43 protein-coding genes and 1 riboswitch (2 of these 44 running past the window's edge) are annotated in these 57,671 nt (G+C 54.2%); of the genes, 24 read left to right on the forward strand and 19 right to left on the reverse strand.

Going from position 1 to position 57,671, the window contains the following annotated elements; all coding sequences use genetic code 11:
• The 4 genes from CCY01nite_RS16975 to CCY01nite_RS16990 all read left to right on the forward strand — a co-directional run.
• Positions 1-924, forward strand: partial view of a sensor histidine kinase gene (locus CCY01nite_RS16975; protein ID WP_146864332.1) — the 3' portion only. Its footprint begins 120 nt before the window's first position; 924 of the gene's 1,044 nt are visible here — the last part of the coding sequence; the start codon falls outside the window, past its left edge; it ends in the stop codon at positions 922-924.
• Positions 921-1,619 (forward strand): LytR/AlgR family response regulator transcription factor, encoded by a 699-nt coding sequence (locus CCY01nite_RS16980; RefSeq protein WP_146864334.1) that lies wholly within the window; start codon positions 921-923, stop codon positions 1,617-1,619. Before CCY01nite_RS16975 ends, CCY01nite_RS16980 begins: the two co-directional genes overlap by 4 nt.
• A 108-nt stretch (positions 1,620-1,727) precedes the next feature.
• Complete coding sequence (locus tag CCY01nite_RS16985; protein WP_146864336.1) at positions 1,728-4,091, forward strand: ABC transporter permease; 2,364 nt, start codon at positions 1,728-1,730, stop codon at positions 4,089-4,091.
• 54 nt (positions 4,092-4,145) lie between these two features.
• A complete protein-coding gene (locus CCY01nite_RS16990) occupies positions 4,146-5,312 on the forward strand; it encodes a M20 metallopeptidase family protein (protein WP_146864338.1) in 1,167 nt (388 codons plus the stop codon).
• Between the two features lie 120 nt (positions 5,313-5,432).
• Here the strand turns inward: CCY01nite_RS16990 and CCY01nite_RS16995 are convergent, their stop codons facing one another.
• The 3 genes from CCY01nite_RS16995 to CCY01nite_RS17005 form a co-directional block, all read right to left on the reverse strand.
• Positions 5,433-7,145, reverse strand: coding sequence for a RagB/SusD family nutrient uptake outer membrane protein (locus CCY01nite_RS16995; RefSeq protein WP_146864340.1), 1,713 nt, complete (start codon positions 7,143-7,145; stop codon positions 5,433-5,435).
• 31 nt (positions 7,146-7,176) lie between these two features.
• The gene (locus tag CCY01nite_RS17000; RefSeq protein ID WP_146864342.1) at positions 7,177-10,497 is read right to left on the reverse strand and encodes a SusC/RagA family TonB-linked outer membrane protein; all 3,321 of its coding nucleotides are present in this window, start codon (positions 10,495-10,497) and stop codon (positions 7,177-7,179) included.
• A gap of 678 nt (positions 10,498-11,175) precedes the next feature.
• Positions 11,176-12,939: a tetratricopeptide repeat protein gene (locus CCY01nite_RS17005; RefSeq protein ID WP_186831112.1), complete on the reverse strand. Its 1,764-nt coding sequence runs from the start codon at positions 12,937-12,939 to the stop codon at positions 11,176-11,178.
• A 208-nt stretch (positions 12,940-13,147) separates the two neighbouring features.
• Between CCY01nite_RS17005 and CCY01nite_RS17010 the strand changes: the two genes are divergently transcribed.
• The 11 genes from CCY01nite_RS17010 (at position 13,148) to CCY01nite_RS17060 (ending at position 27,427) form a co-directional block, all read left to right on the forward strand.
• Positions 13,148-13,765: an RNA polymerase sigma factor gene (locus tag CCY01nite_RS17010; protein ID WP_146864344.1), complete on the forward strand. Its 618-nt coding sequence runs from the start codon at positions 13,148-13,150 to the stop codon at positions 13,763-13,765.
• 83 nt (positions 13,766-13,848) lie between these two features.
• Entirely contained in the window at positions 13,849-14,850 is a 1,002-nt protein-coding gene (locus CCY01nite_RS17015; RefSeq protein WP_146864346.1) for a FecR family protein, read from the forward strand.
• Between the two features lie 97 nt (positions 14,851-14,947).
• A complete protein-coding gene (locus CCY01nite_RS17020) occupies positions 14,948-18,436 on the forward strand; it encodes a SusC/RagA family TonB-linked outer membrane protein (protein WP_146864348.1) in 3,489 nt (1,162 codons plus the stop codon).
• 11 nt (positions 18,437-18,447) lie between these two features.
• On the forward strand, positions 18,448-19,905 hold the full coding sequence (locus CCY01nite_RS17025; RefSeq protein ID WP_146864350.1) for a RagB/SusD family nutrient uptake outer membrane protein: 1,458 nt from the start codon (positions 18,448-18,450) through the stop codon (positions 19,903-19,905).
• Positions 19,906-19,915: 10 nt separating this feature from the next.
• On the forward strand, positions 19,916-20,749 hold the full coding sequence (locus CCY01nite_RS17030) for a DUF4843 domain-containing protein (RefSeq protein WP_186831113.1): 834 nt from the start codon (positions 19,916-19,918) through the stop codon (positions 20,747-20,749).
• A gap of 17 nt (positions 20,750-20,766) precedes the next feature.
• Complete coding sequence (locus tag CCY01nite_RS17035) at positions 20,767-22,194, forward strand: PKD-like family lipoprotein (RefSeq protein ID WP_146864354.1); 1,428 nt, start codon at positions 20,767-20,769, stop codon at positions 22,192-22,194.
• A 167-nt stretch (positions 22,195-22,361) separates the two neighbouring features.
• On the forward strand, positions 22,362-24,611 hold the full coding sequence (locus CCY01nite_RS17040; protein WP_146864356.1) for an ATP-binding cassette domain-containing protein: 2,250 nt from the start codon (positions 22,362-22,364) through the stop codon (positions 24,609-24,611).
• Between the two features lie 21 nt (positions 24,612-24,632).
• A complete protein-coding gene (locus CCY01nite_RS17045) occupies positions 24,633-25,376 on the forward strand; it encodes a nuclear transport factor 2 family protein (protein ID WP_146864358.1) in 744 nt (247 codons plus the stop codon).
• 5 nt (positions 25,377-25,381) lie between these two features.
• Positions 25,382-25,771, forward strand: a complete 390-nt coding sequence (locus CCY01nite_RS17050; RefSeq protein ID WP_146864360.1) for a hypothetical protein — start codon at positions 25,382-25,384, stop codon at positions 25,769-25,771.
• Positions 25,768-26,316, forward strand: a complete 549-nt coding sequence (locus tag CCY01nite_RS17055; protein ID WP_146864362.1) for a GrpB family protein — start codon at positions 25,768-25,770, stop codon at positions 26,314-26,316. Before CCY01nite_RS17050 ends, CCY01nite_RS17055 begins: the two co-directional genes overlap by 4 nt.
• 79 nt (positions 26,317-26,395) lie before the next feature.
• Positions 26,396-27,427: an Atu2307/SP_0267 family LLM class monooxygenase gene (locus CCY01nite_RS17060; RefSeq protein ID WP_146864364.1), complete on the forward strand. Its 1,032-nt coding sequence runs from the start codon at positions 26,396-26,398 to the stop codon at positions 27,425-27,427.
• Between the two features lie 368 nt (positions 27,428-27,795).
• Here the strand turns inward: CCY01nite_RS17060 and trxA are convergent, their stop codons facing one another.
• The 3 genes from trxA to CCY01nite_RS17080 all read right to left on the reverse strand — a co-directional run bounded on the left by trxA (position 27,796) and on the right by CCY01nite_RS17080 (position 32,911).
• Positions 27,796-28,092: a thioredoxin gene (gene trxA, locus CCY01nite_RS17070; RefSeq protein ID WP_146864368.1), complete on the reverse strand. Its 297-nt coding sequence runs from the start codon at positions 28,090-28,092 to the stop codon at positions 27,796-27,798.
• 107 nt (positions 28,093-28,199) lie between these two features.
• Positions 28,200-29,909, reverse strand: coding sequence for a RagB/SusD family nutrient uptake outer membrane protein (locus tag CCY01nite_RS17075; RefSeq protein WP_222614428.1), 1,710 nt, complete (start codon positions 29,907-29,909; stop codon positions 28,200-28,202).
• 2 nt (positions 29,910-29,911) lie between these two features.
• A complete protein-coding gene (locus CCY01nite_RS17080) occupies positions 29,912-32,911 on the reverse strand; it encodes a SusC/RagA family TonB-linked outer membrane protein (protein ID WP_146864370.1) in 3,000 nt (999 codons plus the stop codon).
• Between the two features lie 962 nt (positions 32,912-33,873).
• Here CCY01nite_RS17080 and CCY01nite_RS17085 point away from each other — a divergent pair.
• Positions 33,874-34,281, forward strand: coding sequence for a VOC family protein (locus tag CCY01nite_RS17085; protein WP_146864372.1), 408 nt, complete (start codon positions 33,874-33,876; stop codon positions 34,279-34,281).
• A 49-nt stretch (positions 34,282-34,330) separates the two neighbouring features.
• Here the strand turns inward: CCY01nite_RS17085 and CCY01nite_RS17090 are convergent, their stop codons facing one another.
• Together CCY01nite_RS17090 and CCY01nite_RS17095 are read right to left on the reverse strand one after the other, a co-directional pair.
• Positions 34,331-34,690 carry a DUF488 domain-containing protein gene (locus CCY01nite_RS17090; protein WP_186831114.1) on the reverse strand — a complete coding sequence of 120 codons (360 nt, stop codon included), beginning with the start codon at positions 34,688-34,690 and terminating at the stop codon, positions 34,331-34,333.
• Positions 34,668-35,474, reverse strand: a complete 807-nt coding sequence (locus CCY01nite_RS17095; protein WP_146864374.1) for a Rieske (2Fe-2S) protein — start codon at positions 35,472-35,474, stop codon at positions 34,668-34,670. Before CCY01nite_RS17095 ends, CCY01nite_RS17090 begins: the two co-directional genes overlap by 23 nt.
• Positions 35,475-35,619: 145 nt before the next feature.
• Between CCY01nite_RS17095 and CCY01nite_RS17100 the strand changes: the two genes are divergently transcribed.
• Complete coding sequence (locus CCY01nite_RS17100) at positions 35,620-36,591, forward strand: GlxA family transcriptional regulator (RefSeq protein WP_146864376.1); 972 nt, start codon at positions 35,620-35,622, stop codon at positions 36,589-36,591.
• 122 nt (positions 36,592-36,713) lie between these two features.
• Here CCY01nite_RS17100 and CCY01nite_RS17105 read toward each other — a convergent pair whose 3' ends face one another.
• The gene (locus tag CCY01nite_RS17105) at positions 36,714-38,762 is read right to left on the reverse strand and encodes a glycoside hydrolase family 76 protein (RefSeq protein WP_146864378.1); all 2,049 of its coding nucleotides are present in this window, start codon (positions 38,760-38,762) and stop codon (positions 36,714-36,716) included.
• A 189-nt stretch (positions 38,763-38,951) separates the two neighbouring features.
• Here CCY01nite_RS17105 and CCY01nite_RS26650 point away from each other — a divergent pair, with 189 nt between their 5' ends.
• Positions 38,952-39,128: a hypothetical protein gene (locus CCY01nite_RS26650; RefSeq protein WP_186831143.1), complete on the forward strand. Its 177-nt coding sequence runs from the start codon at positions 38,952-38,954 to the stop codon at positions 39,126-39,128.
• A 92-nt stretch (positions 39,129-39,220) separates the two neighbouring features.
• Here the strand turns inward: CCY01nite_RS26650 and CCY01nite_RS17110 are convergent, their stop codons facing one another.
• Both CCY01nite_RS17110 and CCY01nite_RS17115 read right to left on the reverse strand, forming a co-directional pair.
• Positions 39,221-39,655 carry an SRPBCC family protein gene (locus tag CCY01nite_RS17110; RefSeq protein WP_146864380.1) on the reverse strand — a complete coding sequence of 145 codons (435 nt, stop codon included), beginning with the start codon at positions 39,653-39,655 and terminating at the stop codon, positions 39,221-39,223.
• A 74-nt stretch (positions 39,656-39,729) separates the two neighbouring features.
• Positions 39,730-40,731, reverse strand: coding sequence for an outer membrane beta-barrel protein (locus CCY01nite_RS17115; RefSeq protein ID WP_146864382.1), 1,002 nt, complete (start codon positions 40,729-40,731; stop codon positions 39,730-39,732).
• Positions 40,732-40,828: 97 nt separating this feature from the next.
• Here CCY01nite_RS17115 and kynU point away from each other — a divergent pair, with 97 nt between their 5' ends.
• Together kynU and CCY01nite_RS17125 are read left to right on the forward strand one after the other, a co-directional pair.
• Positions 40,829-42,088 (forward strand): kynureninase, encoded by a 1,260-nt coding sequence (gene kynU / locus CCY01nite_RS17120; protein ID WP_146864384.1) that lies wholly within the window; start codon positions 40,829-40,831, stop codon positions 42,086-42,088.
• Between the two features lie 42 nt (positions 42,089-42,130).
• Positions 42,131-42,718 carry an SGNH/GDSL hydrolase family protein gene (locus tag CCY01nite_RS17125; protein WP_146864386.1) on the forward strand — a complete coding sequence of 196 codons (588 nt, stop codon included), beginning with the start codon at positions 42,131-42,133 and terminating at the stop codon, positions 42,716-42,718.
• Positions 42,719-42,763: 45 nt separating this feature from the next.
• On the opposite strand, the gene CCY01nite_RS17130 is transcribed toward CCY01nite_RS17125, so the two are convergent.
• A complete protein-coding gene (locus CCY01nite_RS17130; RefSeq protein WP_146864388.1) occupies positions 42,764-45,145 on the reverse strand; it encodes an ABC transporter permease in 2,382 nt (793 codons plus the stop codon).
• A gap of 202 nt (positions 45,146-45,347) precedes the next feature.
• On the opposite strand from CCY01nite_RS17130, the gene proB reads away from it, so the two are divergent.
• Together proB and CCY01nite_RS17140 are read left to right on the forward strand one after the other, a co-directional pair.
• Positions 45,348-46,382, forward strand: coding sequence for a glutamate 5-kinase (gene proB / locus CCY01nite_RS17135; protein ID WP_146864390.1), 1,035 nt, complete (start codon positions 45,348-45,350; stop codon positions 46,380-46,382).
• Positions 46,383-46,399: 17 nt separating this feature from the next.
• On the forward strand, positions 46,400-47,650 hold the full coding sequence (locus tag CCY01nite_RS17140) for a glutamate-5-semialdehyde dehydrogenase (RefSeq protein WP_146864392.1): 1,251 nt from the start codon (positions 46,400-46,402) through the stop codon (positions 47,648-47,650).
• Here the strand turns inward: CCY01nite_RS17140 and CCY01nite_RS17145 are convergent.
• From CCY01nite_RS17145 to CCY01nite_RS17170, 6 genes are all read right to left on the reverse strand, one after another.
• On the reverse strand, positions 47,647-48,912 hold the full coding sequence (locus CCY01nite_RS17145; RefSeq protein WP_146864394.1) for a voltage-gated chloride channel family protein: 1,266 nt from the start codon (positions 48,910-48,912) through the stop codon (positions 47,647-47,649). The genes CCY01nite_RS17140 and CCY01nite_RS17145 overlap by 4 nt on opposite strands.
• A gap of 36 nt (positions 48,913-48,948) precedes the next feature.
• Positions 48,949-49,014: riboswitch (Fluoride riboswitch) on the reverse strand.
• 25 nt (positions 49,015-49,039) lie between these two features.
• Positions 49,040-50,893: a glycoside hydrolase family 127 protein gene (locus CCY01nite_RS17150; RefSeq protein WP_146864395.1), complete on the reverse strand. Its 1,854-nt coding sequence runs from the start codon at positions 50,891-50,893 to the stop codon at positions 49,040-49,042.
• A 134-nt stretch (positions 50,894-51,027) separates the two neighbouring features.
• Positions 51,028-52,278, reverse strand: coding sequence for a beta-ketoacyl-ACP synthase II (fabF, locus tag CCY01nite_RS17155; RefSeq protein WP_146864397.1), 1,251 nt, complete (start codon positions 52,276-52,278; stop codon positions 51,028-51,030).
• Between the two features lie 61 nt (positions 52,279-52,339).
• Positions 52,340-52,882, reverse strand: coding sequence for a hypothetical protein (locus CCY01nite_RS17160; protein ID WP_146864399.1), 543 nt, complete (start codon positions 52,880-52,882; stop codon positions 52,340-52,342).
• Entirely contained in the window at positions 52,870-53,337 is a 468-nt protein-coding gene (locus CCY01nite_RS17165) for an RNA polymerase sigma factor (protein WP_146864401.1), read from the reverse strand. The genes CCY01nite_RS17160 and CCY01nite_RS17165 overlap by 13 nt, the downstream gene beginning before the upstream one ends.
• A 1-nt stretch (position 53,338) precedes the next feature.
• Entirely contained in the window at positions 53,339-54,625 is a 1,287-nt protein-coding gene (locus CCY01nite_RS17170) for a serine hydrolase domain-containing protein (protein ID WP_146864403.1), read from the reverse strand.
• Between the two features lie 69 nt (positions 54,626-54,694).
• Here CCY01nite_RS17170 and rluF point away from each other — a divergent pair, with 69 nt between their 5' ends.
• The gene (gene rluF, locus CCY01nite_RS17175; protein ID WP_146864405.1) at positions 54,695-55,438 is read left to right on the forward strand and encodes a 23S rRNA pseudouridine(2604) synthase RluF; all 744 of its coding nucleotides are present in this window, start codon (positions 54,695-54,697) and stop codon (positions 55,436-55,438) included.
• Positions 55,439-55,441: 3 nt separating this feature from the next.
• On the opposite strand, the gene CCY01nite_RS17180 is transcribed toward rluF, so the two are convergent.
• On the reverse strand, positions 55,442-56,086 hold the full coding sequence (locus tag CCY01nite_RS17180; protein ID WP_146864407.1) for an HAD-IA family hydrolase: 645 nt from the start codon (positions 56,084-56,086) through the stop codon (positions 55,442-55,444).
• Positions 56,087-56,193: 107 nt separating this feature from the next.
• On the opposite strand from CCY01nite_RS17180, the gene CCY01nite_RS17185 reads away from it, so the two are divergent.
• Positions 56,194-57,671, forward strand: partial view of an alpha-L-rhamnosidase-related protein gene (locus CCY01nite_RS17185; protein ID WP_146864409.1) — the 5' portion only. It continues 886 nt past the right edge of the window; only the first 1,478 of its 2,364 coding nucleotides appear in the window; it begins with the start codon at positions 56,194-56,196; the stop codon falls past the right edge of the window.

The raw sequence follows: 57,671 nt of genomic DNA on the forward strand, positions 1-57,671 counted from the left end.
GTAGATTACATCTACGCGGCGCTTTTTCACGTCACTTTACTGCCGGCGGTTTACGTCAACCTGAAAGTATTGATCCCCTATTTTGCCAACACGGAAAAATGGGCGCGATACTTTGCGCTGCTGCTGCCGCTGCTGGTATTGTGCACCTGGCTGAATCACCAGTTCTTCCAGGAATGGTCGGTGTATTTGTTTCCGGATTTTTTTTTCATCTCCTATTTTTCCTGGTGGGAACTGACATTGTTCTTTGCTGCTTACGCAGGGCTAAGCGCGCTGCTGAAGTTCTCGAAGTCCTGGTTCATGGTACACGACCTCAAACGGCAGCTCCTGCAGGCGGAAACAGACCGGGTGCAGCTGGAACTGACAGCCCTGAAAGCGCAGATCAACCCTCATTTTTTCTTCAATACCCTGAACGGCATTTACGCCATGGCGCTGGAAAAGGACGAAAGGTTGCCGGGCACGGTGTTGCAGCTGTCCCACCTCATGCGGTATTTCCTGTATGAAACGCAGATGCAGTTTGTGCCGCTGGAAAAGGAATGGGCGGTGTTGCAGGATTACATTGCGTTGCAAAAGATCCGATCGGGCCATGCTTTGCATGTGAACGTGCAAATGGAAGGAGAGATCGCCTTGCAGCAGCTGCCGCCGATGGTGCTGATCACGTTTATGGAAAATGCCTTCAAACACGGCGCGCGGGGAAACAACGGGCAGATGCTGGTAGACGTATACCTGAGTGTGGAGCCGCGTTCCATCCAGTTCAGGCTGGAAAACACCAAAGGCACGGCAGACAATGCGGAGGCGGACAATCATAAAGGCGTTGGACTGGAAAACGTAAAGCGGCGGCTCGCGCTGCTGTATCCGCAACGGCATACGCTCAGGGTAACGGAGCACCGGGAAGATTTTGTGGTAAGTCTTAACTTGCAGCTATGAGCGTCGTATATCAATGCCTGGTAGTGGAAGACGAGCCGCTGGCGCAGCAGGTGCTGGAAAAATATATCCGGGAGCATCCCTGCCTGGAGCTGGCGGGCATCTGCGGCGATGCGCAGGAAGCGCAGCAGTTCCTGGCAAAGCAGCCTGTGCCCCTTATTTTCCTGGACATCAACCTCCCGCGGCGCTCCGGCATCAGCTTCCTGAAAGGATTATACCATCCGCCGCACATCATTTTTACCACCGCATACCCGGAATATGCCGTGCAGGGCTTTGAGCTGGATGCGGTGGACTATCTCCTGAAACCCTTTTCCTACGAACGTTTCCTGAAGGCGGTGAACAAGCTCCTGGAAAAAGCCGGGCCAACACCGGCACAGCCGTCCTCCATTTTTGTAAAAGCTGGCAAGAAGGTATACCGCGTGAACCTGGAAGACATACTGTACCTCGAGGCGGTGGACGATTACGTGAACGTTATTACACCCGCATCGCAATACCTGGTGCACGATACGCTGAAGAGCATGCTGGAACAACTGCCGGCATCGCAGTTTGTGCGGGTGCATAAAAGCTATATCATTTCAAAGGACCATATCGTATTCCTCGAAGGCAACTATGTGCGTGTGGGTACGAAAGACATTCCCGTTGGGCTTTCTTACCGCGATGGACTGCAGCAGCTGACCGGTGCAAAGAAGGGCCGGTAAGCGGTCAATGCCTGTCCGGAAACGAACACTTTAGCCCGGAGATATCTTTACAAAGGATTGAAAATCATATATTGATATTGTTGGCATATTTTTCCCGGATGCATCCTCATGATTAAGAACTACTTTCTCGTTGCCTGGCGGAACATTGTCCGCAACAAAGTATTTTCCACGATCAATATACTTGGTCTTGCGCTGGGCCTGGCCTGCAGTCTGCTGATCCTGTTATGGGTGCAGGATGAACTGAAAGTGGACGGCTTTCATGCGACCGGCGACCGGCTGTACCAGGTGTACGTGCGCCAGGCATATGATGGCAAAGTAGGCGCGGGTTATACCACGCAGGGCTTGCTGGCGGACGAACTGAAAAGAGAAATTCCGGAGGTGGAATATGCCAGCGGGTTTGAGGCCGTGAGGACTTACACCTTTGAGCGGGACGGCAATATCCACAAGATGAACGGCACGAATGCCAGCGGGGACTTTTTCCGGATGTTCAGCTTTCCGCTGGTGGCCGGTTCCATTGATCACGCATTGACGGCTCCTGAATCGGTGGTCATTTCCCGCCGCATGGCGGAAACTTTCTTCGGCAACGCCGCCGCCGCCATCGGCAAGCCGCTCCGTTACGAGAACAAGCTGGACCTTACCGTTACCGCCGTGTTCGAGAACATCCCCGCCAATTCCACCCTGCAATTCGATTTCCTGAGAAGCTGGACGGCCTATGTGCAGGAGAATCCCTGGGTGCACAACTGGGGCAATACCAGTCCCGCTACTTACGTGCAGCTCCGACCTGATGCGGACGCCGCAAAAGCGGAAGCGAAGATCAGGGATTTCATTTACCGCTACGCGCCGAAAACAAAAGACCTGACCACGGAACTGGGCTTGCAGCCTTTTCCAGAGAAATACCTGCATTCCAGGTTTAAGGACGGTCAGATCGATGGCGGCCGTATTGAATATGTGCGGCTTTTTACCATAGTATCCATTTTTATTTTGCTGATCGCCTGCATCAACTTTATGAACCTCGCTACCGCGCGCGCTGCAAAGCGGGCGAAGGAAGTGGGCGTGCGCAAAGCGGTGGGGGCGCAGCGTTCCACCCTGGCCTGGCAGTTCGTGGGAGAAGCGGTGCTGCTGACCTGCCTGGCCGTGATCATCGCCGTTGGCGTGGTAGCCATGCTTTTGCCGGTGTTCAACACCCTCACCGGCAAACAGCTTTCACTGCCCTTTTCGCAACCGGTTTTCTGGATGATGTTATTGGGATTGATGCTGGTAACAGGTTTTATCGCCGGCAGTTATCCGGCCATCTTCCTGTCTTCCCTGAAGCCCGTGCACGTGTTGAAAGGCGGCCTGCAATTCAGCGCCGGCGCGGCTTTCTTCAGGCGTGGACTGGTGGCTTTTCAGTTTATGCTGTCCATCATTCTCATCGTGGGCATGATCGTCATCTACAAACAGATGAAATATTTCCAGACCCGCAACCTCGGTTATGACCGCGAAAACCTGGTGTACATCCCCATAGAAGGCGACCTGGTAAAGAATTACGCGGTGTTCAAGGAAACGGCGCGCAACATGCCTGGTGTGCTGAACATCTCGAAGATGCGGAATTCCCCGACTTATATTGAGCATCATACCGGCAGCATCAGCTGGACGGGTAAAGATCCTTTGCTGGAAGTAGGTTTTGCGGATGCTGTTGTGGGATATGATTTTGTGAAGACGATGAATTTGCAGCTGAAGGAAGGACGCGATTTTTCGAAGGGCTTTTCCGATTCCGCCAGCTATATGCTGAACGAAACGGCCATCGCCAAGATCGGTTATAAAGACCCCATCGGGAAGCCCATTTCCTGGGGGAATCGCGAAGGCAGGATCATCGGCGTATTGAAAGATTTTCATTTCAGCTCGATGCACCAGACCATCGATCCGCTGATCATCCGCCTGGATGAAGACTGGACCTGGGGCACGATCATGGTGCGCACGCAGGCGGGGAAAACAAAAGAAGTACTGGCTGGTCTTGAAAAGCTGTGCAAGTCCCTGAACCCCCGCTTCCCGTTCACGTACCAGTTCTCTGACGAAGAATATACGAAGTTGTACCGGAGCGAGCAGGTGGTGAGCAAGCTCTCCGGTTATTTTGCATTCCTCGGTATTTTCATTTCCTGCCTCGGCCTGTTTGGCCTGGCTACCTTCATGGCAGAGCAGCGTACGCGGGAAATGGGCGTGCGCAAGGTGCTGGGCGCCTCCGCGCCGGACATCTTCCTGCTGCTTTCCACCAACTTCCTGAAACCCGTTGCGGTAGCTATTCTGCTGGCATCGCCGGTGGCCTGGTATGTGATGGAGCGATGGCTGGAAGGCTTTGCCTACAAGATACCTATCGACTGGTGGATATTCGCGCTGGCCGGCGTGATCACGGTGATCATCGCCCTGTTGACCGTCAGCTTCCAGAGTGTGCGCACCGCTTTTATGAGCCCGGTGAAGAGTTTACGGGTGGAATGATGGCTGCCGCGGCGGAAAAATTTGTACATTTCCGGTAGTTATCAAATCGCGCACATGGATCAACATTTGCTTGAGAAACTGATCCGCATCAGGCGGCAATTACATCTCCATCCTGAACTGGGCTTCCGGGAATTTAACACCTCCGCGCTGGTACAGCAGGAGCTGCACGCGATGGACATCCCTTTTGAAACACTGGCCGTTACCGGCGTGATCGGCAGCATCACCAAAGGCACGGGACCGGAGATCGTGCTCCGCGCGGACATGGATGCGCTGCCTGTGCGGGAAGAAACGGGGCTGGACTTCAGCTCCGTGGAGGAACAGGTGATGCATGCCTGCGGGCATGATATGCATACCACCATTTTACTCGGCGCCGCCGCCTTGTTGAAGGAAATGCCGTTCGAAGGTACGGTGAAGCTGGTGTTCCAGCCTTCGGAAGAAGGGAATGAACGAAGCCCGGAGAAAGGAAAATCCGGCGGGCAGCTCATCGTGGAAAGCGGGAAGCTGAACAACGCCAAAGCCGCATTGGGGCTGCATGTGCATCCGCTGCTGCCGGTGGGGTTGATGGGATTCAGGAACGGGGAGGCGCTGGCGAATGTATGCAGCTTTACCTTGCGCATCACGGGAAAAGGCGGCCACGCCGGCTCGCTGGAGCACGTCATTGATCCGGTGCTGGTGGCAGGACAGATCATCGTGGCTGCACAATCCATCATCTCCCACAACGCCACGCTGCAATCCGCTGTGCTGGCATTTACACATATGGAAACCACCGCGCCGCCGAGCCATAACGTGATCCCCCAGGGCACGGTGCTGCAGGGCTCGCTTCGCGCTATCAACATAGATACTTATAACCTCCTGCTGGAAAAATTCCAGCAACTGCTTAAAGGAATGGAAACATCCTACGGATGCAGCATCGAATTTGAACAGATCGCCTATTACCCAAGCCTGCTGAACGATGCCGGCATACACCACAAGCTCAGCGGTGTGCACGATGATGTGATTGGGAAAGGGAAGGTGTTGGAAGGTACGGTGCATCTTGTGGCAGAGGATTTCGCTTTTTATTCCCGCCTCATGCCATCGCAATTTTATTACCTCGGTGCGCAGGTACCGGGTAACGACCAGTATTTCCTGCACCATCCGAAAGTGACGTTCAATGAAGCCTGCATCCCTTACGGTGTGAGGTTTCTTGCGGAAGGGGCGCTGGCGTTGATCAAAAGTTCGTAAAAGCAGGGGCTGACCAAAAAGTAATGGTCAGCCCCAATTTATCCGGTATCTGATGGAAACCTGTTGTCGTTTAAGCAATTCTCAAAGCCTTCGTTTTAATTTTTAGTCATCCCCTTCATTTTAATTATTCTGCTGCAACGCCCCCTGGCTTCTGTCGATCTGCTGCTGCGGGATCGGATAGATAGCATCATTCGCGTCAAACGTCAGGTTGCGGTATGCGGAGAGCAGGCCGCCTTCAAACGAGGAATAGCTTTCCAGCACCTGTTTGGCAACGCCCCACCGCACGAGATCGTAGAAGCGGTGCCCTTCCAGCGCCAGTTCCAGCCGTCTTTCAAAACGGATGGCATTTCGCGCGTAGTCGGGGTTCGGGAAGCTGGTATACTGCCCTACGCTGTAAACGGCCGCGGGCGTACCGCCGATCTGTTTGGCCGGCAGCATGGAAGCGCGTTCGCGGATGAGGTTCACCAGCCGCATGGCTTCCGGCAGGTTGGCCGCTTCCACATAACATTCAGCGGCCATGAGGTAAACGTCCGCCAGCCGGATGATGTTCACATTCAGCCCTGTGATCTGTAACGAGCCCTGCACCGCCTGCCCGGAGAACTGCGCCTGCTCGATCATATGTTTCACGCCCACGAACGGCCCGGCATAGGCGGGGTCACGTATCCAGGCATCGCCCGCCATCAAGCCCCAGTCGCGGTACGGCACGCCTCTTCTCCCCACCGTATAATCCAGCCGCGGGTCCACCACAATTGTTTTGTCCACCTGGTAATTCGTCTTCGCCGTACCTGTCAACCCGAAATCGGATTTGATGGGATTGGTGCGGTAAGTGTTATCCAGCATGGGAAGCCCGGCGGGAGTCACTTTAAAAGAATTGACAAGATCGAACGTAGGCTGGAAGAAGCCGCAGCAGTTCACGGGCGCGTTGCCGTAAAATCCGCCGAGCATATCGCCGACGTTTGCATTGTCCCCGCTGCCGTCCGGGTTGATGGCATGCTGTGCGGCGAAGATGGTTTCGGGGCCGTCTTCTTTGGTCACATCAAAGTTGTCGGTGAACGGCATGGTGGTGATGCTGGGTTTGGCGTCGATCACATCTTCGAAATAAGGCAGGGCCTCCGCGTATTTTTTCTGATAGAGCAGCACCTTGCCGAGATAAGCCTGTGCCGCCAGTTTGTCGACACGACCAACCTGGTCCCTGGGCTTGGTGGTGGGGAGGTTTTCCACGGCAAAGCGGAGGTCTTCCTCGATCTTCGGATATACGTCCGTGTTATTAGGCACTTTGGCCGCATCCGCGGTGGAGGTGATCGTTTCATCCACGTAAGGGATATTCACGAATACGCGGCGGAGGAAGAAGTAGTAATGCGCGCGCAGGAACCTTGCTTCCGCCTGTATTTCCGTGGCCCTGGCTTCGGTCAGCTTGTTGCCGGAGCCGGCCTGTACCGCGGCCAGCAGGCGCAGCGTGTTATTGCAGCGGGCGATGCCTTCATAGTACCGGTTCCACATCACTTCGAGGTTGTCGTTGGTGCTGGTCACCTGGTACAGCTCTATCTGGTTCATGTTGGGCTGGTCGCCGTTGTTACTGCCTTTGTGGGCGTTGTCGGCCGCCACTTCGCCGAAAAGCCACTGGCTCGGGGCGGTGGAGTAGTTGCCCCATGTGCCGTTCACGTTCCCGTTCAGCAGGCCGTATGCGCCTATCAGCACGCCTTCCACGCCGTCCGGAGTTTCCAGCTGGGAGGTGGTCAGCTCGCCCTGCGGGTTGCGGTCCAGGAAATCGCTGCCGCATGCAGCCAGTAGCAAGCTCAATATCGGGAAGATGATGTTCTTGATCTTTTTCATCTGTCAATGTTTATTTCGTAATTCATAATCTTTAGAAACCTGCGGACAAACCGATCAGATATTGCCTGCCTACAGGGTAGATGCCGAAGTCAACACCGAGCGCGGAGAACGTACTGTTCGTCTGGCTCACTTCCGGGTCGAGGCCGGTGTACTTCGTGATCGTGAACAGGTTGGTGCCGCTGGCGTATATCCTGAGGTTGCGGACCTTTCCGCCGAAGAGATTTTCGGTGGGGAAAGTATAACCGATCTGCAGGTTCTTCATCCGGAAGAAGCTGCCGTCCTGCACATAATAGCTGGAAGAAGCATATTCAAAATCGGATGCGCCCCTGTAAGGCGACGGCGTTTTGCTGCTGCTGTTGCTTTCGCTCCAGGCGTTCAGCATGCGTGTGCTCGCCGATCCGTCGAACGTGCTGAAGTCTGTAAAATAGCGGGTAGCTTCATAGAGGTCGTTGCCCTGGGAGCCGTTGAAGAACATATTGATGTCGAAGCGGCGGTAACGCGCGGTGAGGCTTAGTGAATAAAGGAAATCAGGATGCGGGCTGCCGATAACGGTGCGGTCGTTCGGATTGATGACGCCGTCAGGCTTGCCGTCCGGACCGGAAACGTCCACATATTTGAGGCCGCCCACCCTTGCGCCGGAGTAGGAAGGGCCGTTGGTCACCTCGTCCGCGTTCTGGTAGATGCCCGCCACCTTGTACCCGTAAAAAGCGCCAAAGGGCGCGCCGGGAGCGAGCAGCGTGGTTTGCAGGCTGCGGTAGTCGCCGTAGACCTGCTGGGTTACAGAAGGCGCAAGCGATACCACTTCATTCACGTTGCGGGAGAAGTTCACACCGGCATCCAATGAAAAGCTTCTGCTGTCGATCTGCCCGTAATGGTAATTCAGCGCTATCTCGAATCCCTTGTTGCTCATGTCCCCGATGTTCACAAAAGGAGAGCTGCCCATACCGCTGGCCGTGGCGGGAAGCGGTACGGGGTAGAGCATGTCGGATGTTTTGCGCGTGTACCAGTCGAGCGTACCGTCAAACATGCCGTTGAGGATGGTGAAGTCGAGGCCGAGGTTCAGCGATTTCAGTTCTTCCCATTTTACCGCCGGGTTGTCGTATGCGTTCTGCCATACGCCGGTCATCACACCGGAGCCGCCATTGATGGGGTAGGCGGATGACGCGAGCGAGCTTTCCCAGCGCCGGAGGTACTGGAAGCCGGGGATGCGCTGGTTACCCGTTACGCCATAGCCCGCCCTGATCTTCAGGTCCGTCAGCCAGTCCGTTTTCAGGAAATCTTCTTCAGACAGGCGCCAGGCAACGCTGGCGGCGGGGAAGGTGCCGTATTTGTTTTCCGGGCCGAAGTTCGAGGAGCCGTCACGGCGAACGGTGGCGCTGAAGATATAGCGGTCCAGCAACGTATAGTCCACCCGTCCGAAGATGGAGAACAATGTGCCGATGGAACCGAGGCTGTTGTTGCTGATGTTGGCGGAACCACGGGAGAGGTAGTAGTAGTCCAGGTTGCCCAGCAGAAAGAATTCATTCCTGCCGCCATTGAGCTGCCGGTAGCGGCCCTGGTTGGCCTCGGTGCCTGCGAGTATGGTAAGGTCGTGGCGGTTGTTGACCTTCAGCTTGTAGGTGAGCGTATTGGTCCAGGTCCAGTCCACATAATATCCCTGGAATTCATTCAGGCTGTTGGCGTTGCTGCCTTCTGAAAATTCGAGGTTGGGATAGCCGATGGACATGCCGCTGTAGTTCTCGTAGCGGATGCCGATGCTGGATTTTGCGGTGAGCCCTTTGGCAGGGTCTACTTCCGCATATACGTTCCCGAAGAAGAAATTACGTTTGTTGACATTGTCTTTCGCGCGGTAAAGCATCGCCAGCGGGTTCTGCGCATTCCCTAATTTATCTCCGCGGCTGCCGGCAAAGTTGCCCATGATATCGTACACCGGGATGATGGTGGGAATGCGGTAGGAAAAGCCGAGCGGACTGCCTTCACCCTGGTATTCCCCCGAAACGTTCGGGTTTACGCCCACGCCGTAGAACTGCTCAAAGCTGTACTGCATGTTTTCACCGATGCGCAGTTTTTCATTGAAGGCGGAGAAGGTGGTGTTGGAGCGCACGTTGTAGCGCTGGTAGCCGGTATGCCTCACGATCCCTTTCTGCCCCATGTATCCGCCCGAGATGGAGTAGGTGGCGTTTTCGCCGCCGCCGCTGACGTTGAGCTGGTAGCTCTGGATCGGCGCGTTCCGCGTGATCTCTTTGAACCAGTTGGTGCCGGTTTTGTTGGCTCTGGTGATCTGGTAGAAGGTGGAAGCATCCCTGCTGTAATTGTATTTGGATGGATCAGCATCTGCCGGCGTAATATTCTGTCCGGTAGCCGAGCCGGCAACCAGGTATTCCGGCAGGGTGGGCGTGGCGCCGGTGCCGTAGTTGCTGCCGGTGGTTTCGGAAGTGCCCGGTGTAATGCCGGCGTTCTTGAATGACTGGAACAGGTAGTTGGCGTATTGTTCCGGGTTCATCATCTCGGGGAAGCTTTCTCTTCTCGGTACCTGCGTGCCGTAATACACGTCCAGCGAAATGCGGGGCGGCCCTTCAATGCCTTTGCGGGTGGTGATGATCACTACGCCGTTGTTGGCGCGCGCGCCGTATATGGAAGCGGAAGAGGCGTCTTTCAGCACCTGCATCGTTTCGATATCATTCTGGTTCAGCCAGCTCAGCTTGCCTTCATACGGAACGCCGTCCACTACGAACAGGGGATCATTGTTATTGATGGTGCTGAAGCCCCTGATCCTGATCTGCGGTGTAGCGCCGGGAGCGCCGTCGCTGATGATCTGCACGCCGGTAGCCTTGCCCTGCAGGGCTTCTACCGGGCTGGCGACAGGCTGCGCCTTTAACTGTTTAACGTTTACTACGGCCACGGAGCCGGTGAGGTCTTTCACTCTCTGTGCGCCGTAACCCGTCACTACCACTTCGTTCAGCGTGCTGTTGGAAGTGGCGAGTACAATGTCGTACACGCTCTTGCCGCTTTGCACGGTGAATTCCTGTGACGAAAACCCGATGGAGGTAACGAGGATGACATCATTCACTTTGGCGCTCATGGAGTATTCGCCTTTGTCATTCGAGATGGTGCCTTTGTTCTGCCCCTTTATCTGTATAGCTACGCCGGGAACGGGAGCATTGTCTCCCTCGCTGGTGATGCGGCCTTTGATCACCATGTCCTGGAATGCCGCTTCCGCCAGCGCCGTAACATTGCCTGCGGGGGGCGTATAGCCTGCATAGGAGAAGGAAATGGCGGTGAAAATGGTCAAAGTATGCAAAAGAGTGGTCCGCATTGCTTTTTCTAAAGCAACATTTGTCCTTTTTTTCATTGTTTGAAGGATTATTTTTCCAATAAGTTTTTGAAAGCGGTGCCGGTGAATACACTGCCGGCGGCAATGGTATTGCCTGTTGTGCTGCTAGGTGTCTGTTTTTTTCATAAACATTTACTGATTAACGTGGTGAGAAAATAAACCCTTGTCCCGTTGATATTCTTTCAACAGGCGTGGAATTTCGGGCTACAGTCAAAGCAAAAGAATGGCGCGCCGCGCTGACCGGGCGGCAGTAAATGATCTAAAATATTTCCGGATGTTGGCCAGCTAAGGTTCTCTCGATTTTTAATAAAACTGGCGGATGTGTCTGGGCAAAAATGAGCTTTCTTCGATTAGATTTTGGCTTTGAAATGCAGCATTTTCTTCAGACTGGACAGATGTTTTTTATAAGCATGAAAAAATAAGGGTACACAACGTGGTTTTCTTTGGCGGGTTAATCCATTCTATCTCAACTTTATCTCAACACTAGATAAATTTACATTTTCTTTCGAAGAATTCCAAAAATCAAAGGCCCTTTACGTTTTGCATTTGCTTTGATAGTATTTTGCCTTTTGATTGGAAACGGTATCACACACGGCCGGGAACCGGCCATGGTCGCTGAAGGAACAGGCCGGGTATGGTGGAGGTGAGGTGGACTTGAGGTGGACTTGATCTGCCGTTGATTTTGTGAATATGCTATCACCTGGATTTAGTACCCGGTTCGGCATTTACGATCGATAGTGGTTTAACGCTGGTCTGGAAAGCCGGGTGGTGGGGTTCCACATCGGCAAATCGCCATGCTTCGTCAAATGCCGGCTTGATCTTTTCCGCTTCGCTGTTTTTGTTTTGCGCAACTAACGAATGATATAGTCCTATCAATGCCCATCCGTTCTTTTTCCATGTTTGCAGATCCTCCCGGTAAACGCTTTCGGCTTCGCGGTATTTTCCGGCATCCAGCAGTACTGTTCCCAGATAATGCCTGACGGAGAAAAACCAGTCCGGCGGTTCGTTGTAATTCAGATCGTCTTCTATGGCTACAGCTTCCCGCAGCAAAGCAATGGCGGCAGCTGGATCGTTGTTCTTTACGGCTGCTTTGGCAGACAACACCTTCAGGGCTATTTGTACAAGATCAGCGGTGGTGTTGATGTCCCAGACAGTAATGTGTTGAAGTATGGTGTCGGCCGCCAATGTTTTTAGTTTGTCCAGCTCCGCTTTTGCACCGGAGATACTGTTCTTGCCCAGCAATGCCATTCCTCTTGCATAATGCCGGATGGCCCGCGGGTACACCAGGTCTTTCGGCGGCGCGGGAATGGAAAGAATCGTATCCCACATGCCAAACTTGACCGCAACGTAATACGGTATCGTATAGTAATGCTGCAAGGTGCCCCATTCCGGTAGATGCATGATATCCTGCGCGGTGTGTTCCTGCAGTTTCTTTGCGGCCTTCCATGCCATTGCGGAATTGCCTTCAAGCGTTGCCAGCGCCGCCAGGAAATGATAATTATGCGGATAATAGGCAAGCGGGTACGCTCCTTGCGCATGACAGGCGGCAGCGTAGCTGCTGTCAACTTCCACGGCGCGTATATTGGAAAGTGCGCCTGCATGATAATCGCCGGTATTGATATAGATATGTGAAGGCATGTGCACTAAATGTCCGGCGCCCGGCACCAGGGTATCCAGCGCCCGGGCGCTGGGCAGTGCTTTTTCAGGAGTGGCGGATGCTTCCAGCGCATGAATATAGAAGTGATGCGCTCCCGGATGCCGGGGATTCAGTTTGATCAGGTGTTCCAGTACCGCCAGCAATTCCTGCGTCCAGGGATGGGGCTTCTTTGTTTTCTTTTCATACAGGTCCCAGGGATGAATATCCATCAATGCTTCCGCATACAGGGCGCCGATATCAGGGTCCGCCGGATATTGCTCATATACTTTTTTCATCGATGCCGCATAGGCGATGTCCAACGGTTTCCGGTCTGATGGAGCAGGCATTGCATAGCGGGAAGTCAACGCATGGATAAGTGCTTTTTCTTTTCCGGTGCACGGTGCATCGAGGGACTTTGCTTTAGCCGCCGCTTCATAGGCGCGCTGAAAATTATCTTCTTCCATGCCTCCATTGTAATTGGGGCCCAGCACATAAGCATACCCCCAATACGCCATGGCGCAGGTAGTATCCAGCCGGGCGGCTTCGTAAAAAGACCGCGCTGCTTCCGCATGGTTAAAGCCATACAGCAACATCATGCCCTGGTTGAAGTATTCCTGCGCTTCTTTATTTTTTGTGGAGATACTGAAATTTATGCCTTCCAGTCCTTCCAGCCTGGGCGCCTTTTTGCCGGAAGCATACCAGTCTTTGTCCGTTACCCTGGTAGGGTAACAGGAAATATCCGGTGCTTTTTGGGAGGTTTTAGTGTTGTTATTACACGCAATGAGGAGTAAAATCGGGGTAAATACCAGGTAGTGAGGTTTCATAATCCCTGTATTAAGGTCTTTAAAGATTTGGGGAATAGTAGATTTTGGGCAATACTAATTTACAAAATAGATCGCAGATTTTAAATATTAAAGAGGAGATAAATTTGACGACACATTAAGTGTTAATTTGATGTATAATCTTTGTGATCTCCGCTAAATAAGAAGGAGATTTGCATCCTAACGATCCGCTGTATATCTTTAGCAGCGCGTGACCAGTAGTAACAAAATCTTAAATCCGGGCGAATCTTATGCCAGCCTGCCTGATAAAGCGCTTTGGAGCAAGTTGATAGAAGGCGATAAAGACGCATTGGCCTTCATCTACCGGTCATATTTCACTTCCCTTTTTAAGTACGGCATGAAGCTGAACCCGGACGAAAGCCTCGTCAAGGACAGCATCCACGATATCTTCGTCAGCATCTGGTTGAGCCGGGAACGCCTGTCCCTTACCGATTCCATCAAGTATTACCTGCTCGCCAGCCTGAAAAGAAAGATCTCCGCGCAATTGCAGAAAGGTCAGCCGGACGGGTTGCTGGAACACCTTTCCGGTAGCGAGCATTCCCCGGAAGATGCGCTGATCGGGGAGCAGTCCGGCCTGGAGCTGCGGGCAAAGCTCGCAAAGGTAATGGACCAGCTGCCGCCGCGCCAGAAGGAGATCCTGCACCTCCGCTTTTACGAAGGGCTGGACCCCCGGCAGACGGCCGCCATTATGGACCTGAGCATTAATTCGGCTTACGTGCTGCTGTCCAAAGCGCTGAACTATCTGAAAAAGCACAGCGACCAGATCATGATCAGTCTTTTTTTACTGCTCGAAGTGATTCATTATTAATTATTTGTGAATTTTTTTAAAAATAGGCGGAAAATGGCGCTAAGATTCCGGCCATTCCCTGCTTTATCAGTTAAGTACCGATAATGACTTCCAGAGATTTTTCTACAGAGGATTTTTTACAACATCCCGGTTTCCGCAAATGGGTGCTGGAAGAGGATGCAACCGAGGCTGCCTTCTGGGCGGATTGGGTGCGGCAGCATCCGGACCGGCAGGGCGACCTGCTGAAGGCAAAGGAAATGCTGCTGCTGATAGGTTCGGAGCACACGCCCGCGGCCACTGATGAAGCAGCAACATGGAGCAGGATACTGGACACCATCGGCAGCGCCAGGGTGATCACGCTTCCGCGCAAAAGGAGCTTCATCCGCCGCTGGATGCCTTATGCCGCCGCAGTAGCGGGCATTGTTGCCGCCGCATACCTGGTGCAGTTAAATTATGGCAATAAAGAAGTACGGTATGACACGGTGATGGGCGAACTGCGTACCATCGAACTGCCGGACCATTCCGTTATAAAACTGAACGTCAACTCCAACATCCGCTATGCGAAAAGCTGGGACAAAGACCAGCCGCGCGAGATATGGCTGGAGGGAGAAGCTTTCTTTTCCGTGACGCATCAGCTTAACAGCCAGCCCTTCATTGTGCATACCAATGATGTGGACATACGGGTGCTCGGTACCGAGTTCAACGTGAATACCCGCCGCGTGCAGACGCAGGTGGTGCTGGCAAAAGGAAAGGTGCAGCTGAAGCTGAACGGCCCGGAAGCGGAGCCGATCACCATGAAGCCGGGGGATATGATCGTATATTCCGCCGCCACGGCCGCGCTGACCAACAAGCAGGTAGACCCGGAAGCCTACGCTTCCTGGCGCAGCAAGGAGCTTCGCTTCAACGAAGCCACCATTACCGAAGTGATCAGGTCCCTGCAGGACAATATGGGCATCACTGTAGAGCTGGCGGATACCGCCATCGGATCACAGACATTTACAGGTACTATACCGCTTGATAACATCGAGGTGTTCTTCAGAACATTGTCACGCTCTTTTGATTTGCAAACAGAACAAACAGGAACGAAGACTTACAGGATCAAATAGTATCAACTGAAATTTTTTAATCAGAAAAATATCTCCCAAAAAGGGGGAAAGACAGTGCTATGCCTTATTCGTACACAACCAACCTAAATCATTTGCTATGGTAGAAATTTACGCCGGGAGATTATGCGGAAGCCTGGCGCTGGCATTGCTGACCGGACTGGTTTATCCGTTAAAGACTTCAGCCGCCCGCGTGAGCCAGGGCCAGTTAACTATGGTACAACGGGAAGTGCCTTCAGAAGGGCGCAAAGTACCGTTAAAGAGTGTGCTCGCAGAGCTTGAGCAATTGTACGAGGTGCGCATCAACTACACCGGTAACACTATTAACGGCATCACTACGCAGAGACCTGCGGCCAAGGTGAATGCCGAAAAGCTGATCGACTATCTCAGCAATTTCCTGCGTCCGCTGGGCCTTGACGTAGAGCAGGCAGCGCAGGACCATTTCATCATATACAAAAAGGAAAGGCGGCATCAGCCCGCGGAAAAGCAACCGGAAGCGGCCGCTATCCCGGATCAGCCCGCTACCGGCACGCAGCAGCTGCACCTGGAAAGCGTTACGCAGCAGCAACCTTCCGTTTCCGGCCAGATAACGGATGAATCCGGTGTGCCTTTGCCGGGCGTGACCATTGTTGTGAAAGGCACTTTCAATGGCGCAAAGACAGATGAAAACGGCCGGTACACCTTACGGAACGTGCCGCCGAACGCCACGCTCGTTTTCAGCTACATCGGTTATAAAACGCAGGAAGTAAAAGTAAACACCCGCAAGTCCATCGACGTAAAACTGCTCACAGATGTGCAGTCCATGAAAGACTTTGTGGTCAACGGTTACCAGAAGCTCAACAAGGAAAGCTATACCGGCTCGGCGATCGTGATAACGGGAGAGGAGATCAAGCGCTTCAACCCGCAGAACATCCTCGCCAGCATACAGGCGTACGACCCGTCTTTCCGGATCATCGAGAATAACATGGCGGGCTCCAATCCCAATGCCCTGCCCACGATCAACGTGCGCGGCGCTACGTCCATGCCTACCGGCGATCCACAGCTGCTGAGCCGCAACGATCTTGCGCAGATCACCAACCTGCCCATGTTCATGCTCGACGGTTACCAGGTGGGCATTCAGACCATCTATGACCTGGACGCGAACAGGATCGAAGCAATTACCTTGTTGAAAGACGCGGCCGCCACCGCCATCTACGGCTCGCGTGCTTCCAACGGGGTGGTGATCATCCGCACCAAACAACCGAAAGAAGGCGCGCTCGAAGTGTATTACAACTACGAGCTGAACGTTACAACGCCAGACCTCACAGCCTACAGCGTATTGAACGCTTCCGAGAAGCTGGAATACGAAAGGCTCGCCGGGCTGTACACCTCCAACGGGCTGGATAGCCAGGATGACCTGGAAAAACAGTATTTCGATAAAAGAAGGAACGTGCTGAGCGGCGTGAACACTTACTGGCTGGCGCAACCGCTGGCCACGGATTTCGGGCACAAGCATTCCGTATCGCTGCAGGGCGGTTCGCCTTCCCTGCGGTACGGCGTGGACGCGCGGTACCAGACCAACAATGGCGTGATGAAAGGCTCCGGCAGGGACCGTTACAGCCTTTCCACCAGCCTCGCCTACAACCTGCAGAACAACAAGCTGCTGTTCCGCAACGCCTTCACCATTTCACAGGTGAACGGCAGGGAGTCCAACTACGGCGGATTTGAAAAATATGTGCGTATGAATCCCTACTATCCTAAAACGGATTCCAGCGGCCGCATCATGAAGGAAGTAGGTCAGTGGCGGTACCGTGACGGTGTGGACCGCGTGAGCGGGAACCCCGTGAACGCGCCGGTGTTCAATCCCCTGTACGAAGCCACCATCGGCAGCTTCGACAAGAACGAATACCTGGAGTTCATGGATGCATTTTCCGCGGAATACAATCCCAGCGCCGCCTGGAGGATACATGGCACCATCAGCCTCACCAAAAGGAAACAGGTGGCGGACAAGTTCGTATCGCCGTTGAGCAACGAATTCTGGCACTATTCCACGGCGGACCTGAAAGACCGCGGCAAGTATTATTACAAAAGCGAAGACTTTACGCAGGTGGACGGTAACCTGACCGTGAACTATAACAAGTCCTTCGCCAATGCGCACTTCCTGAACTTCTCCCTGGGCACCAACATCCAGGCATCGAAATTCACTGGAAGGGAGTTCGTGGCGGAAGGGTTTACGAACGACCGTTTTACGGACGTGTCTTTTGCACGCCGCTATGAAAGGGACAAGGCGCCTACCGGTTCCATTTCGGAAGACCGGCTGATCGGCGCTTTCCTGTCCTTTAACTACTCCTGGCAGAACCGCTTCCTGATGGACGGTACCGTGCGGGTGGACGGCTCTTCCAAATTCGGCTCCGAATCAAGGATGGCGCCCTTCTGGTCTTACGGCATAGGCTGGAACCTCCACAACGAAAAGATGTTCCGCAACACCATCTTCAATCAATTGCGGATCAAGGCCACTACCGGGCTTACAGGGGATATATCGTTCCCCGCCTATTTGTCCAACACCACTTACACTTACTACACGAACGACTGGTATTCCACCGGCGTGGGCACAGTTTTCGCGGCATACGGCAACTCGCGGCTGCAATGGCAGCGCACGCAGAACTACGATCTGAGCCTGGAAGCGTCCATGTTCAAAGACCGTTTGTACATCTCTCCGCGCTACTATCACAAGCTGACGAAAGACCTGCTGACGGACATCAACGTACCCCCGTCCACCGGCTTCTCCCAATACAAGGAAAACCTCGGTGAAATGGTGAACAAGGGTTTTGAAGTGTACTTCCGCGCCAACGTGCTCCGCGGCCGCGACTGGTCCTTCAACCTCAACGCCAACTTCGGCCACAACACCAACGTGATCACCCGCATCTCCGATGCGCTGAAGAACTTCAATGATGAGGTAGACAAGCTGCAGCAAGGCGACTCTTCACTGAGAACGCGCCCGCTGCTCCGTTACCAGGAAGGGCAATCCCTCAACACCATCTACGCGGTAAAATCCCTCGGCATCGACCCCGAGAACGGCCGCGAGATCTTCCTCAACTCAGACGGCACCACCACTTACACGTATGATGTGCGCAACACCGTACCGGTAGGGGACCAGACGCCGAAGCTCGACGGCTATTTCGGCGGCAGCTTCGTGTACAAGAACTTCGTGCTGGAATTCAGCTTCTACACCCGCCTCGGTGGCGATATCTACAACCAGACGCTGATAGACCGCGTGGAGAACGCGGACCCGCGGTATAATGTGGACAGCCGCGTGCTGGCCGAAAGATGGCGGCAGCCGGGCGATCATACCTTTTACAAGGACATCGCCGATCTGTCCTTTACACGCACCACTTCCCGGTTCGTGCAAAGAGAGAACAGGGTTGAGTTCAAATCGGTATACATGTCGTACGAGCCACCGGCGAAGCTATACAAGCGCCTGAAGATGAAGAACCTCCGGTTCGCACTGAACATGAACGACCTGGCCTACTGGTCCAGCATACAGGTGGAAAGAGGGATCAACTATCCTTTCGCCCGGAGCTTCACCTTCTCAATATCCACCAGGTTCTAAAAAGTACAGCGATGAAGAAATATCTGATATCTATCATAACAATATGCGCTTTCGCTTCCTGCAGCAAATGGCTGGATGTTACGCCGAAGTCGGAAGTATCGAAAGACGCGCTTTTTGAAACGGAAGACGGGTTCAAGGAAGCCATCAACGGCCTGTACAGCAGGTTCACCAAAGAGCAGCTGTTTGGCCGCGAGCTGACGGTGGGCACGCTGGACGCCATGGCGCAGAATTATAACATGGATGCATTCGACAGCTGGGGGTACCGCCAGGCCATGCAGTTCAGCTACGGACAGCAGACCTTTATGGAAAGAAGGGATGAAATATGGCTGGGCTATTACAATGTGATCGCTAACGCCAACCTCATCCTCGAAAATATTGATGAAAGAGCTGGCATCTTTTCCGGTAACAACTATGCGGTCATCAAAGGTGAAGCGCTGGCGATGCGCGGCTTCAGCCATTTTGATGTGCTGCGGCTGTTTGCCGATTCCTACGCGGCGGACCCCAATGGCAAGGGTATTCCCTACGTGACGGCGTTCAGCAAAGACATCCCGCCGCTGTTCAAGGTGGGAGAGGCGATAGAGCTGGTGATCAAAGACCTGCTTGCCGCGAAGGAGTTGCTGCGCGCAACAGACCCCATCGTGATGCCGGGCTACAAGGTCGGTTATCCGAATGCGGATACCGCCACCGAAACACAAGGCGACCTGTTCCTGCAGGTACGCCGCCACCGCATGAACTATTACGCGGTATGCGGCGAGCTGGCAAGGGTGTACCTCTACAAGAACGACAAGGAAAATGCGCTGGCCAATGCGCTGGAAGTGATCAACTCCGGCAAGTTCCCCTGGACGAAGCAGGCGGATTTTATGAATTCGGATGATGAGAAGAAAGACAGGATATTGTACAACGAACTGCTCTTCGCCTTCTACGCGCCGAATGCCACCGACCGCATCCGGGACGTGCTCAACAGCCAGTCCGCGCTCACGCTGATACCCTCCGAAGCGCGCAACATCTATGAAACAGGCGGTGTTGGCGCGGACGATTTCCGCTTCAAGCAATGGTTCCAGGAAGAATCCGGCAGCGCCGGCACTTACCTGCGGGTGATGAAATACGTACGCGACCCGGACGCCAACCTGTACGACCAGGTGGTGCCCGCCATCCGCCTGAGCGAGATGTACTACATCGCTGCGGAATGCACATTTGATACAGACCCGGGGAAAGCATGGGACTATTTCAATACGGTAAGGCTGTACAGGGGCATCGGCACTCAGCTGAGCGACCCTTCCAAAGCAGTATTCATGGCGGAACTGCTGAAAGAATTCCGCAAGGAGATGTTCTCCGAAGGCCAGCTGTTCTACATGTACAAACGCCTGAATACCCACATCACCGGTCCCTCCGGCAGCTCTATAGCGCCTTCCAGGGCCATTTTCGTGGTGCCATTCCCTGACGATGAAATCGCATACGGTAACAGATAAAAAAGCAGCGATGAAAAAATTACTGACAACAGGAATATTCGGGATCATATGCTTCTGCGCCTGTGAGAAAACAGTGGAGCAGGTATATACCTCCCCGGACAACATATATTTTGACTTTGACAATCCGGAAGAGGATTATGAAAGGATAGACAGTATCACCTATTCTTTCGCGCTGTATCCTGAAAAGGGAACGGATACGGTATACCTGCCTGTGCGCATCACCGGCATGCGCAAAAGCGCGGACAGAAAATTCAGGCTGACGGTGATCGACAGCGTTACCACTGCCGTAGCCGGCGTGCACTACAAGGCGATAGAGCCGGAGTACATCATGCCAGCGGATTCCGGCAAGGTAAAGGTGCCCGTGATCCTCTACAGCTCCGATGCTGCGCTGAAGGAACGCTCTGTGCGGATAAAGTTCCGCCTGGTATCTACCGAAGATTTTGCCGTGACCAACTACGCTTACGATACCGCGAAGGTGATCTTCTCCAACCGCCTCGAACAGCCCACCTGGTGGAACGTATGGGCCGGCGAGCTGGGCGCTTATTCCCGTGTGAAACATGAGCTGTTCATCCGTACCTCCGGTACCACAGAGCTGCCTGCCGTGCCATCCGGGGAAGTAGTGCCCATGGCGCTGTTCTTTACCCGTACTTTCCGCAGCTTTTTGTCCGACCCCTTCGCATGGGTAGCCGCCAACCCGGAGAAAGGGTATGTGCTGGAACCGGCGGGCGCGGGGAAGTATAACTTCTTCAGCACAACGAATCCCGACCTGAAGTATCCGCTGGAATTGAACACGGCGGACAACAAATACTATTTCCGGGATGAAAAGGGTAACCGTATTGTATAACTTATTATTGACCGTACATGCAAAAATATCTGATATATATGTTGGGCGGCCTGTTGTTGCTGGCAGCCTGCTCAAAGGATAAGGGCAATTACGATTACATCGATGTTCCCGATCCGGTTGTTACCAACCTGGATACGGCTTACGTAGCCATTTCGGGAGACAGCCTGATCGTCAGCCCGAAAATAACGCTGCGTTCCGGTAACAACGATTACTCCTGCTTCTGGAAGATCAGCGTGCCGGAAAAGGCCACCACACTGGATTATGAAGGGAAGGAACTGCGGATCGTATTCGGTCTCGGGCCGAACCGTTATAATGTATTGCTGAAGGTGCAGGACAATAACACCGGCCAGCGGTACTTCTATGAGTTTGTGATCAAAGGCCAGACCGAGTTTACAAGAGGCACCCTGGTACTGAGCAACCAGGGCGAGCATTCCATTCTCTCGTTCCTGAAACCGGACGGCACCGTGCAACCCGACATTTACCAGGCGGTGAACGGCGAATCCCTGCCGGGCGGCGGCATGCAACTGGTGCCCATCCGTCACCAGTTCTACATGAACCAGCTCAATTTCTACTGGCTGACCTACAGCGGTGGCGGCAGCGGCGCCGTGCAGCTGGATGCGAGCACCCTGCAACGCTCCAAAACCCTCGCGGAAAATTTCTACGAAGCGCCTGACAACATCCGGGTAGACTACATGCTGAATATGATCGACGGATTGACCACCGGCGTTTTCAACGGCAAAGTGTACCGCGGGACCTTTGAAACAGCGCCGTTCTGGCCGTACTACGGCTTCTGGGGCGTGCCCATCGAAGGAAATTATGCACTGCATCCGCAGCTCTTGCAGAACGGCTACGACAACCCCGGCGATTCCTACCTGTTCGGCTTCGAGAAGAACAAAAAGCAATTCGTCCGCTTCCTCGGCAATACTTACTTCGATACCTCATCTTATACGGTTGCCATTCCCGATACGGCCTTCAATCCGAAGAATCTCAAAATGGACCTGATCCACATGGAGCGGTTCAACGACGATAACCTGTATGCGTATTGCGACAGCATGGGTAAAAAAATAGAACTGCGCTTCTCCGTGCAGTTCACCGGCGGGAACAGAACGTTCAGGGCTTTGGAGAAACGTGAGTTTGCCGGCGCTTCCTTGCTCACGGCAGACACCAAATGGGCCAGCTCGCCCATCCGCGTGTTCTTCTTTACGTCCAACGACAAGATATACCGCTACAATCCGCTCAGTGAAGAGCTGCGCACGCTGGACGCCGGTTTTAACGGCAAGAAAGTGACCATGCTCAAAGTGCTGAACAACGGCGACCTGCTGGTGGCCGGAACGGAGGGCAGCCTCTACTTCCTGGATATCAGCACCGGCCACAACGGCACGGTCATCAAGCAGGTGGACGGTATCCCCGGCGCACCCGCGGATATTCTGCACCGGGAAGAATAACATAAACAACTATTCTATGAATAAAAGGCGCATCCTGAAAAGCAGGGTGCGCCTTTTTTGCGTCAGCTACCGGGGCACGAAAATTGATCCGTTCCGCAGCAATAAAAATCCGTTTTTCCGTATAACAGCCGCCAGGCAATGCAGAAATTGCGGCAAATCTTTTTACCATGCAGCAGGAATATATCAGGATCAGGGGCGCCCGCGAGAACAATCTCAAAAATGTATCGCTGGACATCCCGAAAAGGCAGATCACGATCTTTACCGGCGTTTCCGGTTCCGGGAAATCATCTATCGTATTCGATACCATCGGCGCAGAGGCGCAGCGGCAGCTGAACGAAACGTTCAGCATGTTCATCCGCAACCGCCTGCCACGCATCAGCCAGCCGGAAGCAGACGTGATCGAGCATCTATCTACCGCTATCGTGATCGACCAGAAGCGCCTCGGCGGCAATTCCCGCTCTACCATGGGTACCATCACCGATATTTACGCCGTGCTGCGCCTGCTGTTCTCCCGCATCGGGCAGCCGTTCGTGGGCTATTCCAACACTTTCTCCTTCAACGATCCCTCCGGCATGTGCCCGGAATGCATGGGCGTTGGGCAGAAGATAGAAGTGGACCTGGACAGGTTCCTGGATAGATCGAAATCACTCAATGAAGGCGCTATCCTGTTCCCCACCTTCGGCGTAGGTACCTGGTACTGGAAAAGCTATGTGTATTCCGGCCTGCTGGATAACGACAAAAAACTGGAAGACTACACGGAAGACGAGTGGCAGACGCTGCTTTACGGAAAGGGTACCTTTGAAACCGCGCTGGACAACAATGTGCCCATCACAGCGAAGTTCGAAGGGCTGATAGATAAATTCAACCGGCTGTACATCCAGAAAGATGCCGCCGAAATGTCCGAGCGGACAAGAAAAAATGCAGAGCAGTTCCTGAAAATGGGAACATGCCCCGCTTGCAAGGGCGCGCGGCTGAACGCCGCCGTGCTGGGCTGCCGCATCAACGGGCTGAACATCGCCGAGATGTCCGCCATGGAAGTTTCCGCCCTCGTAGGCATCGTGGAAAAGATACAAGACCCCATTGCCGCGCCGATGATCGCTTCGCTGGCCATGCGCCTGCAGCACCTGGTGGATATCGGCCTCGGTTACCTGAGCCTCGACCGGGAAACGGCCACGCTTTCGGGCGGGGAATCACAGCGCATCAAAATGGTGAAACACCTCAACAGCAGCCTTGTTGATATCATCTATATTTTCGACGAGCCGAGCATCGGCCTGCATCCGCGGGACGTGCACCGTCTGAACGAACTGCTCGTGAAGCTGCGCGACAAGGGCAACACCATCCTCGTGGTGGAGCACGACCCTGATGTGATCCGCATTGCCGATCATATTGTGGACATCGGCCCCAAAGCCGGCAGCAACGGCGGAGAAGTGGTATACCAGGGCAGCTATGACGGGCTGTTGCAGGCGGATACCCTCACCGGCAGGTTCCTCCACAAAAAAACAACGCTGAAAGACAAAGTGAGGCAACCCACCGGCGCGCTCTCCATCCGTAACGCCCATATCCACAACCTGCGGAACATTTCCATCGATATTCCCACCGGCGTACTGACGGCCGTAACCGGCGTGGCAGGCTCCGGCAAAAGCTCGCTGATCAACAAAGTATTCCTGTCGCAACACCCGGAAGCGGTGGTGATAGACCAGTCCGCCGTAGGCGCCTCCATCCGCTCCAACCCGGCCACCTATACCGGCATCATGGACGACATCCGCCAGCTCTTCGGCAAAGCCAACAAAGTAAGCGCATCGCTGTTCAGCTTCAACTCCAAAGGTGCTTGTCCCGGTTGCCAGGGCCTCGGCTTCATTTTCACCGACCTCGCTTTCCTGGAACCTATCCGCACCATCTGCGAGATATGCAACGGCAAGCGCTTTTCCGAAGAGGTGCTGCAATACACCCTGCATGGCAAGACCATCACGGACGTGCTGGAAATGACGGTGGAACAGGCGCTGGATTTCTTTCAGCGCAAGGAAGTAAAGAACAAACTGAAAGCCATGTACGACGTGGGGCTGGATTACCTCACGCTGGGCCAGCCGCTCAGCACGCTTTCCGGCGGCGAATGTCAGCGCATCAAGCTGGCCGGCGAACTGCACAAAAGCGGAAGCATCTATGTGATGGATGAACCCACCACCGGCCTGCATTTATCGGATACCGGCCATTTGCTGGAGATCATCGACCGGCTGGTGGACCTCGGCAATACGGTAGTGGTGATAGAACATAACACGGATGTGATCCGGCATGCGGACTGGATCATAGATCTCGGTCCCGGTGGCGGCAAAGACGGCGGCAGGATCGTATTTGAAGGAACGCCGCAGGAAATTCTGAACGCCGAAGGATCACTAACCGGGAAGTATTTGCTAATTTAGGAGTAGCTTAACAAACAGTCCATGAAGATCATCATCCCGCTTTTGATGTTGTTTGCCGCTCCATCCTTCGCACAATCCCTGACCGCCACGATCCTGGAAAAGGACAGCCTGTTCTGGCAGGCGTACAATCAATGCGACCTGCCGGCGTTCCGGCAGTTTTTTACGGACGATGTGGAGTTTTATCACGACAAAGGCGGCCTCACGCAGGGAGCCGACAGGCTGACCAGCAACATGAAAGCGAATTTGTGCAGCAACACGGGCTTCGGGCTGAGACGGGAAGTGATCGAAGGTAGCGTAAAGGTATATCCGCTGCAGCAGTCAGACACTATTTACGGAGCGATCATCTCCGGCGATCATGTATTTTACATCCTGGAAAAAGGTAAGGCGGAGCGGCTGGACGGACAGGCGAAATTCACGCACGTATGGGTGCTGAAGAACGGTGAATGGAAAATGTCCCGCGTACTCAGCTACGATCATGGCCCCGTGAAGTACGTCAACAAACGCAAGGCGGTTACGCTGCCGGATGCCGTGATCAGCGGTTACGCCGGAACGTATGCCGGTCCGCATACCCCATCGCTGATCATCGAAAAGGAAGAAAACCGGCTGGTGATCGTCAATGGTGATAAAAAGATGGATATTTATCCTGAAAATGATCATCTCTTCTTTTCCCGCGAGCGCGATCTTACTTTTGACTTTGTTGAGAAAGGATTGATCGTGCGGGAAAGCGGTGAGATAGTGGAGCAACTGGCATATAAAGGAAAATAAAAAGTATGGAAGAACTGTACGCCGGCAAATGGACGGGGCAATATACTTACGGGGATGAGTACGCTGAGGAGCTTAGAGGGCTCTCCGTGCCTTTTATTATCGACATACAGGTGGATGACGATGGCGAGTTGGAAGGGATGTGCATGGATATGGATGAAGAGCAGCTGGAAGCAGTTGTGAAAGGTTATATCGAGGACGGCTACATTAGTTTTATAAAAAAGTATATGGAGACCGATCCGGGGGGAGAGCCGGTATTTATGGATATTCATTATTACGGAGAATACCGCGATGGGGCATTTGCGGGAGAATGGGAAATTGAATGGTCGGTGATTAATGAAGCAGGTAGCCGGGTGGAGTATTTGAGCACGGGTATCTGGGAAATGCGGAGGTTATGAGCAGAATCACGATCGAAGATTATTCCCCGCAATGGCCAGTGGAATATGAACGTCTTAAAAAGATATATGAGCAGCATCTCGGCCATCTGGCCGCGGACATACAGCATGTAGGCAGCACTTCCGTGCCCGGCTTGCCGGCCAAGCCGATACTGGACATCGATATCATTATCGATGATGAAGAAAAGCTGCCCGCGGTGATAAAAATACTGGAAAGTATCGGGTATCAGTATGCCGGTGACCTGGGCATCAAAGACCGTTACGCTTTCAGGGCGCCTTCATCTTCCACAGTTGCGCATCATCTTTACGTTTGCCTGGCCGGCAGCGATAGCCTCCTCAATCATTTAAAGTTCCGTGACTATCTGCGTGCGAATCCCGAAGCGGCGGTGCAGTATGGGTCGTTGAAGAAACAACTGGCCGTTGCATTTGCCGATGACATAGATGGATATGTTGAGCAAAAGACGGCATTTATTACCGGTGTGCTGGAAAGAAGCGGGTTTGCGCAGGATGTGATCAAAGAGATCGCTTTGCAGAACAGGAAGAAATAAGATAACATCCTTCGTTGCGGCCCCATTCCACCTGCTTACCTCAATTTCCCGTAAATTCGCGCTCATAAAAATCAGTAATATGGAATTAGGCATCAGCACCTTCGGAGAAGTACAGCCCGAAGGCGTATCGGGAAAGGCAGTAGCATCGCACCGCAGCATGCAGGAATTGATCGCGGAAGCAAAAATGGCCGATGAGAGCGGGCTGGACGTGTATGCGCTCGGCGAACATCATCGCCCCGACTTCATCATATCCGCCCCGGAAGTAGCGCTGGCAGCGGTGGCAACGGCCACAAAGAAGATACGTCTTTCCAGCTCCGTTACCGTACTTAGTTCGGCGGACCCGGTGCGCGTATTCCAGAACTTCGCTACGCTGGACCTGGTATCTGGCGGAAGGGCGGAGATCATGGCAGGCAGGGGCTCGTTCACCGAATCATTCCCGCTGTTCGGCTACAGCCTGCAGGACTATGATGCTTTGTTCGACGAGAAACTGGACCTGCTGCTGCGCATCAATGAGCAGGAGGTGATCACCTGGAAAGGAAAATACAGGGCGCCGCTTTTTCAGAAAGGCATATATCCGAGACCGTTACAGCCGTCGTTGCCGGTGTGGCGCGCCGTGGGTGGTACGCCCGCTTCCGCTGTCAGCTCCGGGCGGCTGAACCTGCCGATGATGGTGGCCATTCTCGGTGGAAGACCGGCGCAATATGTACCTTTTGTTGAACTATACCGCAAATCCGCCCGGGAAGCCGGGCATGACCCCGCAGCACTGCAACTCGGTATTAACTCACAATTCCACATCGCCGAAAATTCAGATCAGGCCGCCGACGAATTTTTTCCTTCCTACGAAAAGCTGATGAACAGGGTAGGAAAGGAGCGCGGATGGTCACCCATCACCCGCGACCAGTTCGAGATCATGCGCCTGCCGGAAGGCCCGCTGTTCGTGGGCAATGTGCAGGAGGTGACGGACAAGATCATTTACCAGCACGGGCTGTTCAAACATACCCGCTTCCTTGGGCAGCTCATTAAAGGATATATCGATCATGGGAAGGTGTTGAAGGCGATTGAGTTGTTTGGTACGAAAGTGGCGCCCGCGGTGCGGGAGGCTTTGGGGTAGCCCTGTGCAGACGTGTGCTCCTGCTGTTGCTTATTTTTTTACTATTGACAACCTTTTGAGCAGACCGATGTTTAATTGAGTATATGAGCTTTTGAACAACCCTATAATAGTAAAGAGAACCTGCCTTGCACCCCGACGGCAATATCCTGTATTTTGCTTCGGAAAGGCCTGGAGGGCTCGGCGGAACGGACATCTATTACTGCGTTAAGAACGATTCCGGATGGGCGGCTCCGGTGAATGCTGGCCCGCTCATCAATACGCCGGGCAATGACATGTTCCCTTACATCAGCGTTGCCGGGGATCCTTATTTTCCTTTATCTCGTTAATTCTTCCTGCAACGACGTTATACGACCCGGCTTAACGAAAGCTCAGGAATGAGCCCTGATCATCTGTTCCAGCTCTTTTGCCTGCACGACGCCTGATTGCCGCCACAATGCCTTGCCGTTTTTGAACAGGATCAGCGTGGGGACGCCCTGCACCTGGTAGGCCATCGCTGCCGCGGGGTTCTTGTCCACATCCACCTTAATAATGGTGGCGGCTTCTCCGAGATCACTTTTCAGATTTTTAAGGATGGGTTCCATCGTTCTGCAGGGACCGCACCAGGTGGCGAAGAAATCCACCAGTACCGGCTTGTCGCTATTGATCATTTCAGCAAATGTGGCCATGCTCGTTGCTTTAAGGTCGTTTTACGCAAAAATCGTGCTATTTCGCCACATAAAAAAAGGGGGCCGGCTACAAAAGCCAGCCCCTCTTCTCATGCATCATGAACTGGTTACTCAAACCCGTTCGGTTTCAATAAAGGATTGGAATTCAACGCCCTTGCAGGTATGGGGAATACACTTCTGTCCCTGCTGTCAGCCGGTTTGTCCCACCATTCATTGCCGAACCTGTTCCAGCGCACGAGGTCCGTTCTGCGGTGACGTTCACCAATAAATTCGCGGCCCAGCTCATTTACAAATTCATCATCCGTCAGTCTTGCGATGTTCGTTACATAGCTTTGCGCCGGCCAGTCCGCAAGCGCAAAATTCCTGCTGCGCACGGCATCCAGCAACGCGGCTGCGCCCGGTACGTCGCCCGCGCGGTATTTGCATTCCGCGAGCGAATAGTAGATCTCCGCGAGCCTGATCTCCGTGGCGGAGTTGAACTGGAAGAACTGCTGCGACATGGGCAGCCAGGGGAACTTGATCAGCCTTACGCCTGAATTTTCTTCCCCCGTGATCACATGCGAGCCCTCATTCCAGCGCCCGCCGGGCTTTTCAGAGAACCTCGCCACCTGGTCCACATACACCAGCGGCTTGCCGTTGTACTCTTCCGTGCCGTTGACGGGCTTGGTACTGTCGAAGCCAAAGTCGGTCGCGGTATTAAATTCATATTGCGGGCCGATCAGGAAGAAGCCTTCGTAATCCGCATTTTTGGAAGTGGTCCGGAATGCCTGTTTCCTTTTGTCGGTGGCGGCAAACCTTTCGTACGGCATGCCGAGCTTGTAGGTGTACAGCGCGCCGTCCGGGTTGCGGGAAGGGGTGAGGTGAATACCGTTCCAGGAACCCCAGTCATTGTCCAGCGAGTAACGTGACTGGTAATGCATCGTAGCGTTGTACATCCAGCTGAATTCGTAGAGATTCTTGGCGTGGGGGAATTCGAAGATGTTTTCCGGGGAACGGTAATCCTTGATACCGGAGCGGAACGGCCCGCGGTAGTCCGTGTCAATGGAGTAGGTGCCGTAATCCCCGTCAATGAGGTCCTGCGCTACGGTGGCGCATTCTGTGTATTTCGCTGTGCCGATCCATTTTTCCGCGTTCAGATACAGGCGAACGAGCAATGCGGCCGCTCCGCCCTGATCCCAGCGGCCAACGCCGCCGTTCTTGGGCAGCAGGGGAAGTGCTTCTTTCAGCTCGGTTTCGATGTAGGTGAATACTTCCTGCGGGGTGGACTGCGCTGCGATGGTCTGGGGTTCCGTATAGATCGGAATGTCCCGGAAATAATCGATCAGGAAGAGGTAGAACCAGGCGCGGAGCACGCGCAGTTCGGCAACATGCTGCTGCTGGTCTTCCTCGGTCATGTCAAACAATGAATAGTCAAGGCCGGCGAGATCTTTCATGATCACGTTGCACTGTGCAATGCCCTGGTAGGGGCCTACCCATCCGCCGTTGATATGCCCGTCGTCGGGCGTCCAGGTGTGGCCGTGCATGCGCACCCAGTCGCCGCCATCATAACCGTGTTTTCCTTTTTGCGTCCATACGAACTGGTCCGCGGTTAGCTCGGAGAGTATCCAGCGGTCGCCGTCCCATCCGCACCAGTGCGCATGTTCATACGGCCGCAGCAAAGCCGCGGTCACCGCTTTTTTACTGGTATAATACTGGTCGGCGGGCGCTACATCAAATGGTTCTTCGTCCAGGTTCGTGCAGGATGTAGCGGCGAATATCGATAACAGCATGACGCTGCATAGTTTCTTCATGTTCATGTCTGTGAGTTTAATGTTCATAGTTAGAATGTTACCTGCGCACCAAAAGTGAAGGTCCTTGTGATCGGGTATACGCCCAGATCGCCATAGCCCGGTGTGAGGCCGGTTACATTCACCACCGTGGGATCAAGCCCGGTGTATTTCGTAATGGTGAATACATTCCTGACGCTGCCGTAGATCCGGAAGTTCCTGATCGCCTGTACGCCAAGGTTGGGCGACCATCCGAGCGTAAGGTTGTCCAGCTTGAAATAATCGCCTTTCTCCAGGAAGTAATCGGTGATCACTTTACCGGATTTGATGTGGCCGTTGCGGGAGTAGGCGTCCGCCAGCAGGTTGATGCCGGGCTCCGCCTGCAGGCCGTAGTACATCTGGTAAAGGTTCAGGATGTCATAATCAAAACGTCCGCGGAAGAACAGGCTCAGGTCAAGGTTTTTGTAAGTGAAGTTGTTGCCCCATGCCAGCTCGTAGCGCGGCGCGCCGTGGCCGATGTACGCCCTGTCGCGATCCGCATTGCCTTCGCTGGAAGCAATGATCTTCTCTTTACCTACCACGCCGTCTTTCCAGATCAGTATCCTGCCTTCTTCATCCACGCCCGCATATTTGTAGCCGTAGAAGCTGCCCAGCTCGGTGCCGGGATCAAGGCGGTAAGCGGGACCGGGATTGCCGGGAGAGGGAAGGTTCTGCAGGTAGCGGAAGTTGCCGTGGAATTCGTTGTTGGACCAGGTCACCAGCTTTGTTTTGATATAAGATGCGGTGACATTGGTGTTGTACGTGAAATCCTTTGTGGCGGCTACTTTCCAGTTAGCGGTCAGCTCAACGCCTTTGGAGCTGGTGGTACCTACGTTCACAAACATCTGTTCATGCAGGTAGGCGCCCACGGGCACGTCGTAGTTCCCGAGGATGTCCCGGCTGCGGCGGTCGAATACATCGAGGCTACCGGTCAGCCTGTTGTCCAGCAAGGCAAAATCAAGGCCGATGTTGTAAGCGACTGCTCTTTCCCACTGCACGTTGGGGTTGAAGTTGTTACCCGGCCCGTAAACACGCACCCATTCACCTTCATCGTTGAGGTAACGGCCATACGGCGCGTACTTGGCGAGGGAGGTGTAGCGCGGAAAGCCGGAGCGGCCGGTAACGCCATAGGATGCACGAATTTTAAGGTCGTTGATCACGCTGCTGCCTCTCAGGGCTTCCAGGTTGGAAATGCGCCATGCGGCAGACACTGCGGGGAACATCCCCCATTTGTTGTTAGCGCCGAACTTGCTGTTCCCTTCGTAACGGAACGAAGCGGTGAGGAAGTAAGTGTTGTCGAAATTATAATTAAGACGGCCGAGGAAAGCGATGAGCTTTTCCTTGCTCTTGTAGGAATCCATGCCCAGGCGGCCTTCTTCGAGGTTCCAGCTGCCATCGTCCAGGTTGTTGTAGCCGAAGCCGTCGGAAATGAAATCCATGTTCTCCGCCCAGAAGGCCTGGTTATTGAATTCCTGGTAGGAGTAGCCGCCCATCAACGCAATATCATGTTTGTCGATGCGCGTGTTGTAATTGCCGAGCCATTCCAGCGTATAGTCCGTCCATTTTTCGCTTTGCAGGCGCGCCCTGCCCAGGCGGTCGTTCTGCACGGATTCCGCTGATTTGGAAGTATAATATTCCCTTCTCAGCATTTCATGTCCCTGGCGGGCCACTTTTACTTCGGTGCTGAGGTTTTTGAGGATGTTGAGCTTCACGTTGAGGTCCACGATGGAATAGTTCTGATCGGCGCCGTTCTCCCGCGCCAGGAGGTCCTGCACCGGATTGTAGGTATCATACCCCTGCAGGGTGTTATAGTTCAGCGGGTTGTCCGGATCCATCACGGGCAGGGTAGGGTTGAGCTTCACCGCCTGCTGGAAGGCATTGTAATTGGTGTACTCTTCTTTCGCGATACGCTGCGAGAGGTTGCCGGTAAATTCCAGCACGCCGTCGAGCGCTTTCTGCTGGAAGTTGGCGCGGTACCCGTATTCCTTCCGTTCGGTGGCGATGTCTATCCCTGTTTTGCTTCTGTAGTTGCCGGAAAGCCGGAAGATGCTGTTGGGCGTACCGCCTGATACGGTGAGGAACTGGTTGGTACCGAAATTATTGGTGCGGAGCAGCTCGTTGTACCAGTTGGTGCGCGCGCCTCTGTCCGTATCCCGGCCTTTTTCCAGGAACTCCTCGGCAGACAGCAGCTCGGGTTTGGCGGCCACCACGTCATGTTCCACATAGCTGTCGTACGTAACGCTCACATCGCCGCTTTTGCCTCTTTTGGTCTGCACCAGCACCACGCCATTGGCGCCGCGGGAGCCGTAGATGGCTGCGGCGGATGCATCTTTGAGTACCGTGATGGATTCAATATCCTGCTGCGCAATGTTGCGGAGGTCTCCGCCCGGCATACCATCAATAACCACGAGCGGGCCGTTGCCGGCTTCGAGCGATGCGGCGCCGCGTATCTGTATGTCCGTGCCCCGGTTAGGGTCCGCGGCAGCGGGATTGGATACGGTAACACCCGCCACTTTACCGTCGATCATCTGCAAGGGGCTGTTGTAACCGCCTTGCAGGAAGTCTTTGCTGTTAACGGTGGTCACCGCGCTGGTGAGGTTTCTCTTCTGCACGGAGCCGTAACCTACCACCACAATGTCCGACAGCTGGCTGACAGAAGTTTTGAGTGAAATCTTGATGTCTGTCTGCGATCCAACGGTCAGCTCCTGTGTTTCGTAGCCGATGGTGCTGATCACAAGCACAGCGGAATCGTTGGGCACATTGAGCTTGAACTTGCCGTCGCCCCCGGTGAAAGTTCCGCTGGTAGTACCTTTGATGCGGACGCTCACGTTGGGGATGGCAACACCGCTGTCATCTGTAACAGATCCGGTCACCTGTTTTCCCTGTGCAAATACGGTTGCGCAAGCCAGGAGAAACAGCGCGGATAAAATGGACGCCCTGCCCGCAAAGTGCCTGCAAAATCGTTTTAGCAACTTGTGCAAATGCCGGGCTTGAAATTGGGTTGAGTTCTTCATGATGATAAAATTTTGATTGTGAGGATCAGGTAACAAAAAAGGGATGAGCAGAATTTTATTTGATTCCGGTTAGACGTGGTTTATGTTGAATGTGGAGAAAATACCCTGTAACGTAGTCTGGTAGCAGAAAAGTCAGGGCATGACAGTAACTGAATGAAAAGTGTTTTTTTCATACGCGCACACAATAGTTTAGTTCAGTAAATCAGTTATTCATCGTTCGTGCAAAGTTTCCTTCATCGCTTCCTTCATCGGATAATAAAAGTTTTTTTGACAAAAGCGCTCCCGTTCCGTTGATCCGTCAACGGTGTCCCCTGATCTGTTCGTCATTACGCAAACAAACTCCTCCTTCCATGGATTTATCAACAGGTTTACTGCCTGTCAACTGTTGCAGGCAATAAATCTCCCCGCTGAATCATCAACGGCGTCGATCAGTCGATCAATTAATAAAAGTGAATGGCTGTTACTTTACTGGCGGATGTCGCTCGATTAGATTTTTAAATTTGGCACTGTTTCTTTTTACTTGTTAACAATCATAACGTTTACGTTCATTTTGCGATACGGTTATTATATCGCGGTTTTCATGGGTACTTTCGGGTCTTAGTAATGGCTCGTAAAACTATCACTGTCTTCAAAAATAAGGCCAGTTTATGGCATTTCTGTAATGTAGACGCTTTTATAGTTATTGTGGGACCAAGGTACATATTTAGGTTGAGTTTTCAAATAAACTTTCCATGATCGGCGCTGCTAAAATTGAATGCGTTTTAGCGGTATAAATGCAAAAGCCTTGCGGACGGGGCGTTCGGCAAGGCTGAAGGATGCAGCGAAATTAGTTGCGTGTAACCGTTCTTCCTGCTGCTTCGCGGGAATGTCGTAACTCACCCCGTATGTTGTCGTAATCCCCCATCAGCATCCTTGAAAAATGCTCCTATGTTTGCATCAACAAATCAAAAAACACTAAGTATATGGCAACACAAATTTTCGTGAACTTACCGGTGAAAGATCTCAACAAAAGTGTGGAATTCTTTACCAAACTGGGCTACACATTCAACCCGCAGTTTACAGACGAGAATGCTACCAGCATGATCGTTTCCGATAATATTTTCGTGATGCTGCTGGTGGAACCTTACTTCCAGACGTTCACAAAGAAACCGGTGACGGATACTTCCAAATCCAACGAAGCGATCATTTGCCTCTCCGCGCAAAGCCGCGAGGAAGTGGATGAGATCGTGAGCAAAGCAGTGAGCGCCGGCGCTACTACGCCGCTGGACAAACAGGACCATGGCTTTATGTACGGGCATGGCTTTCGTGACCTGGACGGTCATCTCTGGGAGTACATGTTCATGGACATGAGCGCAATGCCGCAGGAATAAAAACGGAGATCAATAAGCAGCGGGGCCGGTGATATTTACTGGTCCCGCTTTACGATAGCTTTTTCCGCAAATACTCCTGCAATACCTGCGCATTGTTATGCGCTTCATCGCGGGCGGCGTACAGCAGGGTTACTTTTTTATGCTGCCTGATATGTTCGATCAGCGTTTGCAGCGCATCCGATCCTTTCAGCTCCGTTTGGTACTTTTCTTTAAACGCGGTCCATTTGTCGGGATCATGCCCGAACCATTTGCGGAGGGTAGTGGAAGGCGCAATGTCTTTCAGCCATTCGTCAGCGTGCACGGCTTCTTTTTTAAGCCCCCGTGGCCAGAGGCCGTCTATCAGCACCCTGAAACCGTCGCTTTTCTCAAATGGCTCGTATACTCTTTTAATATGAATGGTGTATGACATGGCTGTCAAGATATATTTTTCCGTTGGATGCCGTGAGCGGATAAACGGCAATGGCCGTTTTCGCAGGCCCCGCGGTCACGGCGCCGGTTTTCACATCAAACTGCGACCCGTGCCAGGGGCATTGTACCGTGCCGCAGATCATGGCGCCTCCGGCCAGGGAGCCGCCGCGGTGTGTACAATGATCTGCAAAGGCCACGTATCCCTCTTCCGTTCTGCCGATCACCAGCCGCCGGCCATGTAAATGTACCAGTTTCATCTGGTTGATCTTCAATTCATTTTCTTCCGCTACGATCAACGGCCCTTCCTTGCCGTCCAGGTACACTTCCTTCCATTTCCCGGCATGCGCGTAGCGCGGGTCTACACCGATCTGGTTGCGGTATACCAGTGTGCCGCCCATCCATCCCGCAAAACCCATCAATATAAAACCCGCCAGCTCCAACCCGATGATCACGAAAGGCATGAACGCCCGGTCTTCCCGCAATATCAGCGCTATCACAAACAGCACGAGCATGGAGATGTTCAGCAGTGCATGGCTGGTGGCTCTTTTCTTTGCGCTGCTGCGCGGCGGAACGGTACCGAAATAATCGATAGCGCCCGGAATGGCCGCAAGTATCGCGGCTACCACGCCTGCTGCTTCGAGATATAAGCCCGTTTGCCAGAAAGCGTCGCTTTCCCGGAGCACGGCCAGTACATCGAACAACAGGGCGCCGGTAAAGAAGGCGATGGGGAACGCTACAAGCATGGGGTGCATGGGGTGGCTCTTGATGGAGGCTTTGCTTTTCATGAGTGGGTCCGTTTGATTGTGAAATACAAAACAATCGGTATGCCAGACCGGTTGCGGGGAAAATGTCGCAATACCCCCTCTTATTGCCACAATCGCCCTTTCCCCGGCATTTTAACAGGCGTAAGTTTACATTAAAAAAGAGGCCATGAAAAAGATCGCAATGCTCGTATATGAAGATGTTATTCTGTCTTCCGCTTCAGGGGTGATGGACATGCTGATCGGCACCAACAGGTTGCTGGAGGGCGAAGGAGAGCCCCCGGCCTTTGAAATAACACTGGTCAGCGAAAAGATCAGGAACATACAGCTGCAGGTCCCCGCCCAGTTCGTCAGCTGTAAAACGCTGGATGAAGTGGGGGAAACCGACCTGATCCTTGCGCCGGCATTCAACGGCGTACCGGATGCGGTGCTTGCAAAGAACGAAGCGCTCATCAGATGGCTCCGCGCCAGGCACGATGAGGGTACGGAAGTTGCCAGCCTCTGCCTCGGCAGCTATTTCCTGGCTGAAGCAGGTTTGCTGTCCAACAAGTGCTGTACTTCCCACTGGATGGCGATTGCGGACATGCAGCAACGGTACCCGGATGTGAAGCTGCTGGCGGATATTGTGATGACGGACCAGGAAGGCATCTACACCAGCGGCGGTGCTTTCTCATCGCTGAACCTCGTGCTGTACCTCATTGAGAAGTTCTGCGGGAGGGATATCAGTATCCAGGTCAGCAAGATGTTCGCGATCGATATGGACAGGGTGAGCCAGGCGCATTTTACCGTATTCCAGGGCCAGCGCAGGCATGAGGATGAAGAGATACTCCGGGCGCAGTCTTACATCGAACAGAACTATCACATGCAGATATCCATCGAGCAGATCGCGGAGCAGACGAATATGAGCAAACGCAATTTCATCCGCCGTTTCAAAAGCGCCACGCAGAACACGCCGCTGGAATATCTTCAGCGCGTAAAGATCGAATCCGCGAAGAAAGCGCTGGAAAAGAACAACCAGAACATCAGCACGCTGATGTATGACGTGGGGTATAATGACCTGAAGACGTTCCGCAGTATTTTTAAACGGGTGACGGGGCTGACGCCGCAGGAATACCGGCGGAAATACCGGCGCTCTGCGTAACTTCTGACATATAAAATCGGGGCTAACCAGTGCTTTGCAGCCTCCCAAAGTGGAGGTAATGCATTTGCTGGTCAGCCCCTTTTCTCTTACAGGAATTGTTTTGATGTATCCTCTGCCGAGCATTAATATTTCAGCATCCGCCGCGTGTATATTTTCTTGCCGGCCATGACGCGCAGGATGTAAACGCCCGCGGGCACAGCGGATAAGTTGACCGTTTGTCCGTTCAATATCTGCTGCGGCGCTGTTACTTCCATACCGCTCATATTGTACAACCTTACCTGCAGCGTTTCTTCCATAGTATTTTCAACTGTTATTTTCACCACATCACGGAATGGATTGGGGCCGGCGATGAGCAATGCCGGCGTGGCTTCCATGATCTGCGGGCGGTAAGCCATGCTGCCGGCGGAAAGCGGCGTGTACAGCTGGCTTTTCGGTACCACTTCTCTTGCCTGTGAGGCGCTGGCCCATTCCAGTTTGCAGTCCGCCCCGCCGTTGTGCTCGAAATATTCCAGCCGGATGTCGTACTGCTGGCCCGCGGTAAGGCTGATCGTACCGGAATATTCCACGCCCCAGTCATCGATCCATTTATCGATGATCAGCTGGTTGTTGATCCAGAGCCTCCGGCCGTTGTCGCTGTTGACGTAGAAGGTGTAGACTTCCGTGTAGCGCGGCTGTATCTTCCCTGTCCAGCGTACGGAGAAGCTGTCCGTATTCACCCGGTAATCCGGGGAACCGTTGCCCCATACAAAATTGATGGCTTCATCATCGCGGCTGAAACGGAAGGTGTTAAAGTTGATGCCGTTGAAATATTCCGCTGACAGGCCGTCGCCGGCCGTATGATTGATGATGACGGACGATACGCGGTCGTTCCAGTCCCCGCCGATCCAGCCTTGTGTAGCCGTGCGGGTGGTGCTGGCGCCGGCAAAATTGTCGTGCTCGAACATCTGCACTTCAAACCCTGCGGGAACGGTGAAAGAGGTGATGTCGTCATTCGCCACGCCACCGGCGATGAGGCCGTTATGCGTATGGCTGCCCGCGGAGAAGCCGCCGGAATAGCCGCCGAAGTTCAGGTGTTTGTAGAAGAACACCTGGTCCAGCGTGGCGGCGGCTTCCAGCAGCATGATGCCGCTGAGCTGTGTAGAGTAATCTGTGGTGGCGCCGGGTTTGGTCGTCCAGTTGGGATTCATGAGCAGGTTGCCCGCATTGATGCCGCGGCCGTTCAGCGCCTGCGCGCTGGAGCGGATGGCGTTCTCGTACCGGGCTTTGGTGGCCGCGGGCAGGGCGCCTTCACGGGCAAGCAGGGTGAAGTAACGGATGAATATTCCTTTGAACAGCCCGCCATCTCCGGCGCCGGTTTCATTCGTAAAGAATACGCCGCCGCTCAGATGGTTGTTCATGGCGTATTCCGCGGTCTTCACCGCATCATCAAGGTAGGATTGCGTGCCGGTGACCTGGTAAAGTTCCAGCGCCGCGCCGATCCAGGTGCCGATGTTATAGGAGAATATCCACGAAGTGTTGGTATTGCCGGTGGCGGCATCATAGCCATCCCACACCGCGCCGTTGACAGGATCTACGAGCACGCTTTTCTGCCATGCGTAGATGGACTGCGCGCGCTGCAATGCTACCGCGTTGCCGGTGACCTGATGCAGCCGCGCCGCGAAAATAATGGCCGGGCCGTTGGAGCAGGCGTTGAAGGAATTGGGCTGGCTTTTATTCCATTGCACGGCATAGCTTCTTTCGGGATGCATGCCGGTCTGGATGTCCGTCCACAACGTATTGGCAACGTTCAGGTAATCCGCGTCGCCGGTGTTCTCGTAGGCGCGGAGGCTGGAAATGGCCAGCCATTCCATATCATCATAAAAGTGATTGATATAGGTGTTGCCGTTAGAAGTTCTGATACCGTTCAGCAACGTTTTCATCCGTTGCAGGTACGTTTGCGAGTGCGTGCGGAGATAGCCGTCCGTCAGCGCATCCAGGCCATTGGAGTTCCACCAGTAGTGGAAGGTGCTGCTGCCGGAGTTGTTTTGCTTGTAATAATTTCCGTTGGAGGAAATGAAAAGGTTGTGCGTGTTCGCCTGTATGGCTTCGGCCACGGGACCGTAGACAGATTGCTGGGCCTGCGCAGACAGTACGGGCAGACAGATCAGCATAAGGGTAGAAATCTTTGACATACGTGTAGAATTAGTGGAATGAGAGATAACTGACGGGTTAAAAAAGGTTCTTCAAACAAACTGCACGGGGCGGGCATTTTTCATTGGAACGGGCCTCATATCTGTACGTGGAATGCCGTATCTAAATATAAAAAATAATTCCGTCATTTGGCATGGTTTTCCCACTTTTTACCGGAAAACGGTATTGTTATGAAAACATCCAATCAGCAGAACAAACAGCCGAAACAGGGGATGGCGCATACGCCGAGGCCGGAGATCAGGGATAACCTGGACAGCCGGAAGAATGAGGAGCAGGACGGTAAGGGCGATGATACTACGCACAACAAAAAGGTGCTGAAAAACGACAAGCTGAAGAAAAAATCCTGAAGAAGCAGCAAAATGGGGAATCTCTTCCCCGGATTGCTATAACAAGGGCGTGGTGCTGATGGCACCGCGCCCTTGTTGTTTTTGCCGGTCTATTACGACTGATTTTTACTTTCCACATAATTTTTAAGCAGCTTGCCGATGATCTCGGTCCATCCGGCGGCAAAGCTTTCCCTTTTGAAATCGCGTTTGTCCGGGAAGGTTTCCAGCCCTGTGTGCGTCAGCTTCACCCGGGTTTTACCGCCTTCGGGGAACAGCTCGAAGGTGACCTCCGACTCGCCGGGGTAGTTCTCGTATTTCCAGGTGTACGCCAGTTTTTTGCCCGGCTCCACTGCGGTCACCCTGCAGAGATGTACATACGTTTCCTCCTCGCTGCCGCCGGAAAATGTAAATTCAAAACCGACTACCGGCTTGAATTCCGCCAGGTCGAAATACCATTCCTTCATCTGGTCGCGGTCTGTGATGGCCTGCCATACAGCATCCGCGGGTGCATCAAGGGTGCGTTCAATAACAAAGGGTTCCTTGTTCATATTGTACGTGGTTTTAATTGTGTAACTATATGGTTACAAATATAAGGAACCTTTTGGTTACACAATGCGACGGATTAAAATTTTATTCTTATACCAAGATTTGCGCCCAGGCCGCCGATGTTGATGTATGATTTCAGTTCGTCGGCGGGGGAGTTGTCATCCTTGTAATTTGTTTTCGTACCGGTGGTGCCGGTGGGCGTATTGGAATTTTGATCCAGCGTGGTCACATACCTTGTTTCCCTTTCGGCCGTGCTGAGGTCGGAGAGGCCGCGGCTTTGTTCGGAGATGACCTGTCCGTTGGTGGTGTTGACCACACGGGTCATTTCATCGTATTCGGTTATTTCTTTGCTTTTGCTCTTCACGGCAACGTTGCGGTATTCCGCTTCCAGGAAGATATCGAGCCGCCGGGAAACAGCGTACGTGGCGCCCAGCGCGCCCTGGTAGCCGAGGGTAGGATGGGGGTCGATCTTTTCCTTTCTGTGGATGGTAGTCTGCGCTACAACGGCGGCCGGCTGGCCGGGTACCGCGCTCGTGCGCGCGGCGTCCGTTTCAATGGTCATCTTGCCCCACAGCGGCACCACCAGGCCGAAGCGCACGTAGGGGTTGAACTTTTCGTAGCCCGGACTGATCACCAGGCTTGGCGCGAAGTCCACCGCATTGACATATCCGCGTGATTCCACGCTTCCGGCTACTGTATTGGTGCCTTCTATGGTGGTAAGGTTGCGGGTCATGAGGTTTTCCTTGCTGCGGTAATAGTTGAAGGTGCCTTCCAGCGCGAGGTACTGGTTCATCTGGTACCCGAACGTCAATCCGCCTCTCACGCCCGCGCCGTATGATCCGCTGAGCACTTTCTCGGATATGACGGTGGTTTCGCCGGTGACGGGATTAACGGAATTATGCTGGTCCCTCGGCGGGTAGGGGCCTACATCGGGGAATTGTCCGGGTGATACGCTGAAAAAATATCCACCGGCTGCTTTCAGATAAAATTTTGTGGGGGTCGTCTGTGCCCGGGTTAAACTGGTACTTGCAAAGAACAATACCATCACCGCTGACAGGGTCAAGTGTATGCGGTCCATATAAAATTGTTTTGGTTACAGGAAAGTTACCGATTTTTCGCTGAACGCTGTGGCTGTTAGACTGCTGTTATCTGCGTCATTTCTGTATATTGCGGTCATGACACAACCATTGGAAGCGTCTGCTCCCTACGCGGAGCAAATGGATGCCGCAGATCCATTAGCTTCATTCAAAAACCAATTCCATTTCCCACAGCACCAGGGAAAAGACAGTATTTATTTTTGCGGCAATTCTTTAGGATTACAGGCGAAGTCCGTTTCAGCGGCTGTTGCGCAGGAGCTGGAGGACTGGCGGAACATGGCGGTGGAAGGATACTTCCGCGCCAGGAACCCATGGCTGTACTACCAGTACAATTTCAGCAAAACCCTTTCCGGCATGATGGGATGCAGCGAAGATGAAGTAACGGTCATGAACACACTCACCGTGAACCTGCACCTGATCCTGCAAAGCTTCTACCGCCCCGGTAAAGAACGTTTCCGCATTATCATGGAAGCCGGCGCTTTCCCCTCTGACCAGTATGCGCTGGAAACCCTTGTGAAGCTGCATGGCCTTGATCCGGACAATGCGATCATCGAGATCAAACCCCGCCCCGGCGCAAAGCTCCTGGAAACGGCGGACATCCTGGAAACCATACATACGCACCGCGATTCACTTGCACTGGTACTAATGGGAGGCATCAATTATTATACCGGACAATTCTATGATCTTCCCGCCATTACTGCCGCGGCGCATGCCGCGGGCGCTTATGCGGGATATGATCTTGCGCATGTGGCCGGCAACATTCCGCTGCGGCTGCATGAGTGGGACGTGGATTTCGCGGTATGGTGCTCGTACAAGTACCTGAATGGCGGCCCCGGTGCGGCGGGCGGTCTTTATGTGCACGAACGTTTCGGGAACGATGCTTCTTTTCCGCGGCTGGCGGGCTGGTGGGGGAATGATGAAAGCACGCGCTTCAAAATGGAGAAGGGGTTCATCCCGCGCAAGGGCGCGGCGGGCTGGCAGATCAGCACGGCGCAGGTGTTTAACATGGTAGCGCTGAAAGCATCGCTGGAAATATTTGATGCCGCGGGCATGGAAAGATTGCGGGAGAAAAGCCTCCGGCTGACGGCATACCTCGAATCGCTGTTAAAACAGTCGCCGCTGCCCTGCGAGATCATCACACCGGCGGACCCGCAGCAACGGGGCGCCCAGCTGTCCCTCTTCTTCCCTGAAAACGGGAAGGCCATTCATGCGAAAATGATGGAACAAGGCATCATCTGCGATTACCGCGAGCCCGGCGTGATCCGCCTTGCGCCCGCGCCGCTGTACTGCTCGTTTACAGATGTGTACCGTTTCTACGAAGTGCTGAGGAATTTTTAACAGGAACGCCCGCCACAGGGCGTTCCAACAAAATACAAACAAATGAAAACCTGGCTCGCTTTAGGCGATTCCTATACCATCGGGGAAGGAGTGCCCCTGCACGAAAGCTACCCCTACCAGGCATTGCAGCTGCTGCGCGCGGAAGGCCAGCGCCTCCATGCGCCGGAGATCATCGCAAAGACCGGCTGGACGAGCGATGAATTGATCGCGCATATGCAACAGACACGCCTGTTGCCCGCATACGATCACGTGAGCCTGCTGATCGGCGTCAATAACCAATACCGTGGTATGTCTGAAGATGATTATGCCGCCACTTTCGAATGGCTGGCAGCGAAAGCGCTGGAGCTGACGGATAAGGAAAGGATCGTTGTGATCAGCATTCCGGACTGGGGCGTTACGCCCTTTGCGAACGACCGGGATAATACGGTCATCAGTGCGGCGATAGACCGGTTTAATGCCATTAACCGGGGGATCAGTGCGGACAGGGGATTTCATTACATCGACATTACAACGGACTACCGTAAGAACGGCATGCTGCCGGATAGTGTGGTGGCCGACCAGCTGCATCCATCGGGAAATATCTACACGTCCTGGGCGGAAAAAGTAGCGGCCGTTTTCGGGAAGTATTGATGGTTACTCCGACCGCAGGCTCCGCTTCTGATCGCTCAAGGCCAGCTACTCCGACCGCAAGCTCCGCACCGGGTTCGCCAATGCCGCCTTCGTCGTCTGATAGCTCACCGTCAGCAAAGCGATCAGCACTGCGCCCGTTCCCACGCCGCCGAATATCCACCAGGTAATCTCCGTATGATATTCATATTGCAGCAGCCACCGGTGCAGAAAATGCCATGCCAGCGGCGTGGCGATACAGCAGGAAAGCAATACCAGCATCACAAAGTCGCGGGACATCATGCGCCATAAATTAAACGCCGATGCGCCCAGCACCTTCCGGATGCCGATCTCCTTGGTGCGTTGCTCCGCCATGAAAGAAGCCAGGCCGAACAATCCCAGACAGCTGATCAGGATCGCCAGCGCCGCGAACAACGTGGCCAGCGTGCCGATACGTTCCTCTTCCCCGAACTTCTTGCCATATTCCTGGTCGGCAAACGTATATTCAAACGGCGCGGCCGGATTGTATTTTTGGAAGATGCCCGCCGTTCTCTTCAGCGCCTCGCTGGTGGAAAGCGCCGGATTCAGCTTGAGGTTGACGAAGTTACCCGGCTCCGGCAGAATGTAAAATACCGTTCTCGGTACGGGATCGTAGGGCGAAACCATGATCACATCCTTCACCACACCTATAACAGTATAGCGTTTATCCCTCCACGTTATTATTTCACCCACCGGGTTTGTCAGCCCCATATGTTTTACGGCCGCTTCGTTAAGCACGATGCCGGAGGAATCGCTTGCGAGGTCAACGGAAAAATCCCTTCCCGCCACGAACTTCCATCCCAGCGTTTTTCCGTAATTGTGCTCCACGCCGATGGTCGCGAAACCATTGTCGATAGAAGGGCTTCTGCCTTTCCATTCAAAACCGCCGTTCCACGACCAGATGTCGGTGAGCGGGCCTTGCGACACCGCTACATAAGTGGCCGCGCCGGTATTGAGCAGCTCCTGCTGAAGCATCTTGTAATTTTCGTAGATGTCAGGCGTGGTCATCTGCACGGACAGCAGGCCGTTGCGCTCATATCCGGCGGGGCGGTTCTTGGCGAATTGTATCTGTTTATAAATGATGGCCGTGCCGGAGATCAGCAGGATGGAAACGGAAAACTGCACCACTACCAGCGCTTTTCTCGGCAGCGCCGCATACCGGCCCGCACGGAAAGTTCCTTTCAGTACTTTGACCGGCTGGAAGGAAGACAGGTAGAATGCGGGGTAGCTGCCGGCAATAAGTCCGGTGAACAGGCTGAAGCCGATGCCCGTCAGCCAGAACCCGATATCGCTAAACGGAATACTGATCTGTTTGTCCGCCACCATATTGAACCAGGGCAGCATCAGCTGCACGATCAGCAGCGAAACGGCAAAGGCCAGTAAAGCCACCAGCGCGGATTCGCTGAAGAATTGCCGGATGAGCTGCCCGCGCAGGGAGCCCACGGCCTTCCGTATCCCCACTTCCCGGGCGCGTTTTTCTGAACGGGCGGTACTGAGGTTCATGAAATTGATGCAGGCCAGCAGCAGCACAAACAGCCCGATGACGCCGAACAGCCACAGGAACTGTATCCGCCCGCCGGTATTCACGCCGTTCTCGAATTTGCTGTATAAATGCCATTTGCGCATGGGATGCAGGAAAAGCGATTCCTTTACATCATCGTCCCGCTCAACGAAACGGTTTTTGAAATCCGCTATTTTGGCCGACGCCGTTTCCATATCCGCTTGCGGCGCCAGCTGCACCAGCAATTTGAAAGCATTGTTTCGCCATTCATCTTTCATATCATGCACCCATTTCCATTCCGATACAAAAAGCGCCCAGGGCGCCAGGAAGGTGACATTCGCGAAGGTGGTATTGTCCGGCAGGTCCGCATACACGCCCGTTACCTTCAGGTTCAGGCGGTTATCGATCTTCACGGTGCTGTCTACCGGATCGGCGTTCCCAAAGAGCGCGCGGGCCAGGCTGGCGGACAGCATGACGGAATAAGGGTCTTTCAGCCCGGCATATGTACCGCGCAGCATTTTCAGGGACAGCATTTCCGGGCCTCCGCTATCCATAAAATAGCCCTGCTGCGAGAACTTCTGCTGACCGGTTGAAATATTATGCGTGCCGAGGCCGGACATCAGCACTACTTTTTCAAAATCGCCGCTATAGGCGTTCCGGAGCGCGTCACTTAGCGGAATGGGGATGGAGTTGCTAACCCCCGCTTCGCCGCCTTTGCTGAAATGCTGCCAGACCTCCGCGATCCGGTCGTAATTACAGTGGTACCGGTCAAAGGACAGCTCGTCCCTGATCCATAACCCGATCAGCAAAGCCACGGCTATACCCATGGCAAGGCCGGTAATATTGATGAAGGAGATGTTCTTTTGCTTCAGCAGGTTCCTGAAGGCTATTTTAAGATAGTTGCTGAACATGGGCGGCGTTTTACCGGTAAGCCGCCCGCAAGAACGCTGCCATATTCGAAGAACGGCCACAGGCTTGAGGGAAGGCTTTGTCCGGGTACAAATATACGTTCACATGCGAACGGTGCATGTTCAAAACCGGACAGCGGAGGAAGCCCCCGCATTCTGAAATCCGGCTACGGTTCACTATTTTTACGCCCCAAACGCAAATACATTGACCAAGCCCATACTCGTCATAAAATTCGGAACGGCGTCCATCTCCCGGGAGAACGGGGAGCTGGATGAATCCGTGATGGCCGATATCGCCAAACAGGTATCGGAAGTGCACCAGGAATACAATATCGTGCTGGTATCTTCCGGCGCTGTGGCGGCCGGTAAGAAGTACCTGAAGGAATATGGCGGCACCATCAGCGAGCGCAAGGCCGCTGCCGCCATCGGCAATCCCTTGCTGCTGAACCGCTATGCGCACTATTTTTCGGCATACGGCATTCCCATCGCGCAAAGCCTTTGCGAACGCCAGCATTTCTCCAACCGCAACCAGTTCCTGCAGCTGAAAAAAACCTATGAGGAACTGTGGGCCAGCGGCATTATCCCCATCGCGAACGAGAACGATGTGGTGAGCGACCTGGAACTGAAGTTTTCGGACAACGATGAGCTGGCGACCCTCATCGCTGTGGGTTTCGGCGCGTCCCTGCTGCTTTTCAGCACGTCGGTAGCCGGGGTGCTGGACAAGGAGGGGAAGATCGTTCCGCAGATCGATGTGATCGATGAGGCGGCGCTTGGCCTGGCGGACACGAAGAAATCCTCGCTTGGCCTGGGCGGCATGGTGTCCAAGCTCACTTTTGCACGCCTGGCTACCCGCATGGGCATTAAAGTGGTGATCTTCGGCATCCGTACGCCCGACGGCATCCGGCTGGCTACGGAAGGGAAAACCGGCACGCTTTGCCTGCCGCAGCCCTGCAGCATGCCCGCCCGCAAGAAATGGCTCGCCAGTGGAAGCCTGGTGACCGGCCGCGTACAGGTAGACGCCGGCGCCGTGCAGGCCCTGAAAAAACGGCACAGCCTGCTGGCCGTTGGCGTGAAAAGCGTGCAGGAGAAGTTCGAGAACGGCGAAGTATTCGAGATCGTGGACGAGCAGAATGAAGTGATCGCTGTTGCCCGCGCAAAAGTTTCCTCCGCGGCGTTATCCGCCGGTAATAAAACGCAGAACAAGGAAGTAGCGCATGCGGACGACATCGTGTTGTTGTAACTTAAATGAACAGAATTATGGAATCGATCATACCCTTACTGGAAAAGGCCCAGCTGGCCACCCGCTCTATCAAGTCCCTGCCCGACGCGGGGAAGCAGACGCTGTTGCGCGCACTGGCTGCGCAGCTGATAGCGCGGGCGGAAGAGATCATCGCGGAGAATAAAAAAGACCTGGACCGGATGCTGGATACCGATCCGAAAAAGGACCGCCTTCTCCTGAATCCCGAACGCATTAAAAGCCTGGCGGATAGCCTGGAAGATATCGCGCAGCTGCCGGACCCTTCCAACCAGGTGCTCTCTGAAAAAACACTGGAAAACGGGCTGCTCGTGCGCAAGCAAACGGCGCCGCTCGGCGTGGTGGGCGTCATCTATGAATCCCGCCCCAACGTAACGGTAGACGTGGCCGCGCTCTGCATCCGCTCCGGCAATGCCTGCGTGCTCAGAGGGGGGACGGACGCTTTCTATACCAATACCATCCTCGTTCATATCATCCGCGAAGCGTTGCAGAACGCCGGCGCGGACCCCGAAGCGGTGCAACTGCTGCCCACCGACCGCAGCCACATTGCGGAGCTGCTGACCGCTGTGAAGTATGTGGACATCCTCATTCCGCGCGGATCGCAGCAACTGATCGACTATGTGCGCGCCAACGCGCGCGTACCGGTGATCGAAACCGGCGCCGGCGTATGCCACACTTACGTGGAAAGCACGGCGGACCTGGCCATGGCGGGCCGCATCGTTACGAATGCCAAGGTATCCCGCCCCTCCGTATGCAACGCGCTGGACACCGTGCTGGTTGACCGCGCGGTGGCAAAGGATTTCCTGCCGCTGCTGGCGCCCTCGCTGGCTGCTTATAACGTAGAGGTATTCGCGGACGAAACCGCGTTCCCCATCCTGCAATCCGCCGGTTACCCGCAGCTGTCAAAAGCCGCGCCGGAAGATTTCGGCCGCGAGTTCCTGGATTTCAAATGCTCCGTAAAAGTGGTGGAAGATGCGGAAGAAGCGCTGGACCACATCCGCCGTTTTTCTTCCAAACATTCCGAAGCCATCATCACCAATAACACTACACTCACCGAAAGATTCCTGAACGAAGTGGATGCCGCCGCGGTATACGTGAACGCATCTACGCGCTTTACGGACGGCGGCGTATTCGGACTGGGCGCGGAGATCGGTATCTCCACGCAAAAGCTGCACGCCCGCGGGCCTTTTGCGCTGGAAAAGCTGGTGACGGAAAAGTGGGTGGTGTATGGAAACGGACAGGTGAGAGGTTAATCCTCCAGCGTAGCGCCGTCTTTTTTGGACACCGCCAGCCGCTGCGAGGTGTAGATGCCCGAATGCCCGCTGAAGTAGTAAGCGGTAAAGCAAGCCACCGCATAATACAGGATATAATCCGAACCGAACAGCTCCACACCCATGATGGTGCAGGCGATCGGCGTATTGGTGGCGGCGGCGAATACCGCAATGAAACCCAGGCCGGCAAACAGCTCCACCGGCGCTCCCGTGAGCATGGCGATCGTATTGCCCAATGCCGCGCCGATGAAAAACAGGGGCGTTACTTCACCGCCCTTGAATCCCGTACCTAATGTAACTGCGGTGAAAACCAGCTTCCACAGCCAGCTCCAGCTTGTTACACCATTTTCGTTAAATGCATTGACGATGGAAATGCCGTCCGGTGATGAAGCGGTGACGCCAAGCCCGAGATAATCTTCCGTACCCGCGATGAAAGTGAGCAATATCACGATGCATCCGCCGGTGACAGGGATCAGCCATTTATGTGTTTTGATGAGCCGGTTAGAGAACGATTTGATGCTGTGTGAGGAAAGCGCGAACACGTATCCCGCCAGTCCGAATGCCACGCCGCCAAGAATGATCTTGCCGAGCAGGAGAAAGTCGAAATCCGTAACAATGCGGATGTGGTATTTCGTATGATGCAATCCCCAGGCACTGCAAACAATGTCCGCAAAAACGCTGGCAATGAGGCAGGGCACCAGCGCGTTGTACTTGATGCGTCCGATGGCTAATACTTCCAGCGCGAAGATGGCGCCGGTCAGCGGGGTACCGAATACCGCGCCGAAACCCGCGGCAATACCCATCATGAGAATGATGCGGGTATCTTCTTTCGACAGCCGGAACCATTTCCCCAGGAGGCTGGCCAGGCTGCCGCCGATCTGCACGGCTGTGCCTTCCCGGCCCGCGGAGCCGCCGAAAAGATGGGTGATCAGCGTGGTGATCAGTACCAGCGGCGCCATGCGCGCCGGTACGCCGCCGCCGGGCTGATGGATCTCGTCCATGATAAGGTTGTTGCCTGCTTCCGAATTTTTACCCCAGAGCTTGTACAGGAAATGTATCACAACGCCCGCCAGCGGCAGGAGGTAGAGCAGCCAGGCGTGTTCCCAGCGGAAACGGGTCACCACATCCAGCAGCCAGAGAAATAACGCCACGAGCGAGCCCGCGGTCAGCGACACGGGGATAGCCAGCAAAGTCCAGAAAAGAAGATGTTTTGTAACGGAAAGCTGTTCGAAGATTTTCTGCATACCTACAAATATTTTATACCGGCCGTGGCCGGTGATTCATTTGTAGGCGCCATCAGCTTTGGTAAGCGGTTGGGTCAGGAAGACACCATTTCCTGTTTGATGCGGCAAGATAATAAATAAAACCGGATTACGGCATCTTCATCGGGTCTACCAGCCGGGGCAGCCACACCCTGAAGATGGATGTTCCGTCATTCGTATTTCCCGCGGAAGCGTAATCGCAGAGCAGCAGCGAGGCGGGCTGCACCGGGCCTTCCCTGTAAGACTCGGGGTAGAATGTGGCGGCAAACTGCATCCAGATATCTTTTTGGGGCGCATCCACCGGTTGCAGTTGCACATATCCGTCCTTATCCGCTGCTATATTCAGCGGTGCGGCATTGTCCGGCCCCCCGAGCCGCGCATCCCTCGTCAACACCACCGGCCCCCTTACAATCGCGATGAACTGCCCGTTATCGCCCGCTTTCAGCATCCGTCCCCGCATGTCCAGGGCCATGCGGATGCTGTCGTCCGCTTTCCACCGGCGTTGCAGGGAAAGATATGCGCCGGCCTGTACGCCTTCCTGCAATTCGCCGTTCACCCAAACGCTGGTCTGTTTGCTCCATGCGGGTATCCGCAGGCGTATGTTGTGTGTGCCGGCGGTCTTTACGCTGATGCGGACATCGCCCGACGCAGGGTAGTCCGTGCGCTGCTGTATGCGCATTTGATTGGGCAGCTCGTATTCGCCATCCACATAAAAATTGATGCTGCAGCCGTTCCTGCTTTCCATGACGATGGTGGAAGGCAGGGTGAACAGTCCGCGCGGGCCGCTGGCTTCGCAGCAGTTGAGGCCCATTTTGCATTGTTCGCTGCCTGGCATGCGCATGCCGGAGAGGGGCGTGTATTTGGCCCATCCCGCGCCGTCCGGCGTCATGGAGCCGAGCAGGGCATTGTAATATGTCTGCTCGACCGCATCCGCATATTTCGATTCACCGGTGAGGCGCAGCAATTGCTGGCTGAGCTTTACCCAGGTGGCGGTTACGCAGGTTTCCTGGTAATGTTTGACGGGCAGGGTCTGGAACTGTTGTCCGCCGAACCAGCACTCCATCGCGGAGCCGGAGCCCGCGATGTTCATTTCGGTGCGGAGGATATTGTCCCAGGTGCGCTCCACCGCTTCGCGGTAGCCGGGTTTGCCGGTGATGCGGTAGAGTTCCAGCAGTCCTTCATAACAGCTCATCATTTCATACGCCTTTTGCCCCTGTTTCCAGCCGTACCAGTCCTTGCTGTCAGGCTTCGGGAAGCGTTTGCCCACGTTCACGGCAGATTTGCTGATCAGCTGCGGCCCCTCGGGGGATTCCCATTGCGCTACGATCGCTTCCGCGAAATCCAGGTATTTCTTTTCCCGTGTGCGGCCGTACAGCAACACCACGGGTTCCAGTATGGAGGAGGCGGCCATGCCGTGATGATTGCCGGCCATGACGATCTTTACCTGCTTGTCGGACAGCTCTTTCATCAGGTGGTCCGCCACTTTCCGGGCCGCTTGCAGGCTGGCTTTATTTTTTGTGAGGTCATACCAGGCGAGAAGGCCGAGCATGCAGTACTTTCTTCCCCAGATGTCCCACGCCTGCAGATGTTTGCTGTCCGCATAATTCCCGATATAACCGTCCGGCGTCTGCGTGGCGATGAGGCCCTGCACGGCTTTGTCCAGCTTGCTTTTCAGCGCGGGATCAGGATGATAGCGGTAGGCGAGTACGGCGGAGGTGAACCATTTTCCCCAGAACTCGCTTTGCCAGCAGCGTTCTTCCGTGCGTTCGCGGAAGGGCGCTACCAGGCGGTCTGCATCCTGCGCCATGATCCGGTTGTGGTAAGACGCATCGAGCTTGCCGCCGATGAAGCCGTGTACGGCAACGGTGCTGGCGGGGATGAGCTGGTCTTTTACCTGTGCATTTACCTGTGAAAAGGAAGACAGGGCGCAAAAGAGGGCGCAAGGGAAAAGTAAGCTTTTCATAAAGTGGAATTAGCGGACTAAAATATAAAAATATCATTGCCCGGCAAACGGGTGGTTTTGTTCAAATGAGGTTGTACCGGCAAAAAAAAGAGGCTGCACCGGGGTGCAACCTCTCTATATGTTCTATTGGCCGCTTATACGGTGTATTTTTTGAAGATGGAGCTGGCCGTATGCCCGCCGAAACCGAAGGTATTGTTCAGCACATAATTAACAGGCTGGTGCAGCGACTTGCCCAGTACGATCTGCAGTCCCGCGGGAATATTCTCATCGAGATTTTCGGTATTGATCGTTCCGGGGATGATATCATGTTTGCAGGCCATTACGCTGATGATGCTTTCAATCGCGCCGGCGGCGCCTAACAGGTGGCCCGTCATGGATTTGGTGGCGCTCACGGCAACGGGAGCGTCGCCGAGGGCGGCTTTGATGCCGTTCAGTTCCCCGATGTCGCCCAGGGGCGTGGAGGTGGCGTGTGCATTGACGTAGCTGATCTGCTCCGGTTTTAGCTGTGCGTCCGCCAGGGCTTTGGAAATGCCGAGGTAAGCGCCGAGGCCGTCCGGCGGTGTGCCGGTGAGGTGATAGGCGTCCGCGGCCATGCCGCCGCCTACGATCTCCGCATGTATCTTCGCGCCTCTTTTGATGGCGTGTTCATATTCTTCGAGTATCAGCGCGCCGGCGCCTTCACCGATCACGAAGCCGTCCCGGTCCTTGTCGAAAGGCCGGGAAGCCCTTTCCGGCGCGTCGTTGCGTTTGGACAGCGCCTGTGAGGCGTTGAAGCCGCCGATGGAAGACGCGGTGATAGGCGCTTCAGAGCCGCCGGCCACCATGATAACGGCCTTGCCGAGGCGGATCGTGTCGAACGCATTGATGATCGCGGTATTGGAAGAGGCGCAGGCGGAAACGGTGCAATAGTTCGGCCCGTGCAGCTGATGGCGGATAGAAATAACGCCGGCTGCGATGTCCGCGATCATTTTGGGAATGAAGAACGGATTGAAGCGGGGCGTACCGTCTCCCGCATAGAAGTCCCGCACTTCGGCTTCAAAGGTGCCGATGCCGCCGTTGCCGGAAGCCCAGATCACCCCCACTTCGTAGCGTTCCTTTACATCCATCGCCGCAAAGTCAAGCCCCGCATCGCGGATCGCCTCGTCACTGGCGGCAATGGCGTATTGGGTGAAGAGGTCGTATTTCCTGATTTCCTTTTTAGGGATATAATCTTCCGCATTGAACCCTTTTACCTCGCATCCGAATTGTGTCTTGAACTTGGTTGCATCAAACTTTGTCAGGGGGCCGGCGCCACTTTTTCCCGCAACAATATTTTCCCAGAACGTATCGACGGAATTTCCCAATGGCGTAATGGCTCCCAGGCCCGTAATAACAACTCGTTTCATTTTTTCCATTTATTGTGGCGATAAATGTACCGAACGGGCTAGTGATATTCAAATTTTTTTTTCATTGTCCCTGCAACGACCGTACGGAATCTTCCAGCCGCCTGATCCTGTTCCGCCACATCCTGATCAGTATCCACATCTGTATAAGAAAAATAACAGCAATGCCTGCCAGTATAATGTACTTCCCGGTGTTGAAGGATATGGCCGCCGTAAAGAAAAGCAGCAGGCAGACGGCTGTGGCGGCCCTCGAGGAAATGGACATAAAGGCGAACCGGCGCATGGCGGAAAGAGAGCGCATCAGTGATTGGGAGAGGTTCGCGTCATAGATTTTCCGGCGCGCGAGCAGGTAGCCGCCAATGCTGTGCAATACAGCAAACAGCAGTGAGCCCGCCAGCAGGAGGTTGGCGTACAGGGGCTTGCGGTCCCCGTCGAAGAAATCATAGTATACCAGCAGCAGGACGCTGAAAATGATCACTTCTATGATCATCTGCCAGCGGATATCCTTTAATACCGGGTGCCTGCGTTCCAGCAGCATCCCCCGCAGCTTTTCCTGCTGCGTATGTTCCGTTTCCATGCCTTTCCAGGCCGATTTTAATGTATCCATTGCAGTAATTTTGTTTTGATCCTGTTTAATTTTACGCCCACATAATTTTCACTGATGCCGGTGATCTCCGCTATTTCCTGGTAGCTGAGATCTTCCAGGTACAGCGTGATCAATGCCTTGTCCGCATCATCGAGCTTTTTCACCGCTTCCATCAATCGTTCCGACTGTACCTGCTTTTCATCCGGCGCTTCTGTTTGCTCGGGTAACGTTTCCGGGTACACGATAGCAGGCGTTTTCTTCCGGAATCCCGCAACGGCGGTACTCAGCGCGATCCGGTACATCCACGTACTGAATTTTGACCGGCCTTCAAAGGAGGATGCGGATTTCCAGAGCTGGAACACGATCTCCTGGAACAGGTCTTCCCGGTCTTCCCGCGAATCCCTGTACAGCCGGCATATCTTGTGGATGATATGCTGATGCTGATCAATATGTTGTATGAATTGTGATTCGTTCATATTATCGTTTGGAAAACCGGTGTATTTGTCCACGTAAGGCGGCTTCCAGCCCGCCGTCTTTAAAGATAAGCCGCACATTCACTTTCCTGCCGTAAAACTCCCGTTCGCTGGCCGGATAGATCTCAAACGGCGGGTGATTGCCCATTTTGGCATACAACTGATGGCCCTGTTGCAGGATACGCAGTTCCTGTCCTTCAGCTACATAAATACCCGTGAACGCCTTCAATTGTTCATCGCCGAGGTGGATCACCGGCGGATGGGGTGCCGGCATGTCGAATGGCTGACCCGATACGATCTTTTCAATATCCGCCAGCATTTCATTGACCGGCAGCACGGATACGTTGCCGAGCAATACGATGGACAGCTTTTCTTTTTCATACACCGCCGAGATCGCGGAGCAGCCGAAGGTGCCGCCGCCGTGCCAGTATTTGCCCTGCTCCGGGCGCAGGTACCAGCCGTAACCGTAGGAAAGCGCGCGGTTGTGAACGGTAAAAAGCTGCTGCCGTATGTTTGTGCTCCACTGCCCGTCGTTCAGCAGGCTGTTGTTCCATATCTGAAGGTCTTCCGCGGTGGAATACAGGTCGCCGGAGCCTTTCATCAGGGAAGGATCGCGGTATGGCGCGGGTATCAGGCTGTCGCGGAGCAGATGATAACCGCTGACGAGGCTGGGAATGATCTGTGTGTGCGTGAATACGCCGGTATGTTGCATGTGCAGCGGTTGCAGCACTTTTTCCTGCAGCAGCGCCGGATAGTCTTTTCCGTATGTTTTTTCCAGGATGCAGGCCAGCAGGAAGTAACCCGGACTGGAATACAGCGTATCCGGCCGGAGCTTCATCTGAAAGATCTCCCGCAGGGCCTGCTCCTTCGTTAATGGCAGGCGGGATTTGATAGTCCAGTAATCCGCGATGCCCTCGTTATGCGGGATGCCGGAAGTGTGGGACAATAATTGCTCCACCGTGATGCGGCGCCATTGCGCGTGCTGCAACGTGGGGAAAAAGAGGGCCAGGGAATCCGCCGGGCGCAGTTTCTTTTCTTCCATCGCCAGCACCGTGAGCAGCGCGGTGAATTGTTTGGAGATGGACGCCACACGGAAACGGGCATCGAACGTCAGTGGTACGTTCAGCTCCCGGGAGGCCTGGCCGGTCTTTACCCGGTACAGCGGCTGGCCGTTCTGGTACGCCGTCAGCACACCGCTGAACCCCAGCCGCTCGTGTTGTATCTGCAGGTAACGCTCCAGGCGGTCCTGCTGCGTGCCCAGTAAAAGGGACAATAAGAATATCTTGTACATGAACGGTTAGTTGCGGAAAGATGTGAAAACTTACAGCCAGCCGTAAAAAATGTAATTTTGCCGCACGCTATGGACATCAGCATTAACAAATATATCAGCGATACCGGCTTCTGCAGCCGGCGCGAGGCCGACAAGTACATCGAGCAGGGGCGTGTAACGATCAACGATAACATTGCCCTGAAAGGGAACCGCGTGCAGGAGGGAGATGTGGTGGAAGTGGACGGGGAACCGCTGAAAAAGAAAAAGAACACGATCTACATCGCCCTGAACAAACCCAAAGGCATCACCTGTACAACAGACCTGAAGGACAAGTCCAACATCATCGACTATGTGAACCATTCCTCCCGGATATTTCCCATCGGGCGGCTGGACAAACTGTCGGAAGGTCTGATCTTCCTCACGAACGACGGCGATATCGTCAACAAGATACTACGGGCGGGCAACCAGCATGAAAAGGAATATGTGGTAACGGTGGACAAGCCGGTAACGCTGGAGTTCGTCAAGACGATGCGCAGCGGCGTCCGTATCCTGGGCGTCTATACGAAAAAATGTTTCGTGCAGCAGGAGGGCAGCCATCGTTTCCGTATTATCCTCACGCAGGGGCTGAACCGCCAGATCCGCAGGATGTGCGAAGCGCTCGGCTACAAGGTGGAAACGCTGAAGCGTACACGGATCATGAGCATGACGTTAAAGGATCTGCCGCCCGGTAAATGGCGGTATTTCACGAAAGACGAGATCGCTGCGATCAATACGATGGTGGCAGGCAGCAGTAAAACGGAGAAAGGGCAGGGGAGTGAAGGGATGGATGAATGATGCTCAGGCCAGTTTTAATAACTGCGGCAGCTCATGCATGCTATAAAACACGGTAGCGCCTTCATTTTGCAGTTCTTTAGCGTTGTGCTCCTTCGCATATCCGAAAACCCGGAAGCCGCCTTTTACACCGGCGGTGATGCCCGCTTTGCTGTCTTCGATCACTACACACCGCTCCGGCGGGAAGCCCATTTCTTTGGCGGCGTGCAAAAAGATCCCCGGATCGGGTTTCCAGCTGTGAATATCATAAGCGCTAAATATCCTGTCTTCAAAATAACTGATCAGCCCGGTGAGGGTGAGGTTGAGCCGTATTTTGTCCACCGGGCCGCTGGAAGCCACGCAGAACGGGATGGTGAGGCTATCCAGCAGGGCCTTGATGCCTTCCACCGGTTCCACTTCCTGCTGAAATACTTCAAAAGAACGTTCCCTGAAACGGTGTTCCAGGTCTTCCGGGAAGGGTTTATCCGTGCGGGTTTGTAAAATATCGATCACTTCTTTCAGGCGGCGGCCGGCAAATTCTTCCAGCGCCTCCGCTTCGTTCATCGAAACGCCGTACGGCGCTGTCATTTCCAGAAGCAACCGGATGCCGATCACCTCGCTGTCCACCAATACGCCATCACAGTCGAAAATGATACAATCAGGTTTTCGCATATATAGATTTAGAGGTTTCGGTGCCAAGTATAATAAAAGTATAATAAACATTTATTATTTTTCGCAACTGATGATGCATTATTTCCCATTCCTTTAGCAACAACGCTATGCAATTTTCACGTTACTGTATATGGCTGGTACTATTGCTGGCTACCGGAGCATTTGCACAGGGGCCTGTGAACCCGGCGCTGCTCAAAGGCCATTGGCCGTCCAGATGGATCGCCGCGCCGGAGGCGCCCTCCCGCGAATATGGCGTATACCATTTCCGCAAAACGTTCGAGCTGCCGGCAAAGCCCGGCCGCTTCGTGGTGCATGTGACGGGCGACAACCGTTATCGTTTATTCGTGAACGGTACGCCGGTGTGCAGTGGTCCCGCCCGCGGCGACCTGTACAACTGGTATTTTGAAACGGTGGACATTGCGCCCCTGCTCAAAGCGGGGAAGAACGTGGTGGCGGCGCTGGTGTGGAACATGGGCGAGCATTCGGCGGTGGCCCAGGTATCCAATATGACCGGCTTCGTGCTGCAGGGAGATACGGATGCGGAAAAAGCCGTTCAATCCAACAGCAGCTGGAAAGCATATAACGATACCGCCTATACGCCCTGCTCCCTCGATAATGGCCGGCGCCTGCGCAGCTACATGGTGATCGGGCCGGGCGATGATGTGAAAGGCAGCGCCTATCCCTGGGGATGGGAGCAACCGGATTACGATGATAGCCGCTGGCAGCAGGCCCGCGAGATCACCAGCCCGGTAACGGCGGGTTACGGAACGGATAACATATGGACGCTCACGCCGCGGAGCATTCCCCTGATGGAGGAAAGCCTGCAGCGGATGTCCCGCGTACGCAGGGCCGGCGTAAAGGTGCCGGACGGGTTTTTAAAGGGCAGGCAGCCGCTGACCATTCCTGCGAACCAGACCGTGAGCATCCTGGTAGACCAGGATTTCAATACTGTGGCTTATCCGCAATTGCTGGTGAGCAAAGGCGCGGGCAGCAGCATCCGGCTGACCTACGCGGAAGCCCTGTTCAAAGACGGAAAGAAAGGCCACCGCGATGCGATCGACAGTATGGAGATCGCCGGGAACTACGATATCTTTCAACCGGACGGCGGCGAACAACGGATGTTCCGTCCTCTCTGGTTCCGCACGTTCCGCTACCTGCAGCTGGACATCACCACCGCCGCGGAGCCGCTCGTGATCAACGATCTTTACGGCATGTACACCGGTTATCCCTTTGAAGAAAGAGCGTCGTTCCGCAGCAGCGATCCCAGCCTGCAGGATATCTGGACAACCGGCTGGCGCACCGCCAGGCTCTGCGCCGGGGAAACCTATTTCGACTGCCCCTACTACGAACAACTGCAATACGAAGGCGATACCCGCATCCAGGCGCTCATCAGCCTGTACGTAACGGGCGACGACCGCCTGGTCAGAAAAGCGATCCATGATTTTTATTGCTCCCGCGTGCCCGAAGGGCTTACGCAGGGCCGCTATCCGAGCAACCGCCTCCAGGTGATCGCGCCGTTCTCCCTCTACTGGGTGTCTATGCTGTACGACTACTGGATGCACCGGAAAGACGATGCCTTCATCAC

Source organism: Chitinophaga cymbidii (assembly GCF_007992715.1).
Taxonomy (GTDB): Bacteria; Bacteroidota; Bacteroidia; order Chitinophagales; family Chitinophagaceae; genus Chitinophaga; species Chitinophaga cymbidii.

What these genes read in the sequence shown, in the direction of transcription:
- CCY01nite_RS16980 (WP_146864334.1), top strand. Translation starts at nt 921, where the DNA reads ATGAGCGTCGTATATCAATGCCTGGTAGTGGAAGACGAGCCGCTGGCG.
- CCY01nite_RS16985 (WP_146864336.1), top strand. Translation starts at nt 1,728, where the DNA reads ATGATTAAGAACTACTTTCTCGTTGCCTGGCGGAACATTGTCCGCAAC.
- CCY01nite_RS16990 (WP_146864338.1), top strand. Translation starts at nt 4,146, where the DNA reads ATGGATCAACATTTGCTTGAGAAACTGATCCGCATCAGGCGGCAATTA.
- CCY01nite_RS16995 (WP_146864340.1), bottom strand. Translation starts at nt 7,145, where the DNA reads ATGAAAAAGATCAAGAACATCATCTTCCCGATATTGAGCTTGCTACTG.
- CCY01nite_RS17000 (WP_146864342.1), bottom strand. Translation starts at nt 10,497, where the DNA reads ATGAAAAAAAGGACAAATGTTGCTTTAGAAAAAGCAATGCGGACCACT.
- CCY01nite_RS17005 (WP_186831112.1), bottom strand. Translation starts at nt 12,939, where the DNA reads ATGAAACCTCACTACCTGGTATTTACCCCGATTTTACTCCTCATTGCG.
- CCY01nite_RS17015 (WP_146864346.1), top strand. Translation starts at nt 13,849, where the DNA reads ATGACTTCCAGAGATTTTTCTACAGAGGATTTTTTACAACATCCCGGT.
- CCY01nite_RS17020 (WP_146864348.1), top strand. Translation starts at nt 14,948, where the DNA reads ATGGTAGAAATTTACGCCGGGAGATTATGCGGAAGCCTGGCGCTGGCA.
- CCY01nite_RS17025 (WP_146864350.1), top strand. Translation starts at nt 18,448, where the DNA reads ATGAAGAAATATCTGATATCTATCATAACAATATGCGCTTTCGCTTCC.
- CCY01nite_RS17030 (WP_186831113.1), top strand. Translation starts at nt 19,916, where the DNA reads ATGAAAAAATTACTGACAACAGGAATATTCGGGATCATATGCTTCTGC.
- CCY01nite_RS17035 (WP_146864354.1), top strand. Translation starts at nt 20,767, where the DNA reads ATGCAAAAATATCTGATATATATGTTGGGCGGCCTGTTGTTGCTGGCA.
- CCY01nite_RS17040 (WP_146864356.1), top strand. Translation starts at nt 22,362, where the DNA reads ATGCAGCAGGAATATATCAGGATCAGGGGCGCCCGCGAGAACAATCTC.
- CCY01nite_RS17045 (WP_146864358.1), top strand. Translation starts at nt 24,633, where the DNA reads ATGAAGATCATCATCCCGCTTTTGATGTTGTTTGCCGCTCCATCCTTC.
- CCY01nite_RS17050 (WP_146864360.1), top strand. Translation starts at nt 25,382, where the DNA reads ATGGAAGAACTGTACGCCGGCAAATGGACGGGGCAATATACTTACGGG.
- CCY01nite_RS17055 (WP_146864362.1), top strand. Translation starts at nt 25,768, where the DNA reads ATGAGCAGAATCACGATCGAAGATTATTCCCCGCAATGGCCAGTGGAA.
- CCY01nite_RS17060 (WP_146864364.1), top strand. Translation starts at nt 26,396, where the DNA reads ATGGAATTAGGCATCAGCACCTTCGGAGAAGTACAGCCCGAAGGCGTA.
- trxA (WP_146864368.1), bottom strand. Translation starts at nt 28,092, where the DNA reads ATGGCCACATTTGCTGAAATGATCAATAGCGACAAGCCGGTACTGGTG.
- CCY01nite_RS17075 (WP_222614428.1), bottom strand. Translation starts at nt 29,909, where the DNA reads ATGAACATTAAACTCACAGACATGAACATGAAGAAACTATGCAGCGTC.
- CCY01nite_RS17080 (WP_146864370.1), bottom strand. Translation starts at nt 32,911, where the DNA reads ATGAAGAACTCAACCCAATTTCAAGCCCGGCATTTGCACAAGTTGCTA.
- CCY01nite_RS17085 (WP_146864372.1), top strand. Translation starts at nt 33,874, where the DNA reads ATGGCAACACAAATTTTCGTGAACTTACCGGTGAAAGATCTCAACAAA.
- CCY01nite_RS17090 (WP_186831114.1), bottom strand. Translation starts at nt 34,690, where the DNA reads ATGTCATACACCATTCATATTAAAAGAGTATACGAGCCATTTGAGAAA.
- CCY01nite_RS17095 (WP_146864374.1), bottom strand. Translation starts at nt 35,474, where the DNA reads ATGAAAAGCAAAGCCTCCATCAAGAGCCACCCCATGCACCCCATGCTT.
- CCY01nite_RS17100 (WP_146864376.1), top strand. Translation starts at nt 35,620, where the DNA reads ATGAAAAAGATCGCAATGCTCGTATATGAAGATGTTATTCTGTCTTCC.
- CCY01nite_RS17105 (WP_146864378.1), bottom strand. Translation starts at nt 38,762, where the DNA reads ATGTCAAAGATTTCTACCCTTATGCTGATCTGTCTGCCCGTACTGTCT.
- CCY01nite_RS26650 (WP_186831143.1), top strand. Translation starts at nt 38,952, where the DNA reads ATGAAAACATCCAATCAGCAGAACAAACAGCCGAAACAGGGGATGGCG.
- CCY01nite_RS17110 (WP_146864380.1), bottom strand. Translation starts at nt 39,655, where the DNA reads ATGAACAAGGAACCCTTTGTTATTGAACGCACCCTTGATGCACCCGCG.
- CCY01nite_RS17115 (WP_146864382.1), bottom strand. Translation starts at nt 40,731, where the DNA reads ATGGACCGCATACACTTGACCCTGTCAGCGGTGATGGTATTGTTCTTT.
- kynU (WP_146864384.1), top strand. Translation starts at nt 40,829, where the DNA reads ATGACACAACCATTGGAAGCGTCTGCTCCCTACGCGGAGCAAATGGAT.
- CCY01nite_RS17125 (WP_146864386.1), top strand. Translation starts at nt 42,131, where the DNA reads ATGAAAACCTGGCTCGCTTTAGGCGATTCCTATACCATCGGGGAAGGA.
- CCY01nite_RS17130 (WP_146864388.1), bottom strand. Translation starts at nt 45,145, where the DNA reads ATGTTCAGCAACTATCTTAAAATAGCCTTCAGGAACCTGCTGAAGCAA.
- CCY01nite_RS17140 (WP_146864392.1), top strand. Translation starts at nt 46,400, where the DNA reads ATGGAATCGATCATACCCTTACTGGAAAAGGCCCAGCTGGCCACCCGC.
- CCY01nite_RS17145 (WP_146864394.1), bottom strand. Translation starts at nt 48,912, where the DNA reads ATGCAGAAAATCTTCGAACAGCTTTCCGTTACAAAACATCTTCTTTTC.
- CCY01nite_RS17150 (WP_146864395.1), bottom strand. Translation starts at nt 50,893, where the DNA reads ATGAAAAGCTTACTTTTCCCTTGCGCCCTCTTTTGCGCCCTGTCTTCC.
- fabF (WP_146864397.1), bottom strand. Translation starts at nt 52,278, where the DNA reads ATGAAACGAGTTGTTATTACGGGCCTGGGAGCCATTACGCCATTGGGA.
- CCY01nite_RS17160 (WP_146864399.1), bottom strand. Translation starts at nt 52,882, where the DNA reads ATGGATACATTAAAATCGGCCTGGAAAGGCATGGAAACGGAACATACG.
- CCY01nite_RS17165 (WP_146864401.1), bottom strand. Translation starts at nt 53,337, where the DNA reads ATGAACGAATCACAATTCATACAACATATTGATCAGCATCAGCATATC.
- CCY01nite_RS17170 (WP_146864403.1), bottom strand. Translation starts at nt 54,625, where the DNA reads ATGTACAAGATATTCTTATTGTCCCTTTTACTGGGCACGCAGCAGGAC.
- rluF (WP_146864405.1), top strand. Translation starts at nt 54,695, where the DNA reads ATGGACATCAGCATTAACAAATATATCAGCGATACCGGCTTCTGCAGC.
- CCY01nite_RS17180 (WP_146864407.1), bottom strand. Translation starts at nt 56,086, where the DNA reads ATGCGAAAACCTGATTGTATCATTTTCGACTGTGATGGCGTATTGGTG.